We start from the raw sequence: 42,283 nt of genomic DNA, 5'->3' as shown, positions 1-42,283 counted from the left end.
CTGGTTGCAGGGGAGGGGCTGGCCGGCCGCGACCCGCAGCTGCCATTCCACCAGGTCCTGCCCGGTGATCAGTTCGGTGACCGGATGCTCCACCTGCAGGCGGGTGTTCATCTCCATGAAGTAGAAACTGCCGTCTTCATCGTAGAGGAACTCGACGGTGCCGGCGCCGACGTAGCCGATGGCGCGAGCGGCATCGAGGGCGGCGCCGCCCATTCTGGCGCGGATGTCCTCCGGCAGCCCCGGCGCGGGGGCCTCTTCGACCACCTTCTGGTGGCGGCGCTGCAGGGAGCAGTCGCGATCGCCGAGGTGAATGGCGTTGCCCTGACCGTCCGCCAGAACCTGGACCTCCACATGGCGTGGGTTCTCCAGAAATTTCTCCATGTAAACCGTGTCATCGCCGAAAGCGGATTTGGCTTCCGAGCGGGTGATCTGGATTGCCTTGAGCAGTTCCTCCTCTTCACGCACCACGCGCATACCGCGGCCGCCGCCGCCGGCGGCCGCCTTGATGATCACCGGGTAGCCCACTTCCCGGCCGAAGGCGCGGCTGCGATCTTCATCGTCATTGAGCGGGCCATTGGAGCCGGGCACCGTGGGTACGCCGGCCTTGCGCATGGCGTCGATGGCGGCGACTTTGTCGCCCATCGTGCGGATCACTTCGGCGGTGGGGCCGATAAAGATAAAGCCGCTCTTTTCCACCTGTTCGGCAAAATCCGCATTCTCGGCGAGAAAGCCATAGCCGGGGTGTACCGCCTGGGCGTTGGTGATTTCCATGGCGCTGATAATGGCGGGCACGTTCAGGTAACTTTGCGAGGACGGGTTGGGCCCGATGCAGACGGTTTCATCCGCCAGCAACACGTGTTTCAGGTTGGCGTCGGCCTTGGAGTGGGCTGCCACGGTTTTGATGCCGAGTTCCTTGCAGGCTCGCAAAATCCGCAGCGCGATTTCGCCGCGGTTGGCAATGAGCACTTTTTCCAGCATTGCTGATATTCCTCCGGCCTGGGCCTTAGATAATCATGATCATGGGTTGATCAAATTCGACGGGCTCGCCGTCTTCCACCAGAATGGCGCCAACGGTGCCGGCCTTGTCGGCCTCGATCTGGTTCATCATTTTCATGGCCTCAACGATGCACAGCACATCGCCCGCCTTGACCTGTTGGCCCACTTCCACGAAGACCTTGGAGCCCGGGGAGGGCGAGCGGTAGAAGGTGCCGACCATGGGGGATTTGATGGCGTGGCCTGCCTGTTCTTCAGGCTCGGGGGTTTCCGCCGTCGCTGGTGCTGCGGCAACCGGGGCAGCTGCCGCCGGGGCCATGGGTGCGTGCATCATGAACGGCGCGGCAGCGGCGGGGCTGTTGCGACTGATGCGCACGGATTCCTCGCCTTCCTTGATCTCAATTTCACCAATATCGGATTCTTCGAGTAGTTCGATCAGTTTTTTGATTTTGCGGATATCCATCTGTGGTTGCTCCAAATGGTCAGATCAGGGTTGTTGTTCGAGTTGTTGTAAGGCGGCCTGCAACGCCAGTTCATAGCCCAGGCTGCCGAGCCCGCAAATAACCCCTCTGGCGATATCAGAGAAGTAGGATTTGTTGCGGAAGGGTTCCCGTGCGTGAACGTTGGACAGGTGCACTTCAATAAAAGGAATGTCTACCGCCAACAGTGCATCGCGCAGGGCAATGCTGGTGTGGGTGAAGGCGGCCGGATTAAAAATAATAAAGTTCACCCCTTCCTTTCTGGCATCGTGGATGCGCTCCACCAGCTCGTATTCGGCGTTGCTTTGCAGGGCCAGCAAGTGGTGTCCCTGCTGGATGCACAGATCCGTGAGGCGCTGTTGGATGTCCTGCAGGGTGTCGCTGCCGTAATGTCCCGGCTCGCGGCTGCCGAGCAGATTCAGGTTGGGGCCGTTGAGTACCAGTATGGTTGCCATGGTGTCCCCCGAGGTTGAGTGGTCGCAGGTTGAGCGGTCGGATGACGTGCCGGCCCCTCTTCAGGTCAGTGGTTGGCGGGAAGTCTGCAACAAAATCGGAAAACTGTCCAATTTTTTGGCTTTTGCTGATTTTAGCCTCGTTTTCTTATACTTTTCGCTGAAATTTGTGCACGTTGCCATTTTCTTTTGGTGCGCTTTGTGCGTGAAAAGGGCTTTTAATGGATTTTCGGCCACGAATCCGGGCAGAATGGCACCAGTTTGAGTAACTTCGGCAAAAATTGTGCTATTTGGAGGAATCTTGTGGGGAAATTACCTTGATAACGATCTTTTCTGTTAGCAGCTGCGGCAAAATCACCGGCTTGCGGGTGTTGGCCGGGTAAAACAGGTAGAGCGGCACGCCGGAGCGGTGATGCCGATTGAGCAAGCGGGTGATTTCCGGGTTGTAGTTGGTCCAGTCGCCCTTCAAATAGCTGATGTGCTGTGCCTGAAACGCGGCCAGCAGGGTTGCCGAGCTCAGGGCCAACCGTTCGTTGGCCAGGCAGGTAATGCACCAGTCCGCGGTCAGGTTGACGAACACGGGCTCGCCCTGGGACAGCAATTGCTCCAGCCGCTGTTCGGTATAGGCCTCCCAGGGGTGGTGAACCGGCTCGCCGTTGTGATGGGTCTGCCAGGGCAACGCCAGTGCGGCCAGCGCACACAGGACCGCGACCGCGCGGGTCAGGGGGCTTTTGCGCACTCCCACCAGCCACAGGGCAAACAGGATCAGCACAATGCCGGCGGCCACGGCGGCCACCGTATCGCTGCCCGCCTGGCGGCCCAGTACCCAGAGTAGCCAGACAGCGCTGAGGTAGAGCGGAAAGGCCAGGAAGGCCTTGAACTGTTCCATCCAAGGGCCGGGACGGGGCAGCAAGCGGGTCAGTCCCGGCCACCAGGAGAGGGCCAGCAGGGGCAGCGCCATGCCCAGTCCCAGGCAGATAAAGATCGCCATGGCCGCCCAGCTGGCCTGTGCCAGGGCAAAGCCCAGTGCGGTGCCCATGAAGGGCGCCGAGCAGGGGCTGGCCACCAGGGTCGCCAGCAGCCCGGTCATGAAGGAGGCTGTCAGGCTGTGGCCCTGAGTGGTGGTCTGGCCGAGGTTCATCAGCCGGCTGCCAAAGCTCAGCAGCCCCGAGAAACTGAGTCCCATCAGTACAAACAGGTACACCAGCAGCCCCACAAAAACAGGGGACTGCAACTGAAACCCCCATCCGACTGCCTCGCCGGCGCGACGCAGCGCGATCAGCAGCGCGGCGATGGCCATGAAACTGAGCACGATGCCGAGGGTGTAGGCAAGGCCGTGCAGGTGTTTGCCGTGGGGGCTGATATGGGATTGGGTCAGGCTCATGGCCTTGATGGACAGCACCGGGAAAACACAGGGCATCAGGTTGAGAATCATGCCGCCGAGCACGGCAAACAGCAGCATCAAAGGCAGCTGGGCAGTGCTTGTGGGCGCTGGCGTCGAGGTCGCAGGGGCCAGGTCTGCCCCCTCGCGGATGGTGACAGTACCGCGGCTGCGGTCGATTTCCAGTTGCTGACGCCGCGGCGGGTAGCAGAGACCGGCATCGGCGCAACCCTGTGATTCCACGATCAGTGTGTCGGCCGCGGTGTCGAGGGGGGCAATCACCTCTGTGTGTGTGTAGTAGACCGTGAGTTCTTGCTCGTAGTAGTCGTCGTAGATCAGCTTGCCCGGGGAAAATTGCAGCGGTTGCGCTAGCGGCCTGTGATCTGCGTCGGAAATTTTAAAACGATGTTGGTACAGGTAGTAGCCGGGGGCAATTTGCCAGTCCAGTATCAGTGCCTCGCCACGGTAGCTGGCGGTGAGCTGGTAGGCGTCCTCCACGGGTAGAAACGTGGTGGGCTGTTCCAGCGGGCCAGGGCTCCCCGGAGAGCGCTCAAAGAGCGCATCGGCACCGGCCAGCGGGCTGACAAGCAGCACACAGAGCAGCAGGGTAGTGGCCAGTCGGTGGGGCATGGGGTATCTCATTTGGGGATCCTGTCCCGGTTGGAGCGGTAGGCTGATCATTGGTTCACTATTGTACGGAGCCCGTCGGCGTGGTGCGACAGCCATTTTCCGGTGGGGGTGGCAATGTTATAGTCAGCCGGGTATCAATCGGGGAACGGGTTTAATGCAAAGGAATATTCTGTTTGGGCTGCTATTGTTGCTGGCAGTGCCCGCCACGGCGGGAGAATTAGTGGTCAACGGTGCCTATATACGGGGCCTGCCCCCCGGTCAGACCGTGACGGCGGCCTTCATGACCTTGACCAATGGCCTCGACCGGGATTGCCATTTGGTCGGCGCCTCGTCCCCGCTGGCGCGCCGTGCCGAGGTGCATGCCCACAGTCACCAGGGGGGCGTCATGGCAATGCGCCCCGTCGCCGATCTGTTGATTCCCGCCGGGCAGCAGGTCAAGCTCCAGCCGGGCGGCTACCATCTGATGTTGTTCGGCGTGCAGGCTGATCTTGTGGATGGTGAGCGGTATGGCATCAGGTTGCTGTTCGAGGGCTGTCCGGAGATGGAACTCAGTGTGCCGGTGCGAAGTGTGCTGGCGGAGGATGAGAACTGATGAAAATACCCCGTTGGATGAACAGGTTGAGCCGCAGGGCCTCCGATGTCGGCGAGGCGCTGGCGGAGGATTACACCGGGCCGAACAATCCCTTCTGGCTTCGCGCCGGGGTGGTGCTGGCGTTGGTCTATCTGCTGCTGGTGCTGGGACTCGGCTGGTACTGGGATGATGAGCCGGCAACTTTTGATGTCACTGAAAATGCCCAGTTGCGGGCCGCGCGGCAGGTGGTGGGCGGCACTTCGGCGGCGGCGCTGATCGGTATCATGGAGACGTTGCTGGAAAAGCGCGGCGGTTATCTGAGCAATGACGTGACGCCGCCGGGCATCTGGCTCGACAACGTGCCGAACTGGGAATACGGTGTGCTGATTCAGGTGCGGGATTTCAGCAAGGCCCTGCGCGAGGCATTCAGTCGCTCCCTGTCGCAGTCCACCGAGGACGGTGACCTGGCGCTGGCGGAGTCGCGCTTTAACTTCGACCACAACAGCTGGGTGGTGCCGGCCTCCGAATCGGAATACCGGGAGGGGGTGCATTATCTGGAGGGGTATCTGCGGCGCCTCACCGACGACGATGAATTCGATGCCCAATTCTATGCCCGCGCAGACAATCTCCGCTACTGGCTCGGCACCGTGGAAACCCGGCTGGGCAGCCTGTCCCAGCGCCTGAGCGCCAGTGTCGGGCAGCGCCGTATCAATACCGATCTGGCCGGTGATACGGCCAGTCAGCAGTCCACCAGTGCCCCGGGGGAGCTGAAAGTCAAAACCCCCTGGCGGGAAATCGATGATGTCTTTTACGAGGCCCGCGGCAGTACCTGGGCGCTGATTCACCTGCTGAAGGCCATTGAAGTCGATTTTGATGAAGTGTTGCGCAAGAAAAATGCCCGGGTGAGTCTGCAGCAGATCATTCGCGAACTGGAGGCCAGCCAGGGGGCCGTTTACAGCCCGGTGATCCTCAACGGCAGCGGTTTTGGCCTGCTGGCCAACCATTCGCTGGTGATGGCATCCTATATCAGTCGCGCCAATGCGGCGATAATTGACCTGAGAGAGCTGCTGGCCCAGGGTTAGCAGGCGCGGGGGAATGACATGTTAGTGGCGCCGGAACAGGCATACAGGGAAAAGCAAAACCATGAACACTGATATCCCCGCCCAGGTCAAATTGGCGCCCGCAGCGAATTATGATCTGGCGCTGGCGCTGTTGGAGCACCAGGATCTGGGGGTGATGTTGCTGGATGACCGGCTGCGGATCCGCTTCTGGAACCAGTGGCTGTCCGACTGGACCGGGATGCCCGCACAGGATGTCGCCGAGCGCACTTTTGACGGCTTGTTTCCCAGCCTGGTGGGAACCGCCTTTGCCGACGCGGTTGACGAGGCGCTCTACCAGGGGCGGGTGACCAGTTGGGATCAGCAGCACCATCCCGACCATCTCGACAGTATGGAAATCACCATGGCGGGCGGTCCCCGCCAGATGCCGCTGCACCGGGTGCAGTTCACGCCGCTGGAGCTGCCGGATATCGGCGCCTGTTGTATGGTGCAGGTGGATGAAGCGCCCTTTAATCCCATTGTCAGCCAGCCGAGCCGCCGCGAAACGGCGGCTGCCCAGCTGGATGCGGGGCGCTGCCCGGTCTATCTGGAAGCGGTGCGGTTGCCGAAGCTGGTGCTGGACAGTCAACACCTGATTGCCGATGCCAACGAACCCCTGCAGGCGCTGTTTGGCCTCAGTCTGGAGCAGCTGAAGAACCGGCCCCTGCGGGTTCTCCTGCCGGGCTTCAATATCGAAGTCGGTGGCGACTTCAAAACCGCCCTCGAAGGTTGCGAGGATGGCAAGGGGTTGGTTCTGGAGGGGGCGACGGCGAACGGCGAGAGCCTCGGGCTGCGCGCCAGCTGCTTCCCGTCCGCAGCCCTGCGGGACGGCTGGGTGGTGCTGCTTCAGGATGTCACCCTGGAATCGGCCAACCTGGAAGCCTTGTTCCACCAGCGCAAGCTGATCAGCACCGTGTTCAGCCAGGTGGTCGATGGCATTTTGCTCACCGACAGCCATGGCCTGGTGGAGCACCTCAATCCCATCGGCATGGAACTGCTCGGCGTCAACGACTCCCAGCCGAACCGCTATGTGGACGAACTGATGGCGCTGGTCAACGAAGCCGGCCAGCCGGTGGAGTCCCCCTGTGTGGCGGCATTGGCCCGGGGCAAGGCGATTTCGGCGCCGGAAAGTACCCTCTTGAAAGTGCCCGGCCAGCAGCCTTTCCAGGTGGTGGTCACCGCCACACCGCTGCGCAACCGCTTGAATGAGATCACCGGCACGGTGATGGTATTCCGCTCTATCAGTGAGGCGCGGCGGGTGTCCACCCGGCTCACCTGGCAGGCGACCCACGACCCGCTGACCCAGTTGGCCAATCGCCGCTGCCTGGAAAATGAGATTCTCAAATCCATCGATGCCGCCCACTCCGATGAGACCACCCACACCCTGTTGTACATCGACCTCTACAACTTCTCGGTGATCAATGACACCTGTGGCCACAACGCGGGGGATGAGCTGCTGTGCCAGTTCGCCCGGCTGCTGGAAAAGCAGGCGGAGCCGCGGGATGTGGTGGCGCGCATCGGCAACGACGAATTTGCCCTGCTGCTCAATGATCGCAGCGTGGAGGAAAGCCGCGAGCTGGCGGAACAGTTACTGTGGCAGATCAAGGAGTTCAGTTTCCCCTGGGGCGAGCGCCGCCTCAAGGTCGGCGCCAGTATCGGCGCCAAGGTGATCGACCGCAGTACCACCTCGGAAATCGATGTGCTGGTAGCGGCGGGCACTTCCTGCGCCACCGCCAAGGAGTCCGGGCGCAACCGCATCAACTTCAACTACCGCAGTGTCGAGGTCAGTCAGCGCCAGAGTATCGCCCAATGGATTCCGATCATCACCGAGGCGCTGGAAGAGGATCGCTTTGTGCTGTACTGCCAGCCCATTGTACCGGTGCGCGAGAGCCGGGCCTCCAGCGTGCGCCATTACGAGGTGCTGGTGCGGATGGTGGATCGGGAGGGCAATATTGTGCCGCCCGGCAAGTTTATCCCGGTGGCCGAGCATTACGGGTTGGTGGAGGATATCGACCGCTGGGTGCTGAACCACATCTTCGATCACCTGCAGCAGAACAAGGACAAGGAGCAGCGCTTTGCGGTCAACCTGTCCGGCAACACGATCAGCGACGAGGGCTTGAAGGACTTTATTATTGGCAAATTCCAAAGCACCGGAGTGAGTCCGTCCCGGCTGCAGTTCGAGGTGACCGAGACCGCGGCCATCCGCCACTTCGACCGGGCCATGGACCTGATTCGCGCCCTCAAGGATCTGGGCTGCTATTTCTCTCTGGACGACTTTGGCAGCGGCCTGTCATCCCTCGGCTACCTGAAGGAGCTGCCGGTGGATTACCTGAAAATCGACGGCAGTTTCATCCGCAACATGGAGTTGAATGAGGTGGACTACTCCATGGTCAGCACCATCAACCACCTGGGGCACATCATGGGTATCGCCACCATTGCCGAATGTGTGGAGAACAACACCCAGCTGTCCATGCTTCAGGAAATCGGTGTCGACTATGCCCAGGGCTACCTGATTGCCAGGCCGATGCCGCTGTCCAACCTGGATTAGTCCGCGGTCCGGGTAGCGCTTGCGAAGGCGCTGAAAATCTCCGGGTACTGCCTAAGGGGCAGCCGCGGGCCAAACTGGCTGACCACGTTGGCGGATGCCAGGCTGGCCAGCTGACCGGCGGCGGGGTAATCGTAGCCGTGGGTAATGGCGTAGAGGAACGCCCCGGCAAACATATCGCCGGCACCGTTGCTGTCCACGGCGGTCACCCGGTGCGGCGCAATGCGGTAAAACTCGCTGCCGTCGCAGACCAGGGCACCCTCCGCGCCCAGGGTGATGGCGAAACTGTTGCTGACCTTGAGCAGTGCCCGAGCAGCGCTTTCGATGTCGTCGGCCCCGGTCCAGCCAAGTGCCTCCGCCCCGTTGCAGAACAACAGGTCGACCCGCTGGCCGATCATCTGCTGCAGCCCCTCCCGGAAAAACTGCACCATGCCCGGATCAGACAGGCTCAGGGCGGTTTTGACACCGTGCTGTTCGGCGATTTCGCGGGCGCGAATGGCCGCTGCCCGGCCGCTGTCGGAGGTCACCAGGTAGCCCTCAATGTAGAGGTACTGCGAGTTGGCAATGGCCTCCGGATGCAATTCCGCCTCGGACAGGGTTTCACTGATGCCGAGGAAGGTGTTCATGGAACGTTCCGCATCCGGGGTGATCAATACCAGGCACTTGCCGGTAATGCCGTCGGCCAGTTTGCCATTGTGGTGGTAGTCAACCCCGGCGCTGGCCAGATCGTTTAGATAGAAGTGGCCGTGGTCGTCATCGGCCACCTTGCAGGAGTAGAACGCCCTGCCGCCGAAACTGCTCACCGCAATGATAGTGTTGGCGGCGGACCCGCCGCTGGCACGCTTTGAGGCGGTGAGGTGGTCATTCAGGTGGCCCAGCAATTGGTGGTGACGCTGTTCGTCCACCAGGGTCATCAGCCCCTTGTCGATGTCCAGTTGCAGCAAGTCGTGATCGGTAACTTCGATTTCGGTATCGACCAGGGCAGCGCCGAGGCCGTAGACGTGGTATTGGCTCATGGGAAAAGGCATTTATGAAAAGGGATTCGGCGGCTATTATGCCCCGCTCTGAGACAGAGTAAAGGCCGAGCGTGCCAGTTGTGGCGCGACGGCCCGAATTGAGGAGAACGAGTGGTTAGCAAACGACGCAAGAAGAAGAAACCCGGCGGCCGCAAGACGCCGTCCCGCTGGCGTTGGCTGTGGCGGTTGTTGGCCGTTTCCCTGGTGCTGGGGGCTTTGGTGCTGCTGGTGCTGGATGCGGTGGTCTACCAGAAATTCTCCGGCAAGAAGTGGTCGCTGCCCTCCCATGTCTACAGCCGGGCGCTGGAGTTGTACCAGGGCCAGGCGGTCAGCCGGGAACAGCTGCAGTGGGAGCTGGACAGCCTCGGCTATCGGCGGGTGCCCGCCGCCAAGGAGCCGGGACAGTACAGCGTCGCCAGCAGTCGGATCGAACTCTTTTCCCGCGGTTTCGAATTCTGGGACGGCACCGAACCGGCGCACCTGATGCGGGTGTCGTTCAACGGCAATCAGGTTTCTGCGCTGACGGACAGCCGCGGCGGCGAGCTGGCCCTGGCCAGGCTGGAGCCGATGGTGATCGGTGGCATTTACCCGGCTCACAAGGAGGACCGGGAGCTGGTGCAGTTGGCCCAGTTGCCGCCCTATCTGGCCGACGGCTTGGTGGCGGTGGAGGACCAGGGGTTCTATCAGCATCACGGGCTGTCCTTCCGCGGTGTGGCCCGCGCCATGGTGGCCAACATTAAACAGGGCCGATTCTCCCAGGGTGGCAGCACCCTCACCCAGCAGCTGGTGAAAAACTTCTATCTCAACCAGCGACGCACCCTGAGTCGCAAAGTACAGGAAGCCCTGATGGCGGTGCTGCTGGAGTTGCATTTCAGCAAAGGGGAAATCCTCGAAACCTATATCAACGAGGTTTATCTGGGGCAGGCGGGAGATCGCGCCGTGCACGGCTTTGGGCTGGCCAGTCGCCACTACTTTCAGCGCCCCCTGGAGGATCTGGAATTGCACCAGGTGGCATTGCTCATCGGCCTGGTCAAGGGTGCCTCCTACTACAATCCCTGGCGCCAGCCGGAGCGGGCCCTGCAGCGCCGCAATCTGGTGCTGAAGCTGATGGCGGAGCAGGGGGTGGTCGACGCGGCCCAGGCCCAGCGGGCGAGCCGGAATCCCCTGGGTGTGGTGCCCGCGCAGAATGGCAAGGTGGGGCGCTGGCAGTATCCCGCGTTCCTGGACATGGTGAAGCGGCGGCTGCGGGAACACTATGACGAGTCCGATCTGCAGACGGAAGGATTGCGCATCTTTACCCACTTTGATCCCCAGGTGCAGCGCCAGCTGGAGGCCAGGGTGGCCAGCCGGATCGCCAACCTGGAGAGCGGCTATCACATCGACTCGGGCAAGTTGCAGGGTGCCGCGGTGATTGTCCGGGTCGGTTCCGGCGAGGTGGTGGCCATGGCGGGTGATCGCCAGGGGGGCTATGCCGGTTTCAACCGGGCGCTGGACGCCAGGCGGCAGATTGGCTCCACGGTGAAGCCGGCGGTCTATCTGGCGGCGCTGGAGCGACCGGCTCGCTATACCCTCGCCAGCCTGATCGACGATGCGCCGATTTCGGTCGACGGGGCCGATGGCGATGTCTGGGAGCCGCGCAATTTTGGACGTGAAAGCCACGGGCCGGTACCGCTCTACCAGGCGCTGGGGCAATCCTACAATCAGGCGGCGGCCCGGCTGGGGCTGGAGCTCGGCGTGGACAAGGTGGTGGATGCCCTGCATCGGCTGGGCTATGAGGGTTCCCTGCCGGCACTGCCCTCATTGTTGCTGGGTGCGGTTTCCATGTCCCCCGCGGAAGTGGCGCAGTTCTATCACACCATCGCGGCCAATGGCTTTTACACGCCGCTGCGGGCGATTGATTCGGTGTTTACCTCCGCCAACACCCCGCTGAAACGCTATCCCTTTCAGGGGGAGCAGCGTTTTGATCCCAGGGCGATGCACCTGCTGCACTATGCCATGCAGGTCGTGTTGCGCGAGGGTACCGGTAAAAGTGCCTACCGCCGCTTGCCGGAATCCCTGGTGCTGGCCGGTAAGACGGGCACCACCAACGACCAGCGGGACAGCTGGTTTGCCGGATTCAGCGGCAACTACCTCAGCGTGGTGTGGCTCGGCCGCGATGACAATGGCAAGATGCCGCTGACCGGCGGCACGGGAGCGCTGCAACTGTGGACGGATATCATGGCGACCCTGGATAACCGCTCGATGGTGTTTAACCAGCCCGATGGCGTCAGTTACCATTGGGTGGAACCCGCCACGGGGCTGTTGAGCCGCGAGGGCTGTGAAGGTGTCCGCTACCTGCCGTTTATTGATGGCAGTGAGCCGCAGCGGCAGAGCGCTTGCCGCCCCGCGCCGTTTGATGGCGTCATTGACTGGTTTAAGGGCAAATTCGGATGGCAATGAAACGATTTTCTCTGGCGGCGGCGCTATTGCTGCTCGGCCTGCTGAGTGGTTGTGCCCAGGTGTATGTGCCGGTCAGCCAGTCACATCCCGTGGGAACCACCCCGGCTGGCACCAGCACGCAACCGCCGCCACCTCGTCCTGTACCGGCGCCGCCACCGGTGGTGGAAGAGCCCGGTGGCCCGCGGATTGAACCCTCGGCGTCGGCACCGGTGTCCGGCAACAGTGCGGTTGTCAATCTGCTGGAGGAGGCCTGGCGACTGAATCGAGCCCGTGAATATGATCGTTCCAATGCGGTGGCAGAGCGGGCCATGCGCATTGATCACGCCGAGCCGGAGGTCTACCTGGTGATGGCATCGAACTATGTGGCCATGATGCAGTTGCAGCTCGCCGAGCAGCTGGTCCGTCAGGGCTTGCCGCTGGCGGGGCGAAGGCCGGGCGTCAAGTCGGAACTGGAGACACTGCTGGCGCAAATCAAGGCGCGGCGCTGAGAGGCGTGTGGGTGTAGCGACCATGCGCGGGCGGCCGACTTGTAATTCCGTGCGTTTCATCACACTATGCCTTCATCGAGGGGATTCAATTTCGTCGCTAAAACCAGGGGTGACAGCGGATCAATGAACAATTGGCGTGGACTTTCCGAGCGGGGAGTGGCCATGACCCGCGAACTTGTTCTGGAAACATCGCGGGCCGCCTTCAAGGCCTTTCTGCACACCGTTCACGATCGGCTGATCGACTACTCCCAAAAACCCTCCGAGGGCGAACAGGGCTTTGAGTTCCTCCACGCCCGCTCCCAGATCAGTGCCCGCCACAATGAAATTTCTCGCGGCTTTCTGCGCACCCTGGACGAATCCTTCGACCGCTTTTCTGAACAGGCGTCCGGGCTCCCCCCGGTCGCGGCGCAGGGAACCGAGCGCCCTGAAGCAGCGCGAATACGCCAGCAAATAACCTTGATGCAGGATGATGAAATCGAGCAGGATCTGGCGCTGTCATCCATTCGCAAGCGCGCCGAGGTGGAAAACACCGAGCAGCTCTGGGCCCTGGGCCAGCGCATGGTGTTGCTGGGGTCTGGCCGCAATGTGGCAGACAGCCAGTTGCCGCTGGCGCCGGGTCGTTACTGCGAGGCGCTAAAAAAATCCCTGCAAGTGACGGATATCCAGCTGGCGGCGAAGCTGGTGATTTACAAGTTATTCGATCGCCAGTTCATGCCCCAGTTGAGCGATTTGTATCGCCGGGCCAATGACCAGCTGATTGAGCTGGGGGTGCTGCCGACTCTCAACTACCAGGTGGAAAAGTCACAGGGGGGCGATGCCGACCGGTTCACCGGCGCCGCGCCCCGCCGTCGTGCCGCCCCCCCGGTCGAGCGGCAAATTCCGCTCTTGCAGGAGGTGGTCGCCAGCGGCGCTTCGCTATCACTGCCCCCCCGGGAGCTGCCGTCAGCTGAATACCAGCGTCAGTTGCTGGACAGTATTCAGCTGTTGCAACAGCGGCTGGTGGCGGGCGCTCCATCCCAGCAGGTGGCGCACCCCGGTCAGCCGCTGAAGTACACCGAGCGGGAACTGGTGGAGGCGGCGGTACAGTTGCAACAGTTTGACCAGGTGATGGCTGCGGATATTCTCGCCGCGGCCAGCCAGATCAAACCCCTGGATATCACGCGCGCCAGGGCAAACCTGGTGGAGCAGCTGCAGCAGATTACCCATGCCGAGGAGCCGCCGGCACTGGGGGGTGACGATGTGCGCACCATCGAGCTGGTGGGGATGTTGTTTGAATACATCCTCAATGACGAGCAGATTCCCGACTGCGTCAAGGCGCTGCTCAGTTACCTGCACACGCCGTTTTTGAAACTGGCGTTTGCCGAGGCCGATTTTTTCCGCCACCAGCAACATCCCGCCCGGCTGTTGCTGAATGCCATGGCGGATGCCGGTTCGCAGTGGGTGAGCAATGACGGTTCCTGCCAGTTCGATATGCTGGAACAGATCCGCAACACCGTGCGGCAGGTGCTGGACACCGTGGAAATGGATACCCGCTTGTTCGCCGCGCTGCTGATGAGCTTTAACAGCTATGTGCAGAAAGTGGCAATGCGCATCAAGCTGCTGGAGAGGCGGGCAATGGAGCAGGCCCGGGGCGAGGATCGCCTGATCGAGGTGAAACAGCGGGTCAACCGGGAAATACACCAGCGCATTGCCGAACAGGATATTCCCTCCGCCATGTTGCTGTTTTTCCTGCAACCCTGGTCTGATTACCTGGTGCACCTGTTGTTGCGCCAGGGGGCGGATTCCGAGCACTGGCAGCAGGCGCTCGGTCTGGTGGATGACATGCTGTGGGGCCTGGAGTTGAGCGGTTCGGCGGGCGAATGGCGGCGCTGGCGGCAACATTATCCCTGGATGGAGTCGCTGATCCAAAGCGGTTTCGACATGATCGGTTACGACAGCGACAAGGCCTTGAAGCTGAAGCGTTCCATTGACCGCATCTACCAATTGCGCGAGCGCAACCTGCAGCCGGAAGTGGCACCGCAAGACATTCGCAACCGGCTGGTGCAGATGGCGGAGCACCGGGCCGGGGAACGCACAGATCTGTCGCGGCTCAGCGGTCGCGAGCAGGCCCTGCTCGAGAAACTGCGGCTGATGGAATTTGGCACCTGGTTTGAATTCCGCGACGGGCGGCGGGAAAAGGTGGCCTGGTTTAATCCCAATACCCTGCAATTCCTGTTCGTGGACCAGAGCGGCAAGCGCTCCGGCATGAAAACCGGCCAGGAGCTGGCCAGGGCCATGGCCAACGGCGACTTGCGCATGATCGGCAGCAGCGCCAAACCCCTGGTGGAGCGCACCATGGAAACCATCTTTAGCAACCTGAATGAACGGGCCCAGTCCGCTGTCGGGGTGGGATAGCATGTCGGCAGATGACGAGCGCCGCCGCTTGCCCCGGCGCCAGCTCGACCTGCAGGTTGAGCTGGTTGACCCGGTCGACGGGGCGACGCTGGGGGTGTTGGTGAACCTCCATATGGAGGGGTTGCTGATGATGGGCGGGCTGTCCCTCCAGCCGGATCATCTGTACCGGGTAACGCTGCGACCGCTGGCACCCTCCCAGCCGTTTGACCCCATTGAACTGGTCATGGACTGCCTGTGGACCCGCGCCATGGGGCAACAGGATCGGGTGTGGGCCGGTTGCCAGATTATTGAGCTGGCCCCCGCTGACCGGCAGCGCCTGGCACAGCTGATCGACCTGTTCGGGGTTGAACAGGGTGACCATTCACGCCAGGATTAAACCAATTCTCAACGCCGTGACGGCGGTCCCAGCACCAACAGTTTGAAGCTGCGGTTTTCCGCCAGCATTTCTGTCAGCAGCCCCTCGCGCTCAGCGCACTGTTCCAGCGGCACAAAGCGATTCACCACAAACAGTCCCTTGCCATGGGGTTTCAGGTGTCGGCGGCAACTGGCGGCAAACCGACGGGTGAGATCGCTGTCTGTGCTGAAGCCCTGGTGAAAGGGCGGGTTGCAGATCACCGCATCGAATGTCTCCGCGACCGTGCTGCCGCAGTCGCCGGCAACTACCCTGCCGGGAATGCCGAGGGCGGCAAAATTCTGCTGGCAGGACAGGATCGCGGCGGCATTGTTGTCGGTGGCGACCAGGCTGGCAGTGCTGAGCCGGGCGGCCATGGCCGACAGGTAGCCATAGCCGCAGCCGAGGTCGAGAATGGTTGCCGGCGGTGTCCTGAAGCGGCTGAAAAAGTCCCTCAGATGCGCGGCCAGCAGCGCGCTGCCCGGGTCGACCTTGTTCCAGCCGAACTGGCCGGGCTTGCTCTGTAGCCGGAGGCCGTCGGCATCAATGCAGGGCCGCAGCTGCGGGTAGTCCTGGTCGTCCAGTGGCGGTTCGCCGCTGGCCAGTTTGTGCAGCACCGCCAGGTACTCGTTGCCGTGCTTTTCCGCTTTGCGCGGGTCGCCCAGGTAGCGCCCGGCCTTTTCCGTATAGGTTTTGATACCGTCGCCCTTGGCGCCGGCGATGGCCAGTGTGCCGCGATCGCAGAGCAGTCGACGGGACTGGTTGATGATGTGGTGCGCCACCGCCTTTTCCTTGGCGACCCGAAACAACACCTGGCTGAAACTGCCATCGGCGAAAGTGTCCAGGGCAAAGTCGCTGAAACGGCAATCAAAGCCTTCCGCCTCGGCGCGCTGGCACAGGTCAAAGCGGTTGGTCACGATGGTCAGTTGTTCCCGCTGCAGCAGTGACAGCGGGGCATCATTGAGGTTCTCATCGGCCAACAGCAGTTGCGGGCCTTCGACCCGAAGCTGTTGCTGTGCCAGCAGGCGTAGCGCCGGATCACTCATGGAATGTCACGCTGTCGATTTCCTGTTGCGTCAGGGAGCGATACTCCCCGGGTGCAAGATCGGGGTCCAGGGCAATCTGCCCCACCTGCAGCCGGTGCAGTGCGGTGACATGGTTGCCGACGGCGGCGAACATCCGTTTTACCTGGTGGTATTTGCCCTCACTGATGGTCAGCAGGGCGCTGTGAGTGCCGGTGATCTCCAGATCCGCCGGCAGGCAGCGGCGTTTTTCCCCCTCCAGCCACAGGCCGTCGTGGAATTTTGTCACCAGCGCGTCAGGCAGGGCTTCCGCCACTTCCACCCGGTAGGTCTTGCGGCAGTGACTGCGCGGTGAGGTGATGCGGTGGTTCCACTGGCCGTCATCGGTGATCAGCAACAGGCCCGTGGTGTCGAGGTCGAGCCGCCCGGCAATCTGCAGCTGTTCGGGGCGCGGCTCGTCCAGCAGGTCCAGGGCGGTGGGGTGTTCGCTGTCCTTGGTGGCGGAGACCACCCCCGGCGGTTTGTGCAGCATCAGGTAGCGCGGGCGGGGGGTATGGATGGCTGCGCCAGCGACGCTGATCTGGTCGCCCTCGGCCACCGCCCTGGCGGGACTGTCGGCGACAGTGCCGTTGATCAGCACCAGTCCCTGGCGCACCAGGTGTTTGATCCGGGCGCGGGAATAGTCGGAGGCGTTACTGATATATCGGTCCAGTCGCACTGACGGAATTCCATGGAGAGGGTGAGGAAAGTGTGCGGTATGCGGCGCGGCCAGGCAATGGCGGGCCGTTCAATCGCGCAGGCTGATGATTTCCCAGCCCCGCCGCTGTGCCTCTTCGCGCAGCTGCTCGCAGGGGTCCACCGCCACCGGGCGGTCGACAATCTCGAGCAGCGGCAGGTCGTTGATGGAATCGCTGTAGAAACAGCTGCCGGCGAGGCTTTGTCCGGTTTCCGCGAGCCAGGCGTTGAGTCGCACCACCTTGCCCTCCCTGTAACTGGGCACTCCGGCCACCTTGCCGGTATAGCGACCGTCGATCAGCTCGGGCTCTGTGGCGATCAGCACATCCGTGCCCAGCTTGTCGCTGATGGGCTCCACCACAAAGCGGGTGGTGGAGGTGATGACGATCAGCGTATCCCCCCGCTCGCGGTGTTGTTGCAGCAGTTGCGCGGCCCGGGGCAGCCACAGCGGGGCGATCACCTCCTCCATAAATAGCCTGTGGAGTCTTGCCAGCTCTTCCGCCGGCAGTTGCGCCAGGGGCTGCAGGGCAAACTCCAGGTAGGCATTCATGTCCAGCCGGCCGTTTTGGTAGTCCCGGTAGAACTGGTCATTCATCCGTTTGTAATAGGCCGGGTCTACCCTGTTTTGGGCGACGAGAAATTCCCCCCAGCCGTGATCGCTGTCGCCGGCAATCAGCGTATTGTCGAGGTCAAACAGGGCAAGGGCCATGGTGCAGATGTGACTCACAGGTTAAAAAGGCGCCCTAGCTTAACGAGAGAATGGACTGTCCTCAACCACGTATTTGATGTAAGTTTCTCCATTGGCATTATTATTAAATAAGAAGAAGTACAGGGGTTCGGTTGTGGTGGATCGAGAAGGGTTTCGCCCCAATGTGGGTATTGTGATCTCCGACGGCGCTGGCAAATTGCTGTGGGCCAAGCGGATCGGTCAGGACGCCTGGCAATTTCCCCAGGGCGGGATCAACCGCGGCGAAAAGCCCGAAGAGGCGTTATTTCGTGAACTCTATGAAGAAGTGGGCCTGGAGTCCGGCGATGTGGAGATGCTGGGTTGCACCCGCGGCTGGCTTCGCTACCGTTTGCCCAAGGCGATGCAGCGCAGGAACAGCAAGCCGCTGTGTGTGGGACAAAAACAGAAATGGTTTTTGCTGAAACTGGTCGGAGAGGAAAGCCGGATCCGCTTGAATCTCAATGTAAAACCGGAATTTGATCATTGGCAGTGGGTCAGTTACTGGTACCCGGTAAGCCAGGTGATTGATTTCAAGAGGGATGTGTACCGACGGGCGCTCAAGGAGCTGGCGCCATTGCAGTGTGAGATGGAGCGGCAGAATTGATGTTGGAATCACTCAGAACCATTGTGCAGGAGGTCAATGCCGCCAAGGACTTCGGCGAGGTCCTGCGGCTGATTGTTCATCTGGTCAAACAGGTGATGGACACCGGCATGTGCTCGGTTTACCTGTACAGCCCCGGCACCAACAGCTATGTACTGATGGCTACCGATGGCCTCAATCCCGACTCTGTGGGCAAGGTACACCTCTCCAGCCGGGAGGGCCTGGTCGGCCTGGTGGCTTCCCGTGCCGAGCCGATCAACCTCGAAGAGGCCGACGCCCACCCCAATTTTGCGTTTTTCCCGGAAACCGGCGAACAGCGTTTCCGCTCTTTCCTCGGCGCCCCCATTATCCACCATCGCAAAGTGCTGGGTGTACTGGTGGTGCAGGAGCACGAGCGACGCCGCTTCGACGAAAGCGAGGAGTCTTTCCTGGTTACTGTGTCGGCCCAGCTGGCGGGGGTGATTGCCCACGCCGACGCCACCGGCGAGCTGGATAGGCTGCTCAACCCGCTGCAGACCGCGGTTCACGAGCGCATCTACCCCGGGGTGGCCAGTGCCCCCGGGGTCGCCATTGGCACCGTGGTGGTGGTGGCGCCTTCTGCGGATCTCAATGCCGTGCCGGAGCGACGGGTGCTTGATACCGAGGCGGAATTGTGTCTGTTCCGCCAGGGGATGGAGCAAACCAAGCGGGATATTCGGGCGCTCGACGCCAGTATGGTCGGCAAGCTCAGCGATGAGGAGCGGGCGCTGTTTGATGTGTATGTGCGCATGCTCGACGATCACTCCATGGGCGGTGAAGTGGTTGACATGATCAAGGAGGGATTGTGTGCCCAGAGTGCCTGGGCGCAGGTGGTGCTGCGTCATATTCGCATGTTCAAGAGCATGAAAGATTCCTATCTGCGGGAGCGGGCCTCCGATGTGGAGGACCTGGGTCGCCGGGTGTTGGCCAATCTGCAACAGAGCGACACCGTGCGCACCGAGTTTCCCGAGCGCATGGTGATGATGGGCGAAGAGCTGTCGGCGGCTTCGTTTGCCGATGTGCCACTGGAGAAGGTCGCAGCTATTGTCTCCGTGAAGGGTTCGCGCAACTCGCATATGGCGATTCTTGGCCGAGCCATCGGCATTCCCACCGTGATGGGGGTCATGGATTTGCCCTGGGGACGCCTTGACGGCGAAGAAGTTATTGTCGACGGCCATACCGGGCAGGTGATTGTCTGTCCCCGGGAAGAGATGCGCCAAGCCTACATGCAGCAGATCTATGAAGAGAAGTTGCTGGCGGCGGATCTGGAAAAACTCACCGACGAGCCCTGTGTGACCGCCGATGGTCACCATCTGTCACTTTGGGTGAATACCGGCCTGCGGCTGGATTCGCAGCTGTCCCTGGATCGGGGCGCCGAAGGCGTCGGCTTGTATCGCACCGAAATTCCCTTCCTGATGCTGGATCGCTTCCCCTCCGAGGAGGAGCAGCGCAAGGCCTATCGGGAGCACCTGGAAATGTTCTCACCGCGCACCGTCACCATGCGCACCCTGGATATCGGCGGTGACAAGGATTTGCCCTACTTCCCCATTGAGGAAGCCAACCCGTTCCTGGGCTGGCGGGGTATCCGCATCTGCCTGGATCACCCGGAAATCTTCCTGGTGCAGTTGCGCGCCATGATGCGCGCCAGCGAGGGCTTGAACAACCTCAGCATCCTGCTGCCGATGATTTCCAACGTGCCCGAACTGGAAAGTGCCCTGCAGCTTATCTACCAGGTCTATGACGAGCTCACCGAGGAAGAGGGCTACCAGATCGAGATGCCCAATGTCGGGGCGATGATTGAGGTGCCGGCGGCGGTTTACCAGATTCGCGAGCTGGCCCGGCGGGTGGACTTCCTGTCCGTGGGGACCAATGACCTGACCCAGTACCTGCTGGCGGTGGATCGCAACAACCCCCGCGTCGCCGAGTTGTACCACGCCTGCCACCCCAGTGTATTGCGAGCCTTGGCTGCGATTGTCGAGGGGGCGCGAGGCGAGGACACGCCGGTCAGTGTCTGCGGCGAGATGGCGGGTGATCCCATCGGCGCGGTGCTGCTGATGGCGCTCGGCTTCCGGGTATTGTCCATGAGCGCCACCAACCTGCTCAAGGTCAAGGCCATCCTGCGGCAGGTCAGTCTGGCCGAGGCGGAACAACTGCTGGAAGAGGTCATGCTGATGCCCGATGCCGGTTCTGTCTGGAAGCATATGGAAAAAGCCTTGAAGAAGCCCGAGGTGGCGGGGCTGTTTCGCAGTAGCGGCGTTCATTGATGGTCGCGCTTGAGCGCAAATTCCCGGCGTTCTCCCAACGCACCCCCCGGCTGATAGTTTTGTTCCAACAGGCTGATGTCGCCGCGGTGGTTTTTCATCAACACCGTGGTGCAGCGAGTACCATAATCCGCTGAGCGGATAAAAGGCGGGGACAGCAAGCGTTCCAGCTCAATGCCCACCCCGGTGTCGGGCAGCAGTTCGTCGGCAAAGGGCTTTTCCCGCTGCAGCACGGCAAGCAGCGCCGCAGGCGTCGGCTGGGGTTTTTCAATCAACGCCTGCAGGCATTCACGGGCGTGCACCGCCTTTGGCCAGGGGCTGTCCAGCAGGTGGTTGGACAGGGAATAAATGCCCGCCGCAAGCTGTCGGGGGCGCGATTGCCGATTGGAACAATAGAGCAGCCGCTCATCTTCCCCCAGCAGCAGATTGAAAGCGCCGTAGGCTGAACCGCATTCCTGTACGGCCTGTCCATAGGGTTCGATGGCCATATCGCCCTGTAAAAATTGCCGGGTCAGCTCGCCCCGCGATCGCGGCGCTGAACTCGTCTCCCCCTCCCGGTAGTTGGTCACCGCGCTCCAGCGGCCGTCGCGGCGTACTCCGAGCCAGGTGCCCCCCGCTTGCAGGTCGCGCCCCCCCAGCACCGTCGGCGCATCTTCCCAGAAGTGCGCCGGGGAGGAGGGCCGCCGGTAGTATTCATCGCGGTTGGCCACCAGGATCAGCGGGAACAGGGGATGGCTTTGCCAAGCGAAGACGATCAGGCACATGGCGTTATTGTAGCCCACCAGTCGACAGGCTATGATCCCTGCAACCCGAACCGCAGCCAAAGTATTCCATGCTGAATTATCCCGCCATTGATCCCGTCGCCTTTGCGCTGGGTCCTCTCCAAGTTCACTGGTACGGACTGATGTACCTGTTCGGCTTCCTGGCGGCCTGGCGGCTGGCCCTGCGGCGCAGTGAGCGAGCCTGGTCGCCGGTGCGGCGCAAGCAGGTGGAGGACCTGGTGGTTTACTGTGCCTTCGGGGTGATTCTCGGCGGTCGTTTTGGCTATGTGCTGTTCTATAACCTGGACAAGTGGCTGTCCGATCCCCTGTGGTTATTCCGGGTCTGGGAGGGGGGAATGGCCTTCCACGGCGGTTTGCTCGGGGTGCTGGTAGCCCTGTGGTTATACAGCCGCCATATCCGCCAGCCCTTTCTCGCGCTGGGGGATTTCGTTGCCCCGATGGTGCCCATTGGCCTCGGCCTGGGACGGTTGGGCAACTTTATTGGCCAGGAGCTGTGGGGGCGCCCCACCGACGCCTGGGTGGGCATGGTGTTTCCCAGCGATCCGCAGCAGTTGCCGCGGCACCCCTCGCAGCTCTACGAAGCGGCATTGGAGGGATTGCTGTTGTTCGCCCTGTTGATGTTTTTTTCCCGCAAGCCGCGCCCGGCGGGCATGGTCGGCGGGCTGTTTTTGGCGCTCTATGCCAGCTTCCGTTTCCTGGTGGAATTTTTTCGCTCCCCGGACAACCATATCGGTTTCGACCTGTTCGGCTGGATGACCCGGGGCCAGTTGCTGTGCCTGCCGATGTTCGCGGTGGGTGCCGCGGTGATGCTCTGGGCCTGGTGGCGGGGGCGGGTGACCAGCGCTGCGCTCTGATGGCTGTTGAAGGATAGATCATGAAGCAATACCTCGACCTGATGCGACATATCCGCGACGGCGGTGTGCGCAAGGAAGATCGCACCGGCACCGGTACCTTCAGTGTGTTCGGTTACCAGATGCGCTTCGATCTGGCGGAGGGCTTTCCCCTGGTGACCACCAAGAAAATCCACCTGAAGTCGATTATTCACGAGCTGCTGTGGTTCATCCGCGGCGACACCAATATCCGCTATCTGGTAGAGAACGGCGTCAACATCTGGAACGACTGGCCGTTCCAGAGCTGGCTCAACCAGACCGGGCAGGCCGACGACTATCCCATCTACAGCCCGGCGTGGCGCGAGCAGATGAAGCTGTTTGTGGCGCGGCTCTGCGACGATGAGCGCTTTGCCGCTGAGTTCGGCGATTTGGGGCCGGTGTACGGCCGCCAGTGGCGTAACTTTGAAGGTGTCGACCAGCTGGCTCAGGTGGTGCAGGAGATCCGCAGCAACCCCGATTCCCGCCGCCTGATTGTCTCCGCCTGGAACCCCAAGGACATTCCGGTGATGGTCAAGTCCGGTCTGCCGCCGTGCCACAGCCTGTTCCAGTTTTACGTCACCGAGGGGCGGTTGTCCTGTCAGCTCTACCAGCGCAGTGCCGACGTGTTCCTGGGGGTGCCCTTCAATATTGCCTCCTACGCGTTGCTGACCCTGATGGTGGCCCAGGTCACCGGCCTGCAGCCGGGTGACTTCGTGCACACCTTTGGCGATGCCCATTTGTATTCCAACCATCTGGAGCAGGTGGCGCAGCAACTGGAGCGGACGCCGTTCCCGCTGCCGACCATGGCCATCAACCCGTCGGTGACGGATCTGTTCGCCTTCCGCTTCGAGGATTTCGACTTGCAGGGTTATCGGGCCCATCCCCACATACCCGCACCGGTGGCGGTGTAACGGCATGGCACAACTGACCCTGTCGCTGATCGTGGCCATGGCCCGTAACCGGGTGATCGGCCGCGACAACGGCCTGCCCTGGCACCTGCCGGAGGATCTCAAATACTTCAAATCGGTGACCATGGGCAAGCCGATCCTGATGGGGCGCAAGACCTTTGAGTCCATCGGTCGCCCCCTGCCGGGCCGGCTCAATATCGTGATTACCCGCAACCCGGAATGGCAGCACGAGGGTGTGGCGGTGGCCGCCTCCCTTGAGGATGCCCTGGTGCTGGCCGCCAACGACTCCGCCGCCGTTGCCGCCGGGGAGGTGATGGTGATCGGCGGGGAGCAAATTTATCGCAGCGCCATCGAAAAAGCGGATCGCCTCTATATCACCCGGGTGGATGCCGAAGTGGCGGGGGATGCCTTCTTCCCCGACTTCCAGGAGTCTGATTGGCGGGAAATCAAGCGCCAGCAGCCGGAGCAGTCGGGTGAAATACCCTATTGTTTCCAGGTGCTGGAACGCTGTAGCAACTGACTGTGCGAAAGCCTGTGTGATGGGAATGCCATTGATGAAAAAATTGATAGCCGGTGCCGCTGTGAGCGGAGTGGGCAAATTATTGACGCGAGCCTGGCCGTTGCTGGCGCTGATCGCGTTGCCGCTACAGGCCGCCGACGTGGACGCGTTGCTGCAGGCAGAAAAAGCCAAAACCGCCGCCGCCCAGGCCTCCCAGCAGCGGGTCGACAAGCTGGCGGACCAGGCGGACGAACTGTTCCAGTCCTTCAAGCAGGTCAACAAGCAGATCGAAGGGTTGCAGGTGTACAACGCCCAGCTGGACGCCCAGCTGGCCGACCAGCGCCAGACCCTCGCCGATTTGCAGGCCTCCATCGAGAACGCCACCCTGATGGAGCGCCAGCTCTCCCCGCTGACCCTGAAAATGATCGATGCCCTGGAACAGTTTGTCTCCCTGGACATGCCGTTTCTGCTGGGTGAGCGCCGCGAGCGCCTGGCGCGACTGCGGGCCAACCAGAGCCGCGCCGATCTGAGCAGTGCGGAAAAATTCCGCCAGGTGCTGGAGGCTTACCAGATCGAGAGCGAATACGGCACCCGCATCGACAGTTATGCCGATAGCGTCGAGCTCGACGGTGAGCCGCGGGAGGTCACCATTTTGCGGGTGGGGCGCATCGCGTTGCTCTACCAAACCGCCGACCAACAGGTCACCGCCGCCTGGGACAAGGGCAGCAACAGCTGGGTTGCACTCGACAGTGGCGACTACCGCCACGCCGTTGCCCAGGGCATTCGCATCGCCCGCAAACAGGCCGCGGTGGATCTGTTGCAGTTGCCGATTCCGGCACCGGAGGTGGCGCAATGAAGCCGTTGCTGTTGATACGGGTGTTGCTGTGTAGCACTCTACTGCTGCCGCTGGCGGCAGCGGTACAGGCGCAGGAACCACAACAGCCGCAGGCCGCCTCCCTGGATGAACTGTTGCAACTGGTCAAGGAAGCGCGGGTGGCGGAATCCCGCGAACAGGCGGCGCGGGAGGCCGAGTTCAAGCGGGACAAGGCGCAGCGGGCCAAGCTGCTGCAACAGGCCCAGGCGATTCGCGCTGCGGCGGAGCAACGCTCCGAGCAGCTGGAAAAAGCCTTTGCCGATAACGAGCGACAAATTGCCGCCCTGCAGGAGCAGTTGCAAAACCGACTCGGTTCCCTCAAGGAGATGTTTGGCCACCTCACCGCGGCGGCGGGAGATGCCCGCACCACCCTCAATCACTCCCTGGTCAGCGCCCAGTATCCGGGCCGCACGGCATTTCTCGATGAGCTGATCGAGCGCATGAGCGGCAATACCCGCCTGCCGTCGTTGAGCGAGATTGAGCGGCTCTGGTACGAAATTGAGCGCGAGATGATCGAGGGCGGCCGGGTGGCGAGTTTCCCGGCCACGGTGGTCAAGGCCGACGGTGAACAGGCCCGACAGCAGGTGGTGCGCGTCGGGGTGTTTAATTTGCTGTCGGATGGCGCCTATCTCAGCTATCGCCCGGAGAGCGGCACCCTGGCGGAACTGGCCAGGCAACCGGGCGGCGCCGTCACCAGGGCGGCCGGCCAGTTACAGGCCAGCAGTGAGGGCTTTACCCGCACCGCCATCGACCCCACCGGCCCCAGTGGCGGTGCACTTCTGGCGGCGCTGGTGGACAGCCCGAGCTGGCTGGAACGCTGGCATCAGGGCGGCTCAATCGGCTACCTGATCACGGCGGTGGGGCTGGCGGCGCTGCTGTTGGCCCTGTGGCGGCTGCTGGTGTTGGCCGGGGTCTCCCGCCGGGTGAATACCCAGCTGGCCAGCGACAGCCCCTCCGGGGATAACCCGCTGGGCCGGGTGCTGAAGATCGGCCAGGACAACCGTGCCATGGATGCGGAATCCCTGGAATTGAAACTGCACGAACAGGTGCTGAAGGAGCGACCGGCCATTGAGGCCGGTCTCAACCTGCTGAAAATCATTGCCATGGTGGCGCCGCTGATGGGGTTGTTGGGCACCGTGACCGGCATGATTGTCACCTTCCAGTCGATCACCCTGTTCGGCACCGGCGATCCCAAAACCATGGCCGGCGGTATTTCCGCGGCGCTGGTCACCACCGTGCTGGGACTCTGTGTGGCGATTCCCGTGGTGCTGCTGCACACCTTCGTCAACAGCCGTGCCCAGCGCGTGCTGCACATCCTCGAAGAGCAGACTGCCGGCATCGTCGCGGAACAGGCCGAGGCGCGCTGATGCTGGAGCCACTGCTGGGCATTGGCAAACTGATCAACGCCGGCGGGCCGGTGTTGCTGTTGATTGCCGCCCTGCTGTTGCTGATGTGGACCCTGATCTTTGAACGGCTGTGGTATTTCCGCAGCGGTTTGAAACAGGACCTGGAGCGGGCGCTGGCCCGTTGGGAGGCGCGCTCGGAACGCCATTCGGTGCGCGCCCACCAGATCCGCGAGGGGTTGATATCCAGCGTGGCGCTGAATATCAACCGCAACCTGTCGATGATCCGCACCCTGATTGCCATCGCCCCCTTGCTGGGGTTGCTGGGCACTGTGACCGGCATGATCGGCGTGTTTGAAGTGCTGTCCCTGAGTGGTGGCGGCGACGCCCGTTCGATGGCCGCCGGGGTTTCCCGGGCGACTATCCCCACCATGGCGGGCATGGTGGCCGCGCTGTCCGGCGTGTTTGCCAATATCTGGTTGCGCCGGGTGGCGGAGCGCGAGCAACAGTTGCTGGCGGACCACCTGACCATGGATCACTAGGCGGCATCGTGCGCGAACGAGTCTATCGACAGCCCGAACCACCCCAGGCCATCGACCTGACACCGATGCTGGATGTGGTGTTTATCCTGCTGATCTTTTTTATTGTCACCGCCACCTTTATTCGCGAGCCGGGTATTGACGTCGAGCGCCCCCCGGCGGTCACGGCCGAACAGCGCAGTCCCGCTATCCTGGTGGCGGTGGCCGCCGACAACGGTATCTGGATTGACGGTCGCCAGGTGACCCCGGACAGCCTGCGCCTGCACATCCTGCGCCTGCGCAACGAGAACCCCCGCGGCGGCCTGGTGATCCAGGCGGATCGCCAGGCCGAGTTGGCGGCCCTGTCCCGGGTGGCGGATGCGGCGCGGGCGGCGGGTATCGAGGATGTCGCCGTGTCCACCGGGGAGCGCTAGTCGATGTGGTTGCTCCGCTACACGGTGGCCGCGTCACTGGCGCTATTGGTGACCCTGGCGTTGCTGCTGGGCATGCAGGGGCTGATCAGCACTGTGGGCGATACCCCTGATGCGGAGCCGCGCGGCAAGCTCGCCGATATCTGGCAGCCCAGGCGCAGCATCGAAGAGCAGCGCAAAACCCCGAAACCGGATAAACCCGAAGCCCCGGAGCCCCCGCCGCCGTCGCCGCCGGATATACAGGTCAATGTGGCTGTGCCCGTCGCTGCGGTGAGCATGTCGCTGCCCTCGGTGGCCGGTCTGGAGATCGGTATGGGCGGCGCTTTCAGCCGGGATTCCGATTACATCCCGGTGTATGTGCCGCAGCCGGATTATCCGCCCCGGGCCTTGCGGCAGGGCCTGGACGGCTACGCAGTGGTGGAGGTCACCATCACCACCACCGGCAGTGTCCGGGACATCAAGCTGCTGGAGGAGTACCCCACCAACCGGGATTTCGGCAAATACGCCCTGCGAGCGGCGGAAAAGCTCAAGTACAAACCCCGGGTGGTCGACGGGGTGGCCGAGGAAGTGCCGGGGGTGCTGTATAAATTTTCCTTCCGGATAGCGCGCTGATGGCTGTGGGGCACGGCGGTTTGTGGCAATCGATACGCATGGCACTGCTGCTGTTACTGCTGGGGCAGGGGTCGCAGGTAGCGACTGCGGTCGCCGCGGAAGAGGCGTCGGCGGACAAGCAAAAATACGCCAAGGTGAAAACCCGCCAGCGCCAGGCGGTGGGGCAGGTCTGTGCCGCCAAGCTGGAAAATATCCAGGCGCTGTTACAGGCTGAGTCGTCGCCGCAGCCGGAGCGGCTCAAGCAACTGGTGACGACGTTGCGCGCCCTGCCCGACAGCGGCTGCAGCAGCAGCTCTGAAAAATCCCAGGTCTACAATCTGCTCGGTTACAGCTACTACTCCCTGGAACAGTATGCCCTCGCCATCGACAGCTATCTGGCGATGATCGCCGAGCCCGATGTGGACGAGCGCCAGAAAACCGCCACCCGCTACACCGTTGCCCAGCTCTATTTCATGGGGGAGGACTATGACCAGGCCGCCCGGCAACTGGAGTTGTGGCAGGCGGAAGCCACCGTGGTGAGCGGCGACGGCCGGGTGCTGCTGGCCCAGGCGTACTATCAGCTGAATCGCAAAAGCGAGTCCCTGAAGCTGGTCAATGCCGTGGTCGATGAAACCCTGACTGCCGGCAGACTGCCGAAAGAGGGTTGGTGGTCGCTGCAGCGAGTGCTCTATTACGAGCGGCAGGATTATCCCAGGGTGGTGGCCATTCTGAAGCAGTTGCTCAGCCACTATCCCCGCCCCGGTTACTGGCAGCAGCTCGGCGGACTCTATGGCCAGCTGGAGCGCCGCGGCGACCAGTTGGCGGTGACGGATCTGCAGCGTTTGCAGAAACAGTTGAGCAGCGAACGGCAGTGGTTGTCCCTCGCCTATCTCTACCTGGGTGAGGAGGTGCCATTCCGGGCGGCCCGGGTGCTGGAGCAGGGCATGGCCGCGGGAGAGGTCGAGGCCAGCGCCAAAAACCTGGAAACCCTGGGCAGTGCCTGGTTGCAGGCCCGGGAAACCCGGCGCGCGCTGCCGGTGTTGCAGCGGGCGGCCAATCTGTCGGACAGCGGCGCGATCGCCGCGCGGCTGGCCTCGGCCTATCTGGATGTGGATGACAACAGCGCCGCGGTGCGGGAAGCGCGCAGCGCCCTGCGCAAGGGCGGCCTGTCGCGACCGGGCTTGACCCAGCTGACCCTGGGGGCGGCGCTGGTCAACCTGCAGTGCTATCGGCAGGCGGAACCGGTGTTCCGGCAGGCGGCCGAGGACGAGAAGCTGCGCAATAGCGCCGAGCAGTGGCTGCGCTATGTGCGCGGCGAGGGTGCGCGGCGGGAAAAGTTGCTCGAGAGCGGTGCCGATCTGGCGGGCTGCCAGTTGGGATAACCGGGCCGTTCCGGTAGATATAAAAAAACCGGCCCTTGTGGCCGGTTTTTTTATATGGCGAAGTCGCGTAGCGACAGAACACCACGGGTTTACCCGTGGATGAATGCCATCTGCAAATCTCATTACGTAGTTTTGAGATTTGCTTCGACCCGCAGAGGGTCGAAGCACCATAGAACCCCGGCTTTAGCCGGGGGAATCTATACACGAGCACACCGTTATTTCAGCTGCTCCAGATCCCTCACCGCACCGCGGTCGGCGCTGGTGGCCAGCAGTGCGTAGGCCTTGAGGGCGGCGGAGACGCGGCGCGGACGTTTCTCCTTGGGATGCCAGCCGAGTTTGTCCTGTGCAATGCGACGCTTTTCCAGCTCCCCATCGCTCAATGCCACATCGATACGGCGGGCGGGGATATCGATTTCGATGATGTCCCCCTGTCTGATCAGTCCGATGGCGCCGCCGGCGGCGGCTTCCGGTGACACGTGGCCGATGGACAGCCCGGAGGTGCCGCCGGAGAAGCGGCCGTCGGTGATCAGCGCACAGGCTTTGCCCAGTCCCTTGGATTTCAGGTAGCTGGTGGGGTAGAGCATTTCCTGCATGCCGGGTCCGCCGCGGGGTCCTTCGTAGCGAATCACCACCACATCGCCGGCCTTGACCCGGTCGTTGAGGATGTCGTCCACCGCCTGGTCCTGGCTCTCGCAGATGTGGGCGGGGCCGGAAAATTTGTGCACCGACTCATCGACACCGGAGGTTTTCACCACGCAGCCGTTTTGGGCGATATTGCCGTACAGCACCGCCAGACCGCCTTCGAGGCTGAAGGCGTGTTCCAGATTGCGAATACAACCGTTTTCCCGATCCGCATCCAGTGAGCTCCAGCGGGTGGCCTGGCTGAAAGCGGTCTGGGTGGGGATGCCGGCCGGGCCGGCCTTGAAGAAGGTGGCGGTGGCTTCATCGCTGTTGCGCATGATGTCCCACTGGGCCAATGCATCCGCCAAAGTGGCCGCGTGGACAGTGGGCACATCGGTGTGCAGCAGCCCGGCACGATCCAGCTCGCCGAGGATGCCGAATACGCCGCCGGCGCGGTGCACATCCTCGATATGGTATTTCGGCGTGTTGGGCGCCACCTTGCACAGCTGCGGTACCTTGCGGGACAGGCGGTCGATGTCGGCCATGGTGAAGTCCACATCCGCCTCCTGGGCGGCGGCCAGCAGGTGCAGGATGGTATTGGTGGAGCCGCCCATGGCGATATCCATGGTCATGGCGTTTTCAAAGGCCTCAAAGCTGGCCACGGAGCGCGGCAATACCGCTAGGTTGTCCTGTTCGTAATATTCCTTGGCCATGCTGACAATTCGGTGTCCTGCCTCTTCAAACAGGCGGCGACGGTCGGCGTGGGTGGCCAGGGTGGTGCCGTTGCCGGGCAGGGACAGCCCCATTGCTTCGGTCAAACAGTTCATGGAATTGGCGGTGAACATGCCGGAACAGGACCCGCAGGTGGGGCAGGCGGAACGCTCGTACTCCTCGGTTTTCTCATCGGAGGCATGGGGGTCGGCGGCGATGACCATGGCGTCCACCAAGTCCAGCTTGTGCTCAGATAGTTTGGTCTTGCCCGCTTCCATGGGGCCGCCGGAAACGAAGATGGCGGGAATGTTCAGCCGCAGCGCGGCCATCAGCATGCCGGGGGTGATTTTGTCACAGTTGGAAATGCACACCAATGCGTCGGCGCAGTGGGCGTTGACCATATACTCCACGGAGTCGGCGATGATGTCCCGGGAGGGCAGCGAGTAGAGCATGCCGTCGTGGCCCATGGCGATGCCGTCGTCCACGGCGATGGTGTTGAACTCGCGGCCGATACCGCCGGCCTTGGCCACTTCCTCGGCCACCAGCTGGCCCATGTCTTTCAGGTGCACGTGCCCCGGCACAAACTGGGTAAAGGAGTTGGCAATGGCGATAATCGGCTTGTTGAAGTCGTCATCGGTCATGCCGGTGGCCCGCCACAGGGCGCGCGCACCGGCCATGTTTCTGCCTTTGGTGGTGGTGTGTGAACGATATTTGGGCATTTCTGTTCCTGCTGTCCTTCAATAACCAAGGCCGCAAGGATAGCAGAGAGTGCGGTGGTGAATCAGCAGTTAGGGCAGATTCTTGCAGAATATCCGCGACTTGCGCTGGAAGTTGTAGAGGGATTTGCGCTCCGTGGGCAGGTCATCGAGGCTTGCGTCCGCAAAGCCCTTCTCCCTGAACCAGTCGCTGGCATGGGTGGTCAGCACAAACAGCTGCTTGATGCCTTTCTGGCTCGCCTGAATTTCGAGCTGGGCTAACAGCCGCGTGGCAAAGCCGCGGTTCTGGAAATCCGGGTGGGTGGCGACGCAGGCCAGCTCGGCGGAGGTGCCGTCGCTGAACGGGTACAGGGCGGCGCAGCCGACCAGGGTGCCCTCGGCGTGTTGCATGATGGTAAAGCGGGTAATTTCTGTTTCCAGCAGTTCCCGGGAGCGCTTCACCAGCACGCCCTGGCGCTCCAGCGGTTCGATCAGCTCCAGCAGGCCGCCGACATCGTCGATGGTGGCTTGGCGCAGAACCTCCTTGCCGTTTTTCAGAATCAGGGTGCCGCTGCCCTCGCGGGTAAACAGTTCGGTCAACAGGGCGCCGTTGTCCGCGTGGCTGATGATGTGGCTGCGCAGTACGCCGTTTTCGCAGGCCTGGTAACAGGCCATCAGGTCCCGCTGCACGGAAATGTTATTGCCGAGCAGATTGAGGCACTGGGGCACTTCGTTCAGCGACAGCATCTTGATCAGGTTGCCCTCGACATCATTGATGCCATTTTCGGCGCTGAACATGATCAGTTTTTCGGCCCCCAGGCTGACGGCGGCCTGGGTGGCGATATCCTCATAGTTGAGGTTAAACGCCTCGCCGGTGGGGGAGTAGCCGATGGGGGACAGCAGCACCAGGGCGCCGTCATCCAGTTGCTTCTGGATGGCTTTCTGGTCGATGCGCCGCACCTCGCCGGTGTGGTGGAAATCCACACCGTCCCGCACCCCCAGAGGTTTGGCGGTGATCAGGTTGCCGCCAAACACCCGGATGCGGGCGCCGTGCATGGGCGAGTTGATCGCGCCGGTGGAGAGTTTGGCCTCGATGGAAATCCGGGCACTGCCCACCGCATCCTTGACGCAGGCCATGGTGGCGCTGTCGGTGATGCGGGTCTGTTGGTCGAAGCGGGGGGGGATGGCGCAGCTGACCAACCGTTCCTCAATCTGCGGCCGGGCGCCATGCACCAGCACCAGTTTGATGCCAAGGCTGTGCAACAGGGCGATATCGTGGACGATGTTGGTGAAATTGCCATGGGCAATTCCCTCGCCGCTGAGGGCGAGGACGAAGGTTTTCCCCCGGTGCGCATTGATATAGGGGGAGGTATCGCGCAGGAACTTCACATAGTCGGACACGGCATCAGCCTGAATTATTGGCGCCTGGTTACCCTATTGGGGTAAGCGTGGCTGGCAACGCATTATAAACAACAGCGGCCAATCAGTTGTATCAGAAAATCGACGGTGGGTTGAATCCGCTCCAGTGCCAGGTATTCATCCGGCTGGTGGGCCTGCTCGACACTGCCCGGTCCCAGGATCACCACATCCATGCCCAGATCCTTGAGATAGGGCGCCTCGGTGGCAAAGGATACCGCCTCGCAGCTGTGGCGGGTCAGGGACTCACAGATCTTCACCATGCTGGAGTGTTCTGCCGTGGCAAAGGCGGGTACGCAATAGTGATCGATGCTGATGACAACCCCATCCCGCTCCTGAAACGGCAGGATGCGCTCACGAATGCGCTGCTGGAGTGCGACCATGTCCATGCCCGGCAGCGGTCGGATCTCGAAGCCCAGTTCGCACTGGCCACAGATGCGGTTGGGGTTGTTGCCGCCGTGGATACAGCCCAGGTTCAGGGTGGGGTAGGACACGCTGAAGGCCGGGTGGTGGTAGTTGTCGCGCAGTTCGTCGCGCAGGGACAACAGCTCGCCGAGGGCGCTGTGCATGGTTTCCATGGCGTTGCGCCCCAGGCCGGGGTCGCTGGAGTGGCCGGAATGGCCCTCGATGACCAGTTTCTCCACCATGATGCCCTTGTGCATGTTGATCGGTTTCATGCCGGTGGGTTCGCCGATCAGCGCGTAACGGGCTCGCGGTCGGCCCGCGGCGGCCAGCATCTGCGCCCCCGCCATGGAGGATTCCTCATCGGCGGTGGCGAGGATGATCAGCGGTTGTTTCAGCGGCCGCTGGGCAAACTGCCGGGCGGCTTCGATCGCCAGCGGGAAAAACCCTTTCATGTCGCAGGTGCCGAGACCGTACAGGCGGTGATCCTTTTCCTGCAGCTTGAACGGGTCGTGGTGCCACTGGCTTTCGTCGCAGGGGACCGTGTCGGTGTGCCCCGCCAGCACCAGCCCGCCGGGGCCGCTGCCGAGGGTGGCGATCAGGTTGGCCTTGCGCGGATCGGCCAGCGGCATCACTTCGGTGGCGAAGCCCAGATCCGCCAGCCAGTTGGCCAGCAGCTCGATAACGGCGCGGTTGCCCTGGTCGATGGCGGGGTTGACACTGCTGATGGAATTGGCTGCGATCAGCCGTTGAAGCATGGGAATCAGTTGCATGTTTCGAGTGTAAGGGGCGCCGATGAAAAAGCAATAACAAACCGGCAAGCCGCTGTCGGGCTTCCGGGTACGGGGGGTGAAAGTGTCCGGTTATTTGAGCGAGAAGGCCTGTCGCATATATTGGTTGGACATCGCGTCGATCCCGGACCGCCCGGAGAGAATGTCTTTGGTATAGGCCGCGGCGGCATGTTGGGCCGCTTCTTTCGATTCAAAGGGGCCGATCATATTGGCTTTTTCCCGCACCGCGAAATACCACTTGCCATTGAGGCATTCCAACCGCTCGGAACGGAAATGCACCGTCTCTTTTTCACCGTGCCGGGTAGACATGGTAAAGCCTCCTCAAAGCCAGGTTGTTGGTTGTGTGACACTGAAAGAGTAGTTCAGGAAATGGCCCGTTGGGATGCCATTGGTCGGCCGCCAGGCGGTAATGGGCGTTGCGAGGCGCGCGCCGTAGATCGCCGGAGTTGCTGCGGCGGCGGTTGACCATTGTCGCATCCGGGCAGAGCCTTCATACTCAAAAGATGTGGATACAAGCGGATCGGGTGAATAGGTATGTCTGAGAGTGAGGTGGCGGAGCGCCAACTGGATTTGGGCAACGCGCTCAATGACCTGGTGGCGGACGGATTATTGTCCCAGCAGGATGCCAATGCCATTGCCGGCGGCCAGCGCAGCCGCGAACAGTCCCTGCTGCACCCGCTGGTCTATATAGCCGGTCAGCGACCGCAAAATCAGGCTGAACCCGGCAAGCAGATTGCTCTCGAGGACTTGATCCGCTGGATGGGGGCGCGCGCCGGACTGGAGGTGGCCCACATCGATCCCTTGAAAATCAATGTCACGGCGGTGACCGGGGTGATGTCATTTCAGTTCGCCCGCCGCCACAACATCCTCTGTATTGAGGCCGACGGCGATGAACTGGTGATTGCCACATCCCAGCCATTTGTCACCGCCTGGCTGGCGGACCTCAAGCAGACCACCCGCAAGCCGATCCGGCGGGTGGTGGTCAACCCTGTGGATCTCGGCAAATACACCCTGGAATTCTATTCCCTGGCCAAATCGGTGTTTGGCGCCAAGGGCATCGCCGGCAACAAGAGTGCCGGGGTGGCCAACTTTGAGCAGTTGTTGCAGATCGGCGCGCTGAAAGACCCCGATGCCCAGGATCAGCACATCATCAACATTGTCGACTGGCTGTTGCAATACGCCTTTGACCAGCGGGCCAGCGACATCCACCTGGAGCCGCGGCGGGAGAAGGGCAAAATCCGCTTCCGTATCGACGGGGTGCTGCACCAGGTCTATGAGCTGCCGGATGCGGTGATGACGGCGGTGACCAGCAGGCTGAAGATTCTCGGTCGCATGAATGTGGCGGAGAAGCGTCGCCCCCAGGATGGACGGGTGAAAACCGTGACCCCGGAAGGCAACGAGGTGGAGCTGCGCTTGTCCACCCTGCCCACCGCCTTTGGCGAAAAACTGGTGATGCGGATTTTTGACCCCGATGTGCTGCTGCGGGGTTTCAGTGACCTGGGTTTGAGTGGCGACGATCTGAAGCGCTGGCGGGAGATGACCGGCCGGCCCCACGGCATCGTGCTGGTCACCGGACCCACCGGCTCCGGTAAAACCACCACCCTCTATTCCACCCTCAAGGAACTGGCTACCGAGGACGTCAATGTCAGCACCATCGAAGACCCGATCGAGATGGTGGAGGACAGTTTCAACCAGAGTCAGGTGCAGCCGAAGATCGAGTTTGATTTCGCGGCGGGTATCCGCACGCTGATGCGACAGGACCCGGACATCATCATGGTCGGCGAGATTCGCGACCTGCAAACCGCCGAGATGGCCATTCAGGCGGCGCTTACCGGCCACCTGGTGTTGTCGACCCTGCACACCAACGATGCGCCCACCGCCATCACGCGGCTGCTGGACCTGGGGGTGCCCGCCCATCTGATCAAGGTGACCCTCAACGGTGTCATGGCCCAGCGGCTGGTGCGAACCCTCTGTCCCCATTGCAAGGAGGCCGCGCCGGTCGCCGCCGCGGACTGGGAATCGCTGGTGAAGCCCTGGAAAGTGAAATCCCCGGCGCAGCTCTATCGCCCGGTCGGTTGCCTGGAGTGCCGCAATACCGGCTATCTGGGGCGGCAGGGCATTTATGAAATTCTCCCGGTTACCGACACCATCCAGCCATTGATCACGGCGGATACCGACACCTCGGCGCTGCGTTTGCAGGCGATGAAGGAGGGTATGCGCACCCTGCGCCTCAGCGGTGCCCAGAAGGTGGGGGCCGGTACCACCTCGGTGGCGGAGGTGTTGCGGGTGGCGCCCGCGTCGGGCAAATAACAACGCATGCAGCGCGAATAGATCAACTAAAACCAAAAAGCGGCAGCCGCGATGCCGCAGTACACCGAGAAAACCACATGAACAAGCGCCCTTTGCCGGCAGCGCTGCTGGAACAATGGCAGCAGCGACGCAGCCAGTTTGAGAGTCGGGCATCCGCAGAACAGGCCCAATGGTTGGCTGCAACCCTTGGGAACAAGGCTTTTGCCGAGGAGATAGCCCGTGCCTGGGGGGGCAGCGAATTTGTTGCCACCACCTGTATTGGTCAGCCGGAGATGTTCCGCCAGTTGGTGACCTGCGGAGATCTTCATGCCCGTTATGCCCCGGGCCGCCATGCAGAGCTGCTCGCTCAGCAGCTGTCCGCGGCCGGTGATGATGAGCAGTTTTTGCGGCTGCTGCGCCACTTTCGCAACCGGGAAATGGTGCGCATTGTCTGGCGCGACCTGACCCGGGCCGCCGATCTCGAGCAAACCACCGGAGATATGACCGCGCTGGCGGAGGCCGTGCTGCAAGGCGCCCTGGATTTCCTGTACCCCCGCGCCTGTGAGGATTGGGGCACGCCCTTCGATGCCGCAGGCAATCCCCAGCAGCTGGTGATTCTCGGCATGGGCAAGCTGGGCGCCTGGGAGCTCAATGTTTCCTCCGACATCGACCTGATTTTTGCCTATCCGGAGGCGGGTGAAACCCGTGGTGGCAAGCGCAGCCTCAGCAACCAGGAATTCTTTATCCGCCTGGGCCAGCGGCTGATCAAGGCGCTGGATGCCCGCACCGCCGACGGTTTTGTGTTCCGGGTGGATATGCGCCTGCGTCCCTACGGCCAGAGCGGCGCGCTGGTGCTCAACTTCGACGCCATGGAGGAGTACTACCAGACCCAGGGGCGCGACTGGGAGCGCTACGCCATGATCAAGGCGCGGGTGGTGGCCGGCGATCAGCGGGCGGGCGCCCAACTGATGGCGCTGTTGCGCCCCTTTACCTACCGCAAGTACATCGATTTCAGCGCCTTTGAATCCCTGCGCAGCATGAAGGCCATGATCAATCGGGAGGTCCAGCGCAAGGGGCTGTCCGGGGATGTGAAGCGCGGTGCCGGCGGCATTCGCGAAGTGGAGTTTATCGCCCAGGCCTTCCAGATTATTCGCGGCGGACGGGACAACCGCTTTCAGACGCCCCCCTTGAAAGAGGTGCTGCCGTTGCTCGCCGAGGAGGGACTGCTGCCGACTGAGCAGGTGCGGCAACTCTACGAGGGCTATACCTTTCTGCGCAATGTCGAGCACGTCTTGCAGGGCTGGCAGGACAAACAGACCCAGCTGCTCCCCGCAGACGACGCGGGGCAGCAGCGGGTGGCGGCATTGATGGACTTTGCCGACTGGACGTCCTTCCTGGATTGTCTCGATCGCTATCGGCACGCTATTCACAACCTGTTTGAAAATGTGGTCGCCGCAGAACATCGCGTGACGGACGCCTCACCGGAGACCGCGGCCTACCAGTCCGCCTGTGGGCTGTGGTTGAGTGCGGACCCCGAGGGGCAAATGCCGGAAGCGCTCGCTGCGCTGGGTTACGATCAGCCCGCCGAGGCGGTTGGCCTGATTGTCGGCTTGCGCGATAGCCGGGCGGTGCTGGCCATGGCCAGCGACACGCGGGGACGTCTCGACCGCTTGATGCCGCAATTGATCCAGTCCTGTGGCGAAGTCCCCAATGCGCTGGAAACACTGGGGCGCATCCTGAAATTGGTGGAAGCGGTGGCGCGCCGCAGTGCCTACCTGGTGTTGTTGCGGGAAAACCCCGCAGCGCTGAAAACCATGATCCAGCTGTTTTCAGACAGTTCCTGGGTGGCGGATCAACTGGTTCGCTTTCCGGCCCTGCTGGACGAATTGCTGGACAGTCGTACCCTGCTGTCACTGCCCGACCGGGCGACCCTGTCCGACGAGCTGCGCCAGCAGTTGCTGCGCATCCCCGGTGAGGATCTGGAGGCGCAGATGGAGGTGCTGCGCTATTTTCAGCGCTCCCACGGCCTGCGGATCGCGGCCTGTGAGCTGGAGGAAATCCTGCCGCTGATGAAGGTGAGTGATTATCTCACCTGGTTGGCGGAGGCGATCCTCGGCCATGTGCTGGAGATGGCCTGGCAGCAACTGGCTGAACGGCACGGTCAGCCGAAGACCGCCGACGGCAAAACGGCGGGCTTCCTGATCGTCGGTTACGGCAAGCTCGGCGGTCTGGAGTTGGGCCATGGTTCCGATCTGGATCTGGTGTTTCTTCACAATGCCGATCCGGCCAAACCCACCGACGGTGACAAGCCGGTGGACAGCGCCTCTTTCTTTGCCCGGCTGGGGCAGCGCATCATTCATATCCTCACCGCGCGGCTGCCCTCCGGGGACCTCTACGAGGTGGATATGCGCCTGCGGCCCTCCGGCAATTCCGGCATGCTGGTCTCTTCACTGGCCGCCTTTGAGAAATACCAGATGGGCGAGGCCTGGATCTGGGAGCACCAGGCGTTGGTCCGGGCGCGGCCCATTGCCGGATCGGACGTGCTGGCAGAGCAGTTTGCCGCGATTCGCGAACGGGTGCTGTGCCGTGAGCGCCACCGCAACGAGTTGCAAGCGGCGGTAATCGAGATGCGCGAAAAAATGAAAAAGCATCTGGGCAGCGGGATGGCCGGGGCTGGCGCGCAACTATTCAATTTAAAGCAGGATGCCGGAGGTATCGTTGACATTGAATTTATGGTTCAATTTGCGGTCTTGGCCTGGTCCCACGAAATCCCCGGTTTAACCCGCTGGAGCGACAATATCCGTATCCTCGAGTCCCTCGAGGAGAGCGGGGTTATGACCACCGATGACGCTCAATGCCTGATCAGTGCCTATAAAAAATATCGTTCCGCGGGACACCGCTTGCAGCTACAGCAGGCACCCGGTGTGGTCGACGGGACGGAATTTGCCGTTGAGCGGCAACAGGTCAAGGCAGTCTGGCAAAGGCTGCTGGGATAGAGTTTGAATACCTTGTCGGGGCATGACCCGGCAGATTTTTATCTTCAGGAGAGGTTCCATGTCATTTGCAGATCGCGATGGCTATATCTGGTTTGACGGCGAGATGGTGCCCTGGCGCGAGGCCAAGGTTCATGTGTTGACCCACACGTTGCACTACGGCATGGGTGTGTTCGAGGGCGTGCGCGCCTATGAGACGCCCGATCGCGGTGCCGCCATTTTCCGGTTGCAGGATCACACCGACCGGCTGTTTCGCTCTGCCAAGATCATGGGCATGAAAATGCCCTACAGCAAGGAGCAGCTGAATGCAGCCCAGAAGCAGGTGGTGATCGAGAATGACCTGCACGAGGCGTACCTGCGGCCGATGGCCTTTCTCGGTTCCGAAGGCATGGGATTGCGCGCTGATACCTTGCAGACCCACGTGATTGTGGCGGCCTGGAACTGGCCGTCCTATATGAGCCCCGAGTCCCTGGAAAAAGGCATTCGTATCCGCACCTCCTCCTACACCCGCCACCATGTGAACATTGCCATGACCAAGGCCAAGGCCAACGGCAACTACATCAATTCCATGCTGGCACTGCGCGAGGCGCTGGATTGCGGCTGCGATGAAGCGCTGCTGCTGGACCCCGAGGGTTATGTTGCCGAAGGCAGCGGTGAAAACATCTTTGTGGTGCGGGACGGTGTGCTCTATACCCCGGAACTGACCTCCTGCCTGGATGGCATCACCCGCAAGACCGTGATGCAAATGGCCGCCGAGGCCGGTTATAAAGTGGTGGAAAAACGCATCACCCGCGACGAAGTGTACGTGGCGGATGAGGCCTTCTTCACCGGCACGGCGGCGGAAGTGCTGCCGATTCGTGAGCTGGATAGCCGCAGCATCGGCACTGGTGTCCGGGGTCCTGTCACCGAGCAAATGCAGTCCCAGTACTTTGATCTGGTGCGCGGCCGCCTGGATGCGCACGCCGAATGGCTGGCTCCGGTGGGACAATAATCCCCGGCCTGCCGGGAAGCCACATGTCAATGGGTAAAAAAATCCTCATCATCGGTCCCTCCTGGGTGGGGGACATGGTGATGGCCCAGTCCCTGTTTATCCTGCTCAAACAACAAGATCCGGACAATCAGATCGATGTGTTGGCGCCGGCCTGGAGTCGCCCGCTGCTGGCGCGTATGCCCCAGGTGCGCCAGGCCGTCGACATGCCGGTGGGCCACGGCAGCCTGATGTGGTCGGCGCGCCGCCAGATCGGCCGGGCGCTGAAGGCCGAGGGTTACGATCAGGCTATCCTGTTGCCCAATTCCTTCAAATCGGCACTGATTCCCCTGTTTGCCGGTATCCCTGTGCGCACTGGCTGGAAGGGCGAGTTTCGCTACGGCCTGGTCAATGACATCCGCTTGTTGGACGAAGCGCGCTATCCCTTGATGGTGCAGCGCTTTGATGCCCTGGCCTACCCTGCGGGTGCGCCGCTGCCGGAAAAACTGCCGGTGCCGGATCTGCACGCGGAGGCGGCGCGGGTGCCGCAGTTGCGGGCGCAGTTCGGCCTGGACGGCACTCAGAAAATCCTGGCACTTTGTCCCGGTGCTGAATTCGGGCCCGCCAAGCGTTGGCCGGAGCGCCACTATGCCGCGGTCGCCGCACACAAGCTGGCCCAGGGCTGGCAGGTATGGTTGCTGGGGTCTGAAAAAGACCGGGCTGTCGCGGAGAATATCATCGCGGCGTTGCCACAGGCGCAGCGCCAGCGCTGCCACAATCTGGCCGGCGTCACCAAACTGGAAGACGCCATTGACTTGCTGTCCGTCTGCGATGCGGTGGTCAGCAATGACTCCGGGCTAATGCATATCTCCGCCGCCCTCAACCGGCCTCTGGTGGTGGTGTATGGGTCTACCTCGCCCGGGTTTACGCCGCCACTCAATGAGCAGGTGGCGATACTTTCCATTCCAGTGGATTGCGGTCCCTGCTTCCAGCGGGAGTGCCCGCTAGGTCATATGAAGTGTCTCAACGATCTGTTGCCGGAGCAGGTGATCAGCGCCTTGGAGAAACTGGTTCCCGGCCATGAGCAGGCTGTCCTCTGATGCCGCGAGTGCTGGTGGTTAAAACCTCCTCCCTCGGGGATGTGATTCATACCCTGCCGGCCCTGACCGATGCCATGGAGGCAATTCCCGCTATCCGCTTTGACTGGGTGGTGGAACAGGCGTTTGCCGAAGTGCCGGCCTGGCACCCGGCGGTGGAGCGGGTGATCCCGGTGGCGGTGCGGCGCTGGCGCAAGCATCCCCTGCAGGCCTGGCGCAGCGGCGAGTGGCGGGCGTTCAAGCAACAGATCGGTCAATATGACTACGACGCGGTGATCGATGCCCAGGGGTTGCTGAAAAGCGCCTGGCTGACCCGCTATGCCCGTGGACCCCGCTACGGCCTGGACAAACACTCTGCCCGGGAGCCGCTGGCGGCCCGTTTTTATCAACATCCCTTGGCCGTGGGCAAGGGCCAGCCCGCCGTGGAGCGCACCCGGCAACTGTTTGCGGCGGCGCTGGGTTATCCGCTGGCGGAGCGGCAGGGGCGATACGCGCTCGCCTTCAATGCCGAGCGGCAGCGCACCGTGGTGTTGCTGCACGGCACCACCTGGGCCTCGAAACACTGGCCGGAATCTTCCTGGCAGGGGCTGGCGCAACGGCTGTGCGATGCCGGTTACCGGCCTCTGTTGCCCTGGGGCGACGAAGCTGAGCGGCTGCGGGCCGAGCGCATAGCGGCTGCCGGCGCTGCCGAAGTGCTGCCGCGCCTGTCCCTGACGGAGCTGGCGCAATTGCTGGCCAGTTCCGCGGGCTGTGTCGCGGTGGACACCGGCCTGGGGCACCTGGCCGCCGCGGTGGATACGCCCACTATTGCCCTGTTTGGCCCTACCAATGCGGCCTTGACCGGCTTTTACGGGCGCAACCAGCGCTATTTGCAGTCCGGCTTTCACTGCTCCCCCTGCATGGCGCGGGAGTGCCGCTACCAGCTGGAGCCCGGGGCGTCACCGCCCTGTTTCGACGAGTTGTCCCCCGCACGGGTTTTCGAGGCGTTGACCGGCCTGCTGGCGGACCTCGAGGGCGCAGGGGGTAGACCGTCGTGAAGCTGGCCTTCTGTCTGTATAAATACTTTCCCTATGGGGGATTGCAGCGGGATTTCCTGCGTATTGCCCGGGAGTGTGTGGATCGCGGCCATCAGGTGACCGCCTATACCCTGCGCTGGGAGGGCGAGCGGCCGGACTGGCTGGAGGTGGTGGTGGTGCCGGTGAAAGCCGCTGGCGGCCCGGCCAAATATCGCAAGTACTCCAAGTGGTTATCGAGACAGCTGCAGCAGTTTCCGGTAGCGGCGGTGGTGGGCTTCAACAAAATGCCCGGACTGGATATTTACTACTGCGCCGATCCCTGTTTTGAGTACAAATCCCGCCACCTGAGGCCCTGGTGGTATCGCCTGACACCGCGCTTTCGACACTTTTCCCGCTATGAACGGGCGGTGTTTAACCCCGGTCAGCCGGTGGAAATCCTGATGATCTCGCCGGTACAGCAGGCGCTGTTCGAGTGTTACTACGGCACGGAACGCCATCGCATGACGCTGTTGCCGCCGGGCATCAGCCGGGACCGCCGCGCACCGGGCAATGCCGCAGAGATCCGCGCGGCCTTCCGCCGGGAATTTGAGCTGGCCGACGATGACCTGCTGTTGTTGCAGATCGGTTCTGGATTTCGCACCAAGGGGCTGGATCGTTCATTGCTGGGCTTGGCGGCGCTGCCCGAGCCATTGCGCCGGCGCAACCGATTGTTTGTGATTGGCCAGGATGATGCCGCGGCGTATCAGGCCCAGGCCGAAAGCCTGGGCATAGGCCAACAGGTGCGATTCTTTGCCGGCCGTGACGATGTGCCGCGCTTCCTGCAGGGGGCGGACCTGTTGATTCACCCG

Annotated in this window: 37 protein-coding genes; 24 read left to right on the top strand and 13 right to left on the bottom strand. The window is 62.2% G+C overall.

Annotated elements, in window-relative coordinates:
- From ABY948_RS00965 to ABY948_RS00950, 4 genes are all read right to left on the bottom strand, one after another.
- Positions 1-978: ATP-binding protein (locus ABY948_RS00965; RefSeq protein WP_461480627.1), on the bottom strand; the 978-nt coding region annotated here is incomplete at its 3' end.
- 25 nt (positions 979-1,003) lie between these two features.
- Positions 1,004-1,456 carry an acetyl-CoA carboxylase biotin carboxyl carrier protein gene (gene accB, locus ABY948_RS00960; protein ID WP_461480626.1) on the bottom strand — a complete coding sequence of 151 codons (453 nt, stop codon included), beginning with the start codon at positions 1,454-1,456 and terminating at the stop codon, positions 1,004-1,006.
- Positions 1,457-1,480: 24 nt separating this feature from the next.
- On the bottom strand, positions 1,481-1,927 hold the full coding sequence (gene aroQ, locus ABY948_RS00955) for a type II 3-dehydroquinate dehydratase (RefSeq protein WP_461480625.1): 447 nt from the start codon (positions 1,925-1,927) through the stop codon (positions 1,481-1,483).
- A 283-nt stretch (positions 1,928-2,210) separates the two neighbouring features.
- Complete coding sequence (locus tag ABY948_RS00950; RefSeq protein ID WP_461480624.1) at positions 2,211-3,947, bottom strand: protein-disulfide reductase DsbD family protein; 1,737 nt, start codon at positions 3,945-3,947, stop codon at positions 2,211-2,213.
- A gap of 142 nt (positions 3,948-4,089) precedes the next feature.
- Here ABY948_RS00950 and ABY948_RS00945 point away from each other — a divergent pair, with 142 nt between their 5' ends.
- From ABY948_RS00945 to ABY948_RS00935, 3 genes are all read left to right on the top strand, one after another.
- A complete protein-coding gene (locus ABY948_RS00945; RefSeq protein ID WP_461480623.1) occupies positions 4,090-4,527 on the top strand; it encodes a copper chaperone PCu(A)C in 438 nt (145 codons plus the stop codon).
- 17 nt (positions 4,528-4,544) lie between these two features.
- Positions 4,545-5,588, top strand: a complete 1,044-nt coding sequence (locus ABY948_RS00940) for a DUF2333 family protein (protein WP_461480628.1) — start codon at positions 4,545-4,547, stop codon at positions 5,586-5,588.
- A 61-nt stretch (positions 5,589-5,649) separates the two neighbouring features.
- Positions 5,650-8,151, top strand: coding sequence for a putative bifunctional diguanylate cyclase/phosphodiesterase (locus ABY948_RS00935; protein ID WP_461480622.1), 2,502 nt, complete (start codon positions 5,650-5,652; stop codon positions 8,149-8,151).
- On the opposite strand, the gene ABY948_RS00930 is transcribed toward ABY948_RS00935, so the two are convergent.
- Positions 8,148-9,164 (bottom strand): adenosine kinase, encoded by a 1,017-nt coding sequence (locus tag ABY948_RS00930; RefSeq protein ID WP_461480621.1) that lies wholly within the window; start codon positions 9,162-9,164, stop codon positions 8,148-8,150. The genes ABY948_RS00935 and ABY948_RS00930 overlap by 4 nt on opposite strands.
- Before the next feature lie 111 nt (positions 9,165-9,275).
- Here ABY948_RS00930 and mrcB point away from each other — a divergent pair, with 111 nt between their 5' ends.
- The 4 genes from mrcB (at position 9,276) to ABY948_RS00910 (ending at position 14,861) form a co-directional block, all read left to right on the top strand.
- Complete coding sequence (gene mrcB / locus ABY948_RS00925) at positions 9,276-11,603, top strand: penicillin-binding protein 1B (RefSeq protein ID WP_461480620.1); 2,328 nt, start codon at positions 9,276-9,278, stop codon at positions 11,601-11,603.
- Entirely contained in the window at positions 11,600-12,091 is a 492-nt protein-coding gene (locus ABY948_RS00920; protein WP_461480619.1) for a hypothetical protein, read from the top strand. The genes mrcB and ABY948_RS00920 overlap by 4 nt, the downstream gene beginning before the upstream one ends.
- Before the next feature lie 162 nt (positions 12,092-12,253).
- A complete protein-coding gene (locus tag ABY948_RS00915; protein ID WP_461480618.1) occupies positions 12,254-14,485 on the top strand; it encodes a DUF1631 family protein in 2,232 nt (743 codons plus the stop codon).
- A 1-nt stretch (position 14,486) separates the two neighbouring features.
- The gene (locus tag ABY948_RS00910; protein WP_461480617.1) at positions 14,487-14,861 is read left to right on the top strand and encodes a PilZ domain-containing protein; all 375 of its coding nucleotides are present in this window, start codon (positions 14,487-14,489) and stop codon (positions 14,859-14,861) included.
- Positions 14,862-14,869: 8 nt separating this feature from the next.
- Here ABY948_RS00910 and ABY948_RS00905 read toward each other — a convergent pair whose 3' ends face one another.
- The 3 genes from ABY948_RS00905 to ABY948_RS00895 form a co-directional block, all read right to left on the bottom strand.
- Positions 14,870-15,922, bottom strand: a complete 1,053-nt coding sequence (locus tag ABY948_RS00905; RefSeq protein WP_461480616.1) for a class I SAM-dependent methyltransferase — start codon at positions 15,920-15,922, stop codon at positions 14,870-14,872.
- Positions 15,915-16,616, bottom strand: a complete 702-nt coding sequence (locus ABY948_RS00900; protein ID WP_461480615.1) for a pseudouridine synthase — start codon at positions 16,614-16,616, stop codon at positions 15,915-15,917. Before ABY948_RS00900 ends, ABY948_RS00905 begins: the two co-directional genes overlap by 8 nt.
- A gap of 69 nt (positions 16,617-16,685) precedes the next feature.
- Positions 16,686-17,360, bottom strand: coding sequence for a histidinol-phosphatase (locus ABY948_RS00895; RefSeq protein ID WP_461480614.1), 675 nt, complete (start codon positions 17,358-17,360; stop codon positions 16,686-16,688).
- A 115-nt stretch (positions 17,361-17,475) separates the two neighbouring features.
- Between ABY948_RS00895 and ABY948_RS00890 the strand changes: the two genes are divergently transcribed.
- Positions 17,476-17,964, top strand: coding sequence for an RNA pyrophosphohydrolase (locus tag ABY948_RS00890; protein ID WP_461480613.1), 489 nt, complete (start codon positions 17,476-17,478; stop codon positions 17,962-17,964).
- Complete coding sequence (gene ptsP, locus ABY948_RS00885; RefSeq protein ID WP_461480612.1) at positions 17,964-20,243, top strand: phosphoenolpyruvate--protein phosphotransferase; 2,280 nt, start codon at positions 17,964-17,966, stop codon at positions 20,241-20,243. The genes ABY948_RS00890 and ptsP overlap by 1 nt, the downstream gene beginning before the upstream one ends.
- On the opposite strand, the gene ABY948_RS00880 is transcribed toward ptsP, so the two are convergent.
- A complete protein-coding gene (locus ABY948_RS00880) occupies positions 20,237-21,022 on the bottom strand; it encodes an NRDE family protein (protein WP_461480611.1) in 786 nt (261 codons plus the stop codon). The genes ptsP and ABY948_RS00880 overlap by 7 nt on opposite strands.
- A 50-nt stretch (positions 21,023-21,072) precedes the next feature.
- Here ABY948_RS00880 and lgt point away from each other — a divergent pair, with 50 nt between their 5' ends.
- From lgt to ABY948_RS00835, 9 genes are read left to right on the top strand one after another with little or no spacing between them, the layout of a single operon-like run.
- Positions 21,073-21,876 (top strand): prolipoprotein diacylglyceryl transferase, encoded by an 804-nt coding sequence (gene lgt / locus ABY948_RS00875; protein ID WP_461480610.1) that lies wholly within the window; start codon positions 21,073-21,075, stop codon positions 21,874-21,876.
- Between the two features lie 20 nt (positions 21,877-21,896).
- Complete coding sequence (thyA, locus tag ABY948_RS00870; RefSeq protein WP_461480609.1) at positions 21,897-22,802, top strand: thymidylate synthase; 906 nt, start codon at positions 21,897-21,899, stop codon at positions 22,800-22,802.
- A gap of 4 nt (positions 22,803-22,806) precedes the next feature.
- Complete coding sequence (folA, locus tag ABY948_RS00865) at positions 22,807-23,319, top strand: type 3 dihydrofolate reductase (RefSeq protein ID WP_461480608.1); 513 nt, start codon at positions 22,807-22,809, stop codon at positions 23,317-23,319.
- Positions 23,320-23,353: 34 nt separating this feature from the next.
- Positions 23,354-24,154: a DUF3450 domain-containing protein gene (locus tag ABY948_RS00860; RefSeq protein WP_461480607.1), complete on the top strand. Its 801-nt coding sequence runs from the start codon at positions 23,354-23,356 to the stop codon at positions 24,152-24,154.
- Positions 24,151-25,539, top strand: a complete 1,389-nt coding sequence (locus ABY948_RS00855; RefSeq protein ID WP_461480606.1) for a MotA/TolQ/ExbB proton channel family protein — start codon at positions 24,151-24,153, stop codon at positions 25,537-25,539. Before ABY948_RS00860 ends, ABY948_RS00855 begins: the two co-directional genes overlap by 4 nt.
- Complete coding sequence (locus ABY948_RS00850) at positions 25,539-26,057, top strand: MotA/TolQ/ExbB proton channel family protein (RefSeq protein WP_461480605.1); 519 nt, start codon at positions 25,539-25,541, stop codon at positions 26,055-26,057. Before ABY948_RS00855 ends, ABY948_RS00850 begins: the two co-directional genes overlap by 1 nt.
- A gap of 8 nt (positions 26,058-26,065) precedes the next feature.
- A complete protein-coding gene (locus tag ABY948_RS00845; protein ID WP_461480604.1) occupies positions 26,066-26,467 on the top strand; it encodes an ExbD/TolR family protein in 402 nt (133 codons plus the stop codon).
- 3 nt (positions 26,468-26,470) lie between these two features.
- Positions 26,471-27,076 (top strand): energy transducer TonB, encoded by a 606-nt coding sequence (locus ABY948_RS00840; protein ID WP_461480603.1) that lies wholly within the window; start codon positions 26,471-26,473, stop codon positions 27,074-27,076.
- A complete protein-coding gene (locus ABY948_RS00835; protein WP_461480602.1) occupies positions 27,076-28,437 on the top strand; it encodes a tetratricopeptide repeat protein in 1,362 nt (453 codons plus the stop codon). The genes ABY948_RS00840 and ABY948_RS00835 overlap by 1 nt, the downstream gene beginning before the upstream one ends.
- Before the next feature lie 215 nt (positions 28,438-28,652).
- Here ABY948_RS00835 and ilvD read toward each other — a convergent pair whose 3' ends face one another.
- The 4 genes from ilvD to ABY948_RS00815 all read right to left on the bottom strand — a co-directional run bounded on the left by ilvD (position 28,653) and on the right by ABY948_RS00815 (position 33,382).
- Positions 28,653-30,488, bottom strand: coding sequence for a dihydroxy-acid dehydratase (ilvD, locus tag ABY948_RS00830; protein ID WP_461480601.1), 1,836 nt, complete (start codon positions 30,486-30,488; stop codon positions 28,653-28,655).
- 69 nt (positions 30,489-30,557) lie between these two features.
- Positions 30,558-31,865, bottom strand: coding sequence for an amino-acid N-acetyltransferase (gene argA / locus ABY948_RS00825; RefSeq protein WP_461480600.1), 1,308 nt, complete (start codon positions 31,863-31,865; stop codon positions 30,558-30,560).
- A gap of 62 nt (positions 31,866-31,927) precedes the next feature.
- The gene (gene argE / locus ABY948_RS00820; RefSeq protein ID WP_461480599.1) at positions 31,928-33,055 is read right to left on the bottom strand and encodes an acetylornithine deacetylase; all 1,128 of its coding nucleotides are present in this window, start codon (positions 33,053-33,055) and stop codon (positions 31,928-31,930) included.
- A 90-nt stretch (positions 33,056-33,145) separates the two neighbouring features.
- Positions 33,146-33,382, bottom strand: coding sequence for a DUF6316 family protein (locus tag ABY948_RS00815; protein WP_461480598.1), 237 nt, complete (start codon positions 33,380-33,382; stop codon positions 33,146-33,148).
- Between the two features lie 225 nt (positions 33,383-33,607).
- Between ABY948_RS00815 and ABY948_RS00810 the strand changes: the two genes are divergently transcribed.
- The 6 genes from ABY948_RS00810 to ABY948_RS00785 form a co-directional block, all read left to right on the top strand.
- The gene (locus ABY948_RS00810) at positions 33,608-35,383 is read left to right on the top strand and encodes a GspE/PulE family protein (RefSeq protein ID WP_461480597.1); all 1,776 of its coding nucleotides are present in this window, start codon (positions 33,608-33,610) and stop codon (positions 35,381-35,383) included.
- Positions 35,384-35,460: 77 nt separating this feature from the next.
- Positions 35,461-38,358, top strand: coding sequence for a bifunctional [glutamate--ammonia ligase]-adenylyl-L-tyrosine phosphorylase/[glutamate--ammonia-ligase] adenylyltransferase (gene glnE, locus ABY948_RS00805; protein WP_461480596.1), 2,898 nt, complete (start codon positions 35,461-35,463; stop codon positions 38,356-38,358).
- 58 nt (positions 38,359-38,416) lie between these two features.
- Positions 38,417-39,346 carry a branched-chain amino acid transaminase gene (locus tag ABY948_RS00800; RefSeq protein WP_461480595.1) on the top strand — a complete coding sequence of 310 codons (930 nt, stop codon included), beginning with the start codon at positions 38,417-38,419 and terminating at the stop codon, positions 39,344-39,346.
- Positions 39,347-39,369: 23 nt separating this feature from the next.
- Positions 39,370-40,422, top strand: coding sequence for a lipopolysaccharide heptosyltransferase II (gene waaF, locus ABY948_RS00795; protein ID WP_461480594.1), 1,053 nt, complete (start codon positions 39,370-39,372; stop codon positions 40,420-40,422).
- Entirely contained in the window at positions 40,422-41,456 is a 1,035-nt protein-coding gene (gene waaC / locus ABY948_RS00790) for a lipopolysaccharide heptosyltransferase I (RefSeq protein WP_461480593.1), read from the top strand. Before waaF ends, waaC begins: the two co-directional genes overlap by 1 nt.
- A partial coding sequence (locus ABY948_RS00785) for a glycosyltransferase (RefSeq protein ID WP_461480592.1) occupies positions 41,453-42,283 on the top strand: 831 nt, incomplete at its 3' end. The genes waaC and ABY948_RS00785, both read left to right, overlap by 4 nt.

It is taken from the genome of Porticoccus sp., assembly GCF_041592135.1.
Taxonomy (GTDB): domain Bacteria; phylum Pseudomonadota; class Gammaproteobacteria; order Pseudomonadales; family Porticoccaceae; genus Porticoccus.
Note: the sequence above shows the minus strand (reverse complement) of the source record. Positions and strands in the feature narration are given on the sequence as shown.

Coding starts and splice junctions, on each gene's coding strand:
- ilvD (WP_461480601.1), bottom strand. CDS start 30,488: ATGCCCAAATATCGTTCACACACCACCACCAAAGGCAGAAACATGGCC.
- ABY948_RS00910 (WP_461480617.1), top strand. CDS start 14,487: ATGTCGGCAGATGACGAGCGCCGCCGCTTGCCCCGGCGCCAGCTCGAC.
- ABY948_RS00915 (WP_461480618.1), top strand. CDS start 12,254: ATGACCCGCGAACTTGTTCTGGAAACATCGCGGGCCGCCTTCAAGGCC.
- argE (WP_461480599.1), bottom strand. CDS start 33,055: ATGCAACTGATTCCCATGCTTCAACGGCTGATCGCAGCCAATTCCATC.
- ABY948_RS00950 (WP_461480624.1), bottom strand. CDS start 3,947: ATGAGATACCCCATGCCCCACCGACTGGCCACTACCCTGCTGCTCTGT.
- ptsP (WP_461480612.1), top strand. CDS start 17,964: ATGTTGGAATCACTCAGAACCATTGTGCAGGAGGTCAATGCCGCCAAG.
- folA (WP_461480608.1), top strand. CDS start 22,807: ATGGCACAACTGACCCTGTCGCTGATCGTGGCCATGGCCCGTAACCGG.
- glnE (WP_461480596.1), top strand. CDS start 35,461: ATGAACAAGCGCCCTTTGCCGGCAGCGCTGCTGGAACAATGGCAGCAG.
- lgt (WP_461480610.1), top strand. CDS start 21,073: ATGCTGAATTATCCCGCCATTGATCCCGTCGCCTTTGCGCTGGGTCCT.
- aroQ (WP_461480625.1), bottom strand. CDS start 1,927: ATGGCAACCATACTGGTACTCAACGGCCCCAACCTGAATCTGCTCGGC.
- ABY948_RS00810 (WP_461480597.1), top strand. CDS start 33,608: ATGTCTGAGAGTGAGGTGGCGGAGCGCCAACTGGATTTGGGCAACGCG.
- ABY948_RS00855 (WP_461480606.1), top strand. CDS start 24,151: ATGAAGCCGTTGCTGTTGATACGGGTGTTGCTGTGTAGCACTCTACTG.
- ABY948_RS00930 (WP_461480621.1), bottom strand. CDS start 9,164: ATGAGCCAATACCACGTCTACGGCCTCGGCGCTGCCCTGGTCGATACC.
- waaC (WP_461480593.1), top strand. CDS start 40,422: ATGCCGCGAGTGCTGGTGGTTAAAACCTCCTCCCTCGGGGATGTGATT.
- ABY948_RS00835 (WP_461480602.1), top strand. CDS start 27,076: ATGGCTGTGGGGCACGGCGGTTTGTGGCAATCGATACGCATGGCACTG.
- ABY948_RS00940 (WP_461480628.1), top strand. CDS start 4,545: ATGAACAGGTTGAGCCGCAGGGCCTCCGATGTCGGCGAGGCGCTGGCG.
- ABY948_RS00800 (WP_461480595.1), top strand. CDS start 38,417: ATGTCATTTGCAGATCGCGATGGCTATATCTGGTTTGACGGCGAGATG.
- accB (WP_461480626.1), bottom strand. CDS start 1,456: ATGGATATCCGCAAAATCAAAAAACTGATCGAACTACTCGAAGAATCC.
- ABY948_RS00860 (WP_461480607.1), top strand. CDS start 23,354: ATGAAAAAATTGATAGCCGGTGCCGCTGTGAGCGGAGTGGGCAAATTA.
- ABY948_RS00935 (WP_461480622.1), top strand. CDS start 5,650: ATGAACACTGATATCCCCGCCCAGGTCAAATTGGCGCCCGCAGCGAAT.
- ABY948_RS00905 (WP_461480616.1), bottom strand. CDS start 15,922: ATGAGTGATCCGGCGCTACGCCTGCTGGCACAGCAACAGCTTCGGGTC.
- ABY948_RS00920 (WP_461480619.1), top strand. CDS start 11,600: ATGAAACGATTTTCTCTGGCGGCGGCGCTATTGCTGCTCGGCCTGCTG.
- ABY948_RS00945 (WP_461480623.1), top strand. CDS start 4,090: ATGCAAAGGAATATTCTGTTTGGGCTGCTATTGTTGCTGGCAGTGCCC.
- ABY948_RS00850 (WP_461480605.1), top strand. CDS start 25,539: ATGCTGGAGCCACTGCTGGGCATTGGCAAACTGATCAACGCCGGCGGG.
- ABY948_RS00840 (WP_461480603.1), top strand. CDS start 26,471: ATGTGGTTGCTCCGCTACACGGTGGCCGCGTCACTGGCGCTATTGGTG.
- thyA (WP_461480609.1), top strand. CDS start 21,897: ATGAAGCAATACCTCGACCTGATGCGACATATCCGCGACGGCGGTGTG.
- ABY948_RS00815 (WP_461480598.1), bottom strand. CDS start 33,382: ATGTCTACCCGGCACGGTGAAAAAGAGACGGTGCATTTCCGTTCCGAG.
- waaF (WP_461480594.1), top strand. CDS start 39,370: ATGTCAATGGGTAAAAAAATCCTCATCATCGGTCCCTCCTGGGTGGGG.